At 73.4% G+C, this 57,671-nt stretch carries 47 protein-coding genes (2 of these 47 cut by a window edge); 24 read left to right on the plus strand and 23 right to left on the minus strand.

Features of this window, described 5'->3' with window-relative positions:
• The 3 genes from ACHFIV_RS26760 to ACHFIV_RS26770 form a co-directional block, all read left to right on the plus strand.
• On the plus strand, positions 1-49 hold the 3' portion of the coding sequence (locus ACHFIV_RS26760) for a phosphoribosyltransferase family protein (protein WP_398974069.1). The gene continues 1,253 nt to the left of window position 1, outside the view; 49 of the gene's 1,302 nt are visible here — the last part of the coding sequence; the start codon falls outside the window, past its left edge; its stop codon occupies positions 47-49.
• 53 nt (positions 50-102) lie between these two features.
• Positions 103-666: a GNAT family N-acetyltransferase gene (locus ACHFIV_RS26765; protein WP_398974072.1), complete on the plus strand. Its 564-nt coding sequence runs from the start codon at positions 103-105 to the stop codon at positions 664-666.
• A 367-nt stretch (positions 667-1,033) separates the two neighbouring features.
• Entirely contained in the window at positions 1,034-1,348 is a 315-nt protein-coding gene (locus ACHFIV_RS26770) for an L-rhamnose mutarotase (protein WP_398974075.1), read from the plus strand.
• Positions 1,349-1,476: 128 nt separating this feature from the next.
• On the opposite strand, the gene ACHFIV_RS26775 is transcribed toward ACHFIV_RS26770, so the two are convergent.
• From ACHFIV_RS26775 to iolC, 11 genes are all read right to left on the minus strand, one after another.
• Positions 1,477-3,072 (minus strand): vWA domain-containing protein, encoded by a 1,596-nt coding sequence (locus tag ACHFIV_RS26775; protein WP_398974822.1) that lies wholly within the window; start codon positions 3,070-3,072, stop codon positions 1,477-1,479.
• Positions 3,073-3,198: 126 nt separating this feature from the next.
• Complete coding sequence (locus ACHFIV_RS26780; RefSeq protein ID WP_398974078.1) at positions 3,199-4,092, minus strand: ABC transporter permease; 894 nt, start codon at positions 4,090-4,092, stop codon at positions 3,199-3,201.
• Complete coding sequence (locus ACHFIV_RS26785; protein ID WP_398974081.1) at positions 4,089-6,797, minus strand: alpha/beta fold hydrolase; 2,709 nt, start codon at positions 6,795-6,797, stop codon at positions 4,089-4,091. Before ACHFIV_RS26785 ends, ACHFIV_RS26780 begins: the two co-directional genes overlap by 4 nt.
• Before the next feature lie 171 nt (positions 6,798-6,968).
• Positions 6,969-7,730 (minus strand): SDR family oxidoreductase, encoded by a 762-nt coding sequence (locus tag ACHFIV_RS26790; RefSeq protein WP_398974084.1) that lies wholly within the window; start codon positions 7,728-7,730, stop codon positions 6,969-6,971.
• Entirely contained in the window at positions 7,727-8,323 is a 597-nt protein-coding gene (locus ACHFIV_RS26795; RefSeq protein WP_398974087.1) for a DUF4291 domain-containing protein, read from the minus strand. The genes ACHFIV_RS26790 and ACHFIV_RS26795 overlap by 4 nt, the downstream gene beginning before the upstream one ends.
• Positions 8,324-8,373: 50 nt before the next feature.
• Positions 8,374-9,414, minus strand: coding sequence for a phosphotransferase family protein (locus ACHFIV_RS26800; protein WP_398974090.1), 1,041 nt, complete (start codon positions 9,412-9,414; stop codon positions 8,374-8,376).
• Between the two features lie 69 nt (positions 9,415-9,483).
• Positions 9,484-10,983 carry a CoA-acylating methylmalonate-semialdehyde dehydrogenase gene (locus tag ACHFIV_RS26805; RefSeq protein ID WP_398974093.1) on the minus strand — a complete coding sequence of 500 codons (1,500 nt, stop codon included), beginning with the start codon at positions 10,981-10,983 and terminating at the stop codon, positions 9,484-9,486.
• A gap of 12 nt (positions 10,984-10,995) precedes the next feature.
• Positions 10,996-12,912, minus strand: a complete 1,917-nt coding sequence (gene iolD, locus ACHFIV_RS26810) for a 3D-(3,5/4)-trihydroxycyclohexane-1,2-dione acylhydrolase (decyclizing) (RefSeq protein WP_398974096.1) — start codon at positions 12,910-12,912, stop codon at positions 10,996-10,998.
• Positions 12,909-13,793 (minus strand): 5-deoxy-glucuronate isomerase, encoded by an 885-nt coding sequence (gene iolB / locus ACHFIV_RS26815; RefSeq protein ID WP_398974099.1) that lies wholly within the window; start codon positions 13,791-13,793, stop codon positions 12,909-12,911. Before iolB ends, iolD begins: the two co-directional genes overlap by 4 nt.
• 98 nt (positions 13,794-13,891) lie before the next feature.
• Positions 13,892-14,782 (minus strand): Cgl0159 family (beta/alpha)8-fold protein, encoded by an 891-nt coding sequence (locus ACHFIV_RS26820; protein WP_398974102.1) that lies wholly within the window; start codon positions 14,780-14,782, stop codon positions 13,892-13,894.
• Positions 14,779-15,816 (minus strand): 5-dehydro-2-deoxygluconokinase, encoded by a 1,038-nt coding sequence (gene iolC, locus ACHFIV_RS26825; RefSeq protein WP_398974105.1) that lies wholly within the window; start codon positions 15,814-15,816, stop codon positions 14,779-14,781. Before iolC ends, ACHFIV_RS26820 begins: the two co-directional genes overlap by 4 nt.
• A gap of 167 nt (positions 15,817-15,983) precedes the next feature.
• Between iolC and ACHFIV_RS26830 the strand changes: the two genes are divergently transcribed.
• Both ACHFIV_RS26830 and ACHFIV_RS26835 read left to right on the plus strand, forming a co-directional pair.
• Entirely contained in the window at positions 15,984-16,910 is a 927-nt protein-coding gene (locus ACHFIV_RS26830; protein ID WP_398974107.1) for a sugar phosphate isomerase/epimerase family protein, read from the plus strand.
• Positions 16,911-17,089: 179 nt separating this feature from the next.
• Positions 17,090-17,281 (plus strand): helix-turn-helix transcriptional regulator, encoded by a 192-nt coding sequence (locus ACHFIV_RS26835; protein ID WP_398974110.1) that lies wholly within the window; start codon positions 17,090-17,092, stop codon positions 17,279-17,281.
• 18 nt (positions 17,282-17,299) lie between these two features.
• On the opposite strand, the gene ACHFIV_RS26840 is transcribed toward ACHFIV_RS26835, so the two are convergent.
• On the minus strand, positions 17,300-18,352 hold the full coding sequence (locus ACHFIV_RS26840) for a zinc-dependent alcohol dehydrogenase family protein (protein ID WP_398974113.1): 1,053 nt from the start codon (positions 18,350-18,352) through the stop codon (positions 17,300-17,302).
• A gap of 383 nt (positions 18,353-18,735) precedes the next feature.
• On the opposite strand from ACHFIV_RS26840, the gene ACHFIV_RS26845 reads away from it, so the two are divergent.
• Positions 18,736-19,038 carry a heavy-metal-associated domain-containing protein gene (locus ACHFIV_RS26845; RefSeq protein ID WP_398974116.1) on the plus strand — a complete coding sequence of 101 codons (303 nt, stop codon included), beginning with the start codon at positions 18,736-18,738 and terminating at the stop codon, positions 19,036-19,038.
• Between the two features lie 109 nt (positions 19,039-19,147).
• A complete protein-coding gene (locus ACHFIV_RS26850; RefSeq protein ID WP_398974119.1) occupies positions 19,148-21,604 on the plus strand; it encodes a heavy metal translocating P-type ATPase in 2,457 nt (818 codons plus the stop codon).
• 545 nt (positions 21,605-22,149) lie between these two features.
• Here ACHFIV_RS26850 and ACHFIV_RS26855 read toward each other — a convergent pair.
• Entirely contained in the window at positions 22,150-23,445 is a 1,296-nt protein-coding gene (locus tag ACHFIV_RS26855; protein ID WP_398974122.1) for a citrate synthase, read from the minus strand.
• Between the two features lie 168 nt (positions 23,446-23,613).
• Positions 23,614-25,875, minus strand: coding sequence for an SF1B family DNA helicase RecD2 (gene recD2 / locus ACHFIV_RS26860; RefSeq protein ID WP_398974125.1), 2,262 nt, complete (start codon positions 25,873-25,875; stop codon positions 23,614-23,616).
• 323 nt (positions 25,876-26,198) lie between these two features.
• Here recD2 and ACHFIV_RS26865 point away from each other — a divergent pair, with 323 nt between their 5' ends.
• The 3 genes from ACHFIV_RS26865 (at position 26,199) to ACHFIV_RS26875 (ending at position 28,502) form a co-directional block, all read left to right on the plus strand.
• Positions 26,199-26,699, plus strand: a complete 501-nt coding sequence (locus ACHFIV_RS26865; RefSeq protein ID WP_398974128.1) for a DUF6584 family protein — start codon at positions 26,199-26,201, stop codon at positions 26,697-26,699.
• Positions 26,700-26,844: 145 nt separating this feature from the next.
• Entirely contained in the window at positions 26,845-27,480 is a 636-nt protein-coding gene (locus tag ACHFIV_RS26870) for an SMI1/KNR4 family protein (RefSeq protein ID WP_398974131.1), read from the plus strand.
• Positions 27,481-27,755: 275 nt separating this feature from the next.
• A complete protein-coding gene (locus ACHFIV_RS26875) occupies positions 27,756-28,502 on the plus strand; it encodes a class I SAM-dependent methyltransferase (protein ID WP_398974134.1) in 747 nt (248 codons plus the stop codon).
• 101 nt (positions 28,503-28,603) lie between these two features.
• Here the strand turns inward: ACHFIV_RS26875 and ACHFIV_RS26880 are convergent, their stop codons facing one another.
• Together ACHFIV_RS26880 and ACHFIV_RS26885 are read right to left on the minus strand one after the other, a co-directional pair.
• A complete protein-coding gene (locus tag ACHFIV_RS26880) occupies positions 28,604-29,983 on the minus strand; it encodes a hydrogenase expression protein HypA (protein WP_398974137.1) in 1,380 nt (459 codons plus the stop codon).
• A gap of 270 nt (positions 29,984-30,253) precedes the next feature.
• Positions 30,254-30,661, minus strand: coding sequence for a RidA family protein (locus ACHFIV_RS26885; protein ID WP_398974140.1), 408 nt, complete (start codon positions 30,659-30,661; stop codon positions 30,254-30,256).
• A gap of 123 nt (positions 30,662-30,784) precedes the next feature.
• Between ACHFIV_RS26885 and ACHFIV_RS26890 the strand changes: the two genes are divergently transcribed.
• Positions 30,785-31,171 (plus strand): winged helix-turn-helix transcriptional regulator, encoded by a 387-nt coding sequence (locus tag ACHFIV_RS26890; protein ID WP_398974143.1) that lies wholly within the window; start codon positions 30,785-30,787, stop codon positions 31,169-31,171.
• Positions 31,172-31,234: 63 nt separating this feature from the next.
• Here ACHFIV_RS26890 and ACHFIV_RS26895 read toward each other — a convergent pair whose 3' ends face one another.
• From ACHFIV_RS26895 to ACHFIV_RS26910, 4 genes are all read right to left on the minus strand, one after another.
• On the minus strand, positions 31,235-31,801 hold the full coding sequence (locus ACHFIV_RS26895; RefSeq protein ID WP_398974146.1) for a hypothetical protein: 567 nt from the start codon (positions 31,799-31,801) through the stop codon (positions 31,235-31,237).
• Between the two features lie 231 nt (positions 31,802-32,032).
• Positions 32,033-32,866, minus strand: coding sequence for a sugar phosphate isomerase/epimerase family protein (locus tag ACHFIV_RS26900; protein ID WP_398974149.1), 834 nt, complete (start codon positions 32,864-32,866; stop codon positions 32,033-32,035).
• A complete protein-coding gene (locus ACHFIV_RS26905; RefSeq protein ID WP_398974152.1) occupies positions 32,863-34,005 on the minus strand; it encodes a dihydrodipicolinate synthase family protein in 1,143 nt (380 codons plus the stop codon). Before ACHFIV_RS26905 ends, ACHFIV_RS26900 begins: the two co-directional genes overlap by 4 nt.
• Positions 34,002-35,153: a Gfo/Idh/MocA family protein gene (locus tag ACHFIV_RS26910; RefSeq protein WP_398974155.1), complete on the minus strand. Its 1,152-nt coding sequence runs from the start codon at positions 35,151-35,153 to the stop codon at positions 34,002-34,004. Before ACHFIV_RS26910 ends, ACHFIV_RS26905 begins: the two co-directional genes overlap by 4 nt.
• A 110-nt stretch (positions 35,154-35,263) precedes the next feature.
• Here ACHFIV_RS26910 and ACHFIV_RS26915 point away from each other — a divergent pair, with 110 nt between their 5' ends.
• From ACHFIV_RS26915 to ACHFIV_RS26935, 5 genes are all read left to right on the plus strand, one after another.
• On the plus strand, positions 35,264-36,328 hold the full coding sequence (locus tag ACHFIV_RS26915) for a LacI family DNA-binding transcriptional regulator (RefSeq protein ID WP_398974158.1): 1,065 nt from the start codon (positions 35,264-35,266) through the stop codon (positions 36,326-36,328).
• Positions 36,329-36,470: 142 nt separating this feature from the next.
• Positions 36,471-39,563 carry a type 2 lanthipeptide synthetase LanM family protein gene (locus ACHFIV_RS26920; protein WP_398974161.1) on the plus strand — a complete coding sequence of 1,031 codons (3,093 nt, stop codon included), beginning with the start codon at positions 36,471-36,473 and terminating at the stop codon, positions 39,561-39,563.
• 11 nt (positions 39,564-39,574) lie between these two features.
• On the plus strand, positions 39,575-39,766 hold the full coding sequence (locus ACHFIV_RS26925; protein ID WP_398974164.1) for a hypothetical protein: 192 nt from the start codon (positions 39,575-39,577) through the stop codon (positions 39,764-39,766).
• A gap of 80 nt (positions 39,767-39,846) precedes the next feature.
• Positions 39,847-42,762, plus strand: coding sequence for a helix-turn-helix transcriptional regulator (locus tag ACHFIV_RS26930; protein ID WP_398974166.1), 2,916 nt, complete (start codon positions 39,847-39,849; stop codon positions 42,760-42,762).
• Between the two features lie 267 nt (positions 42,763-43,029).
• On the plus strand, positions 43,030-44,922 hold the full coding sequence (locus ACHFIV_RS26935) for an AfsR/SARP family transcriptional regulator (RefSeq protein ID WP_398974169.1): 1,893 nt from the start codon (positions 43,030-43,032) through the stop codon (positions 44,920-44,922).
• On the opposite strand, the gene lanKC is transcribed toward ACHFIV_RS26935, so the two are convergent.
• The 3 genes from lanKC to ACHFIV_RS26950 form a co-directional block, all read right to left on the minus strand.
• Positions 44,909-47,506: a class III lanthionine synthetase LanKC gene (gene lanKC, locus ACHFIV_RS26940; RefSeq protein ID WP_398974172.1), complete on the minus strand. Its 2,598-nt coding sequence runs from the start codon at positions 47,504-47,506 to the stop codon at positions 44,909-44,911. The two genes, ACHFIV_RS26935 and lanKC, sit on opposite strands and share 14 nt — an antisense overlap.
• 77 nt (positions 47,507-47,583) lie before the next feature.
• Positions 47,584-48,921: an MFS transporter gene (locus tag ACHFIV_RS26945; RefSeq protein ID WP_398974175.1), complete on the minus strand. Its 1,338-nt coding sequence runs from the start codon at positions 48,919-48,921 to the stop codon at positions 47,584-47,586.
• Positions 48,922-49,081: 160 nt separating this feature from the next.
• On the minus strand, positions 49,082-49,240 hold the full coding sequence (locus ACHFIV_RS26950) for a hypothetical protein (protein WP_398974179.1): 159 nt from the start codon (positions 49,238-49,240) through the stop codon (positions 49,082-49,084).
• 358 nt (positions 49,241-49,598) lie between these two features.
• Here ACHFIV_RS26950 and ACHFIV_RS26955 point away from each other — a divergent pair, with 358 nt between their 5' ends.
• The 8 genes from ACHFIV_RS26955 to ACHFIV_RS26990 form a co-directional block, all read left to right on the plus strand.
• Complete coding sequence (locus ACHFIV_RS26955) at positions 49,599-50,702, plus strand: radical SAM protein (protein WP_398974182.1); 1,104 nt, start codon at positions 49,599-49,601, stop codon at positions 50,700-50,702.
• The gene (locus tag ACHFIV_RS26960) at positions 50,699-51,433 is read left to right on the plus strand and encodes an iron-containing redox enzyme family protein (protein ID WP_398974185.1); all 735 of its coding nucleotides are present in this window, start codon (positions 50,699-50,701) and stop codon (positions 51,431-51,433) included. The genes ACHFIV_RS26955 and ACHFIV_RS26960 overlap by 4 nt, the downstream gene beginning before the upstream one ends.
• Positions 51,430-51,675 (plus strand): aroma-sacti cluster domain-containing protein, encoded by a 246-nt coding sequence (locus ACHFIV_RS26965; protein WP_398974188.1) that lies wholly within the window; start codon positions 51,430-51,432, stop codon positions 51,673-51,675. The genes ACHFIV_RS26960 and ACHFIV_RS26965 overlap by 4 nt, the downstream gene beginning before the upstream one ends.
• A 121-nt stretch (positions 51,676-51,796) precedes the next feature.
• Positions 51,797-54,958 carry an adenylate/guanylate cyclase domain-containing protein gene (locus ACHFIV_RS26970; RefSeq protein ID WP_398974190.1) on the plus strand — a complete coding sequence of 1,054 codons (3,162 nt, stop codon included), beginning with the start codon at positions 51,797-51,799 and terminating at the stop codon, positions 54,956-54,958.
• A gap of 3 nt (positions 54,959-54,961) precedes the next feature.
• Complete coding sequence (locus ACHFIV_RS26975; protein WP_398974193.1) at positions 54,962-55,843, plus strand: S8 family peptidase; 882 nt, start codon at positions 54,962-54,964, stop codon at positions 55,841-55,843.
• Positions 55,827-56,423: a GAF domain-containing protein gene (locus ACHFIV_RS26980; protein ID WP_398974195.1), complete on the plus strand. Its 597-nt coding sequence runs from the start codon at positions 55,827-55,829 to the stop codon at positions 56,421-56,423. The genes ACHFIV_RS26975 and ACHFIV_RS26980 overlap by 17 nt, the downstream gene beginning before the upstream one ends.
• Positions 56,424-56,553: 130 nt before the next feature.
• The gene (locus ACHFIV_RS26985; protein WP_398974197.1) at positions 56,554-57,342 is read left to right on the plus strand and encodes a sugar phosphate isomerase/epimerase family protein; all 789 of its coding nucleotides are present in this window, start codon (positions 56,554-56,556) and stop codon (positions 57,340-57,342) included.
• A gap of 307 nt (positions 57,343-57,649) precedes the next feature.
• Positions 57,650-57,671: the beginning of a glycoside hydrolase family 3 protein gene (locus ACHFIV_RS26990; protein WP_398974200.1), read on the plus strand. 1,835 nt of this gene lie beyond the right edge of the window; only the first 22 of its 1,857 coding nucleotides appear in the window; it begins with the start codon at positions 57,650-57,652; its stop codon lies off the right edge, out of view.

Genomic DNA, 57,671 nt, shown 5'->3' on the forward strand with positions numbered 1-57,671 from the left:
GCACCTCCTCCGGAAGCCCTCCCAGGATCCCCGCGCCTTCCCCACCTGAGCGCGTCCTATGCTTTCCGCGACGGGGTCCGAGGGCGGGGAGCGGGGTGTGTCGTGCGGGTCCAGCTGATCGACGCCGGCGGTCTTCCCGCCTACGCCGACGGGATCCGCCTGGTGTACGCCGAGGTGTTCTCCGCGCCGCCGTGGAACGAGGACCCGTCGGCTGCCGCGCTGTACACCGAGCGGCTCGCCTCCGACGCCCGGCGCCCCGGGTTCACCGCCGCGCTCGCCCTCGACCGGGGCTCCGTGGGCGGCTTCGCGACCGCGTGGACCACGCCCGCCGCCTTTCCCTCGGACCGGAGCTACGGACACGTCGCCGAGGCCCTCGGGCCCGAGCGGACCGAGGACTGGCTGTGCGGGGGCCTGGAGGTCGACGAGCTGGCCGTCGCCCCGGCCGCGCGCGGCACGGGGCTGGGAGCGGCACTGCTCTCGGCGGTCACCGGGGCAGCCCCTGGCGGGCGGTGCTGGCTGCTGACGTCCGTGCGGGCCGAGGGGACGCTGCGCTTCTACCGGCGCGCGGGCTGGCATCAGGTGCGGGTCCAGGTCCCCGGCAGGGCGGGACTCGTCGTCCTGCTCGGACCGGACCATCCGGCGGCAGCGAGCGCGGCTCGCCTGTGAGGGAGGCGCGCAGCCCGGCCCACCCAGTGAATCGGTTCAGGCGACCGGAGGGCGGTGCCCTGTCCCGAGGGCCGTCACGACCGCCCGCCTCTTCCCCCTGATCGCACCGCATGTCGCCGCCGTTGCCCGGAACTTCCGGCCATCGGCCCATTGACTGCGCCCGCACTCCCCGTCTACCTTCCGAGCACCCTGATTGAAACCTTTCTGTCCGGCGCCGGGCGGGCCGGGCGGTCTCCCGAGGGGTCCGAGACGGCAGGCTCGGTGAGTACACCGCCGGCAGGGACGGTGGATGATCCTGGCCGAGCCGGCCGTCCTCGGATCCGGGGACATCGACGATTTCGACTTCTGAACCGGGGGGACCGGCTCCGTGCAGCGTGTCTGCTTTCTGCTGAAGGTCCGTGAGGACCGCAAGGACGAATACCGCGAGCGCCATGCCGCCGTGTGGCCGGACATGCTCGCCGCTCTGTCGGCCTCGGGCTGGCACAACTACTCGCTGTTCCTGCGCGAGGACGGCCTGCTGGTCGGCTATCTGGAGACGGAGGACTTCGACGGGGCCCGGGAGGCGATGGCGGCGACCGAGGTCAACGCACGGTGGCAGCGGGAGATGGCCGAGTTCTTCGAGCAGCCTGAGGCCGCCGACGAGGCCATGGTCCCGCTGACCGAGGTGTTCCACCTGGCCTGAGCGGGGCCGCTCCGTCCGCCCCGGCTGTCCCCGGCCGCGACGGCTGTCGGGTGCTCGGCGGGTTCCGGGGCCCCACCGCGGGGACGGGCCCGGCGTGGAGGCCTCCCCGCCGGGCCCGGACGGCCGTGTCAGCCGACTTCGCCCTCGCCCCCGTCACCCGGAGGCGAGTCGCCACCGCCGTTCCTGATCCGGTCGGCCTGTCCGATCATCGTCGCGAGTTTGTCCACGGAGCTGTCCTCGGTGGAGGAGGCCAGCGCCCTCGCGCGGGTGGCGAGTGCACCCAGCGTGGGCGTGCCGGGCAGGTCCCCGCCGCGCAGGGTGTCCGCGAAGTAGGCGGCCACCGCCGTCACCTGGAGCCGGTCGTTGTCCCCGCCCCAGAGCTTGCCGTCGATCGCGCCGGTGGTCACCGAACCGGTCTCCTCGTGCGCCTTCCTCGTTTTCGGGTCGAGCCAGCGCACCGTCGCCGTCGCCACGCGGCCGGAGGCGCCCTCCCGCAGCCGCACGGCGTAGAGCGCGGTCACCGTGTGGCCGGGGCCCACCTCTCCGCCGTCGACGCCGTCGTCCCTGAAGTCCTCGTCGGCGACCTTGCGGTTCTCGTAGCCGATGAGCTCGAACTGCCTGACCGTCTTACGGTCGAAGGCCACCTGGGCCTTGGCGTCGCGTGCGCGGAGTTCGACGTGGGCGGGCAACTGGTCGACGAAGACCTTCCTGGCCTGCGTCTCGTCGGCGATGTAGGTGGTGTTGCCGTCGCCCTTGTTGGTGAGGCGTTCCATCAGCTCGTCGCCGTAGTCACTGCCGACCCCGACCCCGAACAGGGTGATGCCGTGTTCCTCGCGGGCGTCCCCGATCCGTTCGAGGATCGCGTCGGCTTCCGTCTCACCGGTGTTCGCGAGCGCGTCGGAGAGCAGGACGACCCGGTTGTTGGCACCCTTGCGGTGGCCCTCGACCGCCTCGTCGTAGCCACGTTCCACACCGGCGGCCACGTTCGTGGAGGCGGCGGGTTCCATGGCCTCGACGGCGTCCCGGAGCTTGGTGCGGTTGCCCTGGAGACGGGTCATCGGGAGCCGGGTCTCGGCCTTGTCGCTGAAGGTGACCAGGGATACGGAGTCGTCGTCGCGCAGTTCGTCGGCGAGGATGCCCAGCGAGGTCTTCGCCAGGTCGAGCCGGCCCGGCTCGGACATCGATCCGGAGATGTCGACGACGAAGGTCAGGGCGGCGGGCGGGCGTTCGCCGGTGCCGGAGGCTGCCCTGGTGGCCAGGCCGACCCGCACCAGCGACCAGTCGGCGGCGTCCGGCCGGGCGCCGTCGACGCTGACGGAGAAGCCGTTGCCCTCCGGCGCCTCGTAGCCCTGGCGGAAGCTGTTGACGAACTCCTCCGGACGCACCGTGCCGGCTGCCGGCAGCTGCCCGTCACCCAGGGTGCGGCGCGCGTAGCCGTAGCTGGCGGTGTCCACGTCGAGAGCGAAGGTCGACAGGTAGTCGGGGGCGGTGCTCTCCCGCGCCGTGCCGCCCTCCGCCCGCTTCGTCCCGTCCTCGTCCTGTCCCGGCGCGGCGGACGGTGCGGCGGGGGCCCGTTTGTCCCCCGCCGGGCCGCCGTTCCCGGCGACGCCGCGTTCGGCGGCGGAGTCGTGGCCCGTGCCCGTGCCGCCGCAGCCGGTGAGCAGGATTCCTCCTGCCATGAGGAGCGCGAGCGCTCCCCGGTGTGTCCTTGCCCTGCGTTCCATCGGTACCCCCCACGTCGTGGACATCTGTGAATGTGACGTGCGGGGCGGCCCGGCGGAGTCGTCGGAAGCGTTGCGGAACAGTCTCGATGGCGCAACAACGGGCTTCGTGGCGGCGGAACATCAAGGTCAGGACACGATGTCCTTACGACTGAACCCGCGGAAGGCGAAGGCGAACAGGATCAGGGCATAGGTCACCGACACCGCCGCGCCCTTGACCATGCCGCCCCATTCGAGCTCGGGCTGGAGTGCGTCGGCCCAGGCGAACTGCCAGTGCGCGGGCAGGAACTCGCGCCAGGTCCCGAGAGCGGTGACCGCGTCCAGGACGTTTCCGACGATCGTCAGCCCGACCGCGCCGCCCACCGCGCCCAGCGGTGCGTCCGTCCTCGTCGAGAGCCAGAACGCCAGCCCGGCCGTGACGAGCTGGGAGACGAAGATGAAGGCGACGACGAGCGCGAGGCGCGGCACGGTGTCCGAGGTGCCGAGCTCGCCCCCGGTGGGCAGTCGCAGCGGCCCCCAGCCGTACGCGACGGCTCCGGCGCCCAGGGCGACGAGCGGCAGCAGCACCATCGCGGCGAGGCTGAAGCCGAGCGCCACGACGAGCTTGCTCCACAGCAGCCTGGCCCTGGGGACGGGCGCCGCGAGCAGGTAGCGCAGCGAGGACCAGCTCGCCTCGGAGGCCACGGTGTCGCCGCAGAAGAGGGCGACCGGCACCACGAGCAGGAAGCCGGCGGAGACGAAGAGGCAGGTCGCGGCGAAGTTCGCCGCGGACTGCGTCGCGACGTCCATGAGGTTGATCCGCGAGCCGCCCCCATCGGGACCGCCGCCGTCCCCGCCACCCGGGGTACCGCCGACCGCGAAGGCGATGATCAGGATGAACGGCAGTGCGGCGAGCACCCCGCCCATGAGCAGGGTGCGGCGCCTGCGCAGCTGTCGCATCGCCTCCACCCGCAGCGGCAGGGTGCGGCGGGCGTGGTATCCGGGGGCTTCGGCGAGGGCCTGGATCTCTGGTGCGGAGCTCATGCGGATCCTTGGGAGATGAGGGTGAGGAACGCGTCCTCCAGGCGGCGGTGCGGTCCGACACCCGTCACCGGTACGTCGAGACGCACGAGTTCGGAGACCAGCTGCGAGGCTGTGGCACCGTCGAGGCGGACCAACAGGCCGTGACCGTCGTCGAGGCGGACGGCGGAGCCGATGCCCGGCAGGGCGCCCACCTTGTCGGCGAGCGGTTCGGCCACCTCGGCACCCGTCGTGACGAGCAGCATGTCGCCGGAACCGGTGATCTCGTCGACCGGACCGGCCTGGACGAGCCGGCCCCGGTCCATGACCACCAGGTGGGTGCAGGACTGTTCGACCTCGGAGAGGAGGTGGCTGGAGACGATCACGGTCCGGCCCCCGGCCGCGTACCGGATCATCACGTCCCGCATCTCGCGGATCTGGGGCGGGTCCAGCCCGTTGGTCGGTTCGTCGAGGATGAGGAGGTCCGGCATCCCGAGCATGGCCTGGGCGATGGCGAGACGCTGCCGCATGCCCTGGGAGTAGGTGCGCACGGCGCGGGCCAGCGCGTCGCCGAGGCCGGCGATCTCCAGCGCCTCGTCGATGTGGGCGTGCTCGGCGGGCCGGCCGGTGGCCTGCCAGTACAGCTCCAGGTTGGAGCGGCCCGACAGGTGCGGGAGGAAGCCGGCGCCCTCCACGAAGGAGCCCACGCGGGACAGCACGGGCGCGCCCGGACGGATCGCGTGCCCGAAGACGCGGATCTCTCCCGCGTCGGGGGTGATGAGCCCCATCAGCATGCGCAGGGTAGTGGTCTTGCCCGCGCCGTTCGGTCCGAGGAGGCCGAGGACCTGCCCCTTCTCGACACGGAAGCCGAGGTCGCGCACCGCGTACCTGTCGGCGGACCTGGCGTACTTCTTGGACAGGCCCGTGATCTGCAGCGGTACGCCGGTCAGCGCCTCGTCGGGGGCGGGAGTGGCGGTGCGGCGCCGTACGGTGAGCAGGAGTGCGGCGGCGATGACGAGGGCGGCTGCCGGGAGCCCCCAGGTCCACCAGGGAAGGGCGGCTGCGGCGGTCCGCACCGCGGGTGCGGTGGGGACGGTCAGCGGCCCGTCGAGGGAGACGGTGTACGTCGCGGGCTCGGCGGGTGACGCGTAGGCGAGGTCGGTCGCGGAGAGGACGAGCCGGAGCCGGTGCCCTGCGTCGACCTCGTGGTCGATGGCGGGCAGCGTCAGGTGGACCGGCTTGCCCTGCTCCTCGGGAGTGATCCGGTAGGGGGCGACGAGCTGGTGGGGCAGCACCTGCTGCTTCCCGTCCGGTGAGACGTCGTAGACCTTGCCGAACAGCACCGCGTCGCCGTGGTCCGCTCGCACGTTCACGCGGACCGTCGGGGATCCGGTGACGTGTACGGCGCTGTCCAGCGGGGCGGATTCGAAGCGTGCGTACTGCCCGGGGAAGTCGAGGGAGAGGCCGACGCCGAGCGAGGACAGCTGGGAGAGCCCGCCGCCGACGCCCGGGACGGCGGAGACGGAGGGCGGGTTCGCCCCCGCGGGGTTGCGGAAGGTCTGCGTCAGGCCGCCGGCCGTCGGGGCCCCGTTCCGGCCGCCGCCCGGCAGGGGCCGCTGTCCCGCGCCGGTCAGGGCGATCTCCCGTCCGCCGCTGGTCAGTCCGGGGTAGGCGGCACTGCTCGCGCCGCGCTTGAGGGCGGCGCCGTCGGTGGAGTCGACGCCGCCGGTCCGGGTCACCCGGAATCCCGGCCCGGTACCGGCACCCTCGTCCTCCTTCAGGTACCGGTCGAACCAGTCGCCGACGCGGCCTTCGACACGGTCGCCCTCGTCGTCCCCTCCGTCGTGCCCGCCCGAGATCCAGTCGACCGAGACGGGCGCCCCGTTGGCCTTCACGGCCTCGGCCATGGCGTCGGCCTGGCCGAGGGGGAACAGGGAGTCGCTCTGGCCCTGGAGGATGAGCGCGGGTACGTCGATCCGGTCGGCCACGGCCTCGGGGGAACGTTCCGTCAGGAGCGCTCGCGCCGCGTCGTCGGGCTTGCCGCTGACGGCGACCCGCTCGTACATCTCGCACAGCTGCTTCTGGAACCTCTCGCAGCCGCCGCCGGAGGACACGAAGATCCCGGCCCACAGCTTCTTGAACACCCCGTCCGGGAACAGCGCGTCGGCGAGGTTCCAGTAGCTGATCACCGGCGCGATGGCGTCGACCCGCTCGTCGTGACCCGCGGCGAGCAGGGACACGGCGCCGCCGTACGAGGCGCCGGTCACACCGACGCGCGGGTCGCCCTTCGCGTCGAGCTCCACCTCGGGCCGGTCCGCCAGCCAGTCGATGAGCCCGGACACGTCCTTGACCTCGGCGTCGGGGGCGTTGAGGGTGATCTCCCCGCTCGTCCTCCCGAATCCGCGGGCGGACCACGTCATGACGGCGTACCCGTCGGCGGCCAGCTTCTCGGCCTGCGCGCGCACGTCGTCCTTGCTGCCGCCGAAGCCGTGGCCGATGAGGACGGCGGGCCGGCGCTGCGCGCCTCCGGACGTGAAGTACGAGGTGTCGACCGACACCCCGTTCATCTTCATCATCCGGTCCTGCCGGTGCACGGACGGCGCGCTGTCGTCGGCTGCGGCGGCCCAGGTACCGGCACCCGCGAGCACGGCGAGGGCGGCGGCGACCGCGGCCCACCGGCCTGGGGTACGGGGCAGCCGGTGCCGCCACCGGGAAGTCGGGTTCTCCATGACTCGACCCTAGACGGACCATCCGGAGGGCCGGGGTACCCCCGGGGGGAGGTGTGCGGCATCCCTGGGAGGTACGGCCGGCCTCCCCCGTACTCCGGATGCGGTACGCCGCCGCCGGGAAAGAGCACAAACAGGGACATGCACGTTCGCCCCTGCTGCGCTCCGGAAACGCTAGGCGAGGCCCCCGTTGCTCTGCAGCACCTGCCCGTTGACCCATCCGCCTTCCGCCGAGCAGAGGAACGTGACGAGGTTCGCGCAGTCCTGCGGCACGCCGAGGCGTCCCAGCGGTGTCCAGCCGGCCGTCTCCGTCTTCTGCTCCTCGGTCATCCACCCGGTGTCGGTCGGCCCGGGGTTGATCGCGTTGCAGGTGACTCCCAGGTGGGCGAGCTCGCGTGAGGCGGCCAGCGTGATCCGGTCCATCGCCCCCTTGCTCGCGCCGTACGGCAGGTTGCCGGCCGTGTGGTCGCTGGTCAGGCTGATGATCCGCCCGGTGCCGTGCTCCCCGCGGAACCGCAGCCCGTACTCCCGGATCAGCAGCCAGGTCGCCCGCGCGTTGACGGCGAAGTGCCGGTCGAAGCTCTCCACCGTCGTGTCCAGCAGTCCGGAGTCCACCGACTCGGCATGGCAGAGGACCAGCGCGGTGACGTCGCCCAGCTCGCGCTCCACGCTCCCGAAGAGCTGAGCCGGCACGGCCGTGTCGCTCAGGTCCGCCTCGACGGCGAGCGTGCGCGCGCCGAAGGACGACGCCTGCTTCCGCAGCGCCTCCGGGGCGCCGGGCTCCGTGCCCCACGGCATCCGCGCGTCGTAGGGGGTCCAGTACGTGAAGGCCACGTCCCAGCCGGCCCGCGCGAGGTCCAGCACCACGGAGGCGGCGATGCCCGCCGAACGTCCCGCGCCCGTGACCAGGGCCGACGGGCGGGCCGGGGCGCTCATCGGCCGGCCGCCACGGGCAGCGGCGCGCCGAGGTCCGGCAGCGGGTTCTCCTCCGGGAGCAGCCGGGCCGCCCCCTCCAGGTCGCCGGCCCGGACGAGTCCGTGGATCTCCCGGGCCAGCGGCGTGACGTCGCGTACGGAGACGAGCCACTCGTCCGCGTAGCGCCGTGCCGCCTCTCCGCTCAGCCCGAGCTGGAGGGAGCGGTACGGCAACGGGTTCAGGCGCAGATCGCGCTCGGGGTCCCACTGCACCCGTGCGGGACTACGGCGCATGCCGCGCTGCCAGGCGGCCCGGTCGGGGTGCACCCCCCTCACGTAGTGCGAGAGTTCGGCGTTCTCCAGTGCCCATGCGAAGCCCTCGCGGGTGATCTCCACGGCGAGCACGGTCTCCTGGCCCTCCTTCGTGCCCCAGCCGCAGCGGTACATCATCCACAGGAAGCTCGGCTTGATCCACGTCATGCGGTCACGCTTCCAGGCCGGCGGGAAGCGTCCGTCACGGGCGGTGGGCAGCCCGATGGCCGGCCGGTAGGCCTGGTACACGGTGACGGTGGAGTCGGTGTGCTGCGCGCGGATCTCGTACTGCGGTGCGGTCATACCGCCCAGGATGGCCGGGGAACACACTGTCCTGCCACAGCTTTTCCCCGCTACGGGCGCCGCCGGGGCACCGGTGTGAGAGCCGGCCAGCGGCCGAGGACGGCACGGCGCAGGTCCCCCGCGAGGACGCCGAGCCCCGTCAGCTCCCCGTCGTCCGAGGCCATGTCGGCGACCACGCCCAGCCGGTGGGCGAGGCGCTGCCTGGCGGTCGCGGTGCCCCAGGACCAGTCCTCGTCCGGGACGCGGGCCAGGTGGTCGGTGGTGCCGCGGTGGGCGCGCTCGACCAGGGCGTCACCTCGGATCAGCCAGCCCGCGCAGGCGTCGGCGAGGCCGTCGTCCTGGAGCTCCTTGCCGGTCTCGGCCGCCCATGCCGTGCGGTAGGCGGTCTCCGCCCGCTCCAGCAGCGGCCCGCCGGCTCTCGTGACACACCAGCAGGTCGGGAAACCGATGCGGAGGTAGGCGAGTTCCATCAGGCCGCTGCCCAGGGAGGCCTGCTCGAAGTCGATGAACCTGACACCGTCCGGTGTGTGCAGATCGTTGCCGGGGCACGGGTCGCCGTGGAGCAGGGCCGTCCCGTCCGCCCGGCCGAGGCGCTCCACGAGGGCGTCGAGCTCGTCCCGTACTCCCGGCGCCCCGGGGACTCCCAGGGTCTCGGCCAGGGCGAGGAACGAGGTGACGTCGGCACCGGTCGGGCCCTGCCAGCGAGGCAGCGCTCCGGCGTCGCCGGGGCGGGCGGCGGCGTGCAGCCGGGCGAGGGCCGCCGCGTAGCCGACGATCCAGTCGGCGGCGGGCCGCCGGTGGACGAGGTGTTCGAGCACGAGCACCCGCTGGACGGGGTCGGCGCCGAGGAGGACGGGCACGACCGGCGCGCCGGAGGCCCGGCCGGCGATCCGCAGGGCCGCCGCCTCGCGGGCGTACCGCTCGTCGGCCCCGGGACCGGCGACCAGCTGCTTCAACACCGCCGGACGGTCGGCCAGTTCGATGCGCCAGACCCGCGAGCGGGGGCTGCTCTCCAGGGCGGACGCGTGTGTGGGCGTGCCCAGCCGGTCCCTCAGTGCCTCGCCGAACGGGAGCCGCGACGTCGTCGCCATGGGCCGGTCCTCCACTCCGGGCGCCCGTGTCCCCCGCCTTCCGGGAAGGCGGGGGACACGGGGGGGGGGTCAGTTGTTGCGGGGGAAGCCGAGGTCGACACCCGCCGGGGCGTCGGCCGGGTCGGGCCAGCGGGTGGTGACGACCTTGCCGCGGGTGTAGAAGTGCACGCCGTCGTTGCCGTAGATGTGGTGGTCGCCGAAGAGCGAGTCCTTCCAGCCTCCGAAGGAGTGGTAGCCCACCGGCACGGGGATCGGGACGTTGACGCCGACCATGCCGGCCTCGATCTCCAGCTGGAAGCGGCGGGCCGCTCCCCCGTCGCGCGTGAAGATCGCGGTGCCGTTGCCGAAGGGGGAGGCGTTCATCAGGGCGACGCCGTCCTCGTAGGTGTCGACGCGCAGGACGCACAGGACGGGGCCGAAGATCTCGTCGCGGTAGGCGTCGGAGTCGGTGGAGACGTTGTCCAGGAGGGACAGGCCGATCCAGTGTCCGTCCTCGAAGCCCTCGACGGTGTGGCCGGTGCCGTCGAGGACGACGTCGGCACCCTGCGCGGCGGCCCCCGCTACATAGGAGGCGACCTTGTCGCGGTGGGCGGCGGTGATCAGCGGGCCCATCTCGGAGGCGGGGTCCGTGCCCGGGCCGATCGTGATCTTCTCGGCGCGCTCACGGATCTTCGCGACCAGCTCGTCCGCGACGGAACGCACGGCGACCACGGCGGAGATGGCCATGCAGCGCTCGCCGGCGGAACCGTAGGCGGCCGAGACGGCGGCGTCGGCCGCGGCGTCCAGGTCGGCGTCCGGCAGGACGAGCATGTGGTTCTTCGCCCCGCCGAGCGCCTGGACGCGCTTGCCGTGGGCGGAGGCGGTGGCGTGGATGTACCGGGCGATCGGGGTGGAACCGACGAAGGAGACGGCGGCCACGTCGGGGTGGGCCAGCAGCCCGTCCACGGCGACCTTGTCACCGTGCAGGACGTTCAGCACGCCGTCGGGCAGCCCCGCCTCGGCGGCCAGCTCGGCCAGCAGGTTGGCGGCCGAGGGGTCCTTCTCGCTGGGCTTCAGGACGAAGGTGTTCCCGCAGGCGATGGCGAGCGGGAACATCCACATCGGCACCATGGCCGGGAAGTTGAACGGTGTGATGCCGGCGACGACGCCGAGCGGCTGCCGGATCGAGGAGACGTCGACCCGGCTGGAGACCTGGGTGGACAGCTCGCCCTTCAGCTGCGTGGTGATGCCGCAGGCCAGCTCGACGATCTCCAGGCCGCGTGCGACCTCGCCCAGCGCGTCGGAGTGCACCTTGCCGTGCTCGGCGGTGATCAGCGCGGCGATCTCGTCGCGGTGGGAGTCCAGCAGCGCCCGGTAGCGGAAGAGGACGGCCGTGCGGGCGGACAGCGAGGAGGTGCCCCAGGTCTCGTACGCGGTCCTGGCGGCCCGGACCGCCGCGTCGACCTCGTCGGTGGAGGCGAGCGCCACCTGCGTCGTGACGGCTCCGGTCGCGGGGTCGGTGACCGGACCGTGGTTGCCCGACGTGCCCTCGACGGTCTTGCCACCGATCCAGTGGTTGACGGTCTTCATGACAGTGCTCCTTCACAGGTGGCGGCGTCGGGCTGCGATCTGCCGGTCGTACTCTTTCCTCGCCTCGACCGCCGACGGGCGGGTCGCGGTTTCGGCTACGGGAACATCCCACCACGCCTGTGCCGGGGGCGGCCCCGACACTGTGTCTGCCGTTTCGGTCTCGACGTAGACACAAGTGGGACGGTCCGCGACGCGTGCCTCGGCGAGAGCCGAACGCAGCTCCCCCACCGTTCCGGCACGCAGTACGTCCATGCCCAGCGAGGCCGCGTTGGCGGCGAGGTCCACGGGCAGGGGGGCGCCGGTGAAGGCGCCCTCCGGGGTGCGGTGCCGGTAGGCGGTGCCGAAGCGTTCGGCGCCGACCGACTCGGAGAGACCGCCGATGGACGCGTAGCCGTGGTTCTGGAGGATGACGAGCTTGATGGGCAGGCCCTCCTGCACGGCGGTCACGATCTCGGTCGGATTCATCAGGTACGTGCCGTCGCCGACGAGGGCCCAGACGGGCCGCTCCGGCGCCGCGAGCTGGACACCGATCGCGGCGGGGATCTCGTATCCCATGCAGGAGTAGCCGTACTCGACGTGGTACTGGCGCGGCGAGCGGGTCCGCCACAGCTTGTGGAGGTCGCCGGGGAGCGAGCCCGCCGCGTTGATCAGGATGTCCTCCTCCGTGACCAGCTCGTCCAGGAGCCCGAGGACCTGGGCCTGGGTGGGGCGGGCGTCCGGGTCGCCGGCGGCGAAGGCGGCGTCGACACGCTGCTCCCAGCGGGCCTTGGCGTCGGTGTACTCGCTCTCGTAGGCGGGGGCGACCCGGTGCCCGCGTGCGCCGAGGGCCTCGCCGAGCGCTTCGATCGCGGTGCGGGCGTCCGCGACGAGGGGGAGGGCGGCGAGCTTGTGGGCGTCGAAACCGGTGATGTTGAGGTTGAGGAAGCGGACACCCGGGTCGGCGAAGAGGGTCCCGGAGGCGGTCGTGAAGTCGGTGTAGCGGGTGCCGACACCGATCACCAGATCGGCCTCGCGGGCGAGGGCGTCCGCCGTGGCGGTGCCGGTGTGGCCGATGCCGCCCACATCGGCGGGGTGGTCGTGGCGCAGGGAGCCCTTCCCGGCCTGGGTGGAGGCGACGGGGATGCGGGTCGCCGCGGCGAACGCGGCGAGGGTCTCCTCGGCGGCACTGTGGTGGATGCCGCCGCCCGCGATGATCAGGGGCCGGCGTGCCGTCCGCACCGCGCGGACGGCCTGTTCGAGCTCGTGCGGATCGGGGGCGGGCCTGCGTACGTTCCAGACGCGCGTCGCGAAGAACTCCGCCGGCCAGTCGTACGCCTCGGCCTGCACGTCCTGCGGGAGTGCGAGGGTGACGGCGCCGGTGGCGGCCGGGTCGGCGAGGGTGCGCATGGCGTGCAGCGCCGCCGGGATCAGCGCCTCGGGGCGGGTGATCCGGTCGAAGTAACGGGAGACGGGGCGCAGGCAGTCGTTGACGGACACGTCGCCCGTGTGGGGCACTTCGAGCTGCTGGAGCACGGGGTCGGCGGGCCGGGTCGCGAAGGTGTCGCCGGGCAGGAGCAGGACGGGCAGGTGGTTGACGGTGGCGAGCGCGGCACCCGTGACGAGGTTGGTGGCACCCGGACCGATGGAGGTCGTGACGGCGTGGGCGGAGAGCCGCCCGGACTGCCGGGCGTATCCGACGGCGGCGTGCACCATGGCCTGTTCGCTGCGGCCCTGGAGATAGGGCATCGCGGGACCCGCTTCGACGAGCGCCTGTCCGATGCCCGCGACGTTGCCGTGGCCGAAGATTCCCCAGGTGGCGTCGACCAAGCGGTGGCGGCGGCCGTCGCGCTCGGTGTACTGGCGGGCGAGGAAGGCGACGAGGGCCTGGGCGGTGGTGAGCCTGCGGGTGGGCTCCGATCCGGCGCGGGGCGCGGGGCGCGGGGTGGTCACCGGGTGGCCTCCGCGTCGTGCAACGGCAGCCGGGGGTCGACGGGCTCCGTGGCCCAGGTGTCGCGGATCCACCGGTGGTCGGGGTGGTCGCGGATCAGCCATTCCCGCTGCTCCCCCGGGCCCGCCATCACGTTCAGGTAGTACAGGGTGCGGCCGGGCGGGGCGACGGACGGACCGTGCCAGCCGTCGGGGATGAGGACGGCGTCACCGGTGGCGACCTCGGCGAGCACGTCGGTGCCCCCGGGCCGGGACGGTGACACCCGGTGGTAGCCGAGGCCGCCGCCCTCGACCTCGAAGTAGTAGATCTCCTCGAGCACGGACTCGGCGCCCGGGTGGTGCTCGTCGTGCTTGTGCGGCGGGTACGAGGACCAGTTGCCGCCGGGGGTCAGGACCTCGACGGCGATGAGCCGGTCGCAGTCGAACGTGTCGGCGGCGGCGAAGTTGTTCACCTGGCGCGAGCATGCCCCGGCGCCGCGGATCTCGACCGGTACCTCCGGCGCGGGGCCGTAGCGAGCGGGGAGTCGTCGCTCGCACTTCGCTCCTGCCAGGGCGAAGCGGCCTCCTGCGCCGGAGGCGATCTGGGCGCGGGCGTCGCGTGGGACGTAGGCGAAATCGGTCACCGCGCTGAACACGTCTTTCCTGCCCAGCAGTTCAAAGATCTCACCTGCTGCCCGCACCGTACAGCCGCCGGACAACGGCAGGATGATCCATTCGCTCTCCCCGGTGTCCAGGGTGTGAACACCGCCCGGCTCCAGCTCCAGGACGCGCAGAGCCGACCGCTCCCACCCGGCCCGCTCCGGGTCGATGTCGAGGGCGTAGGGGCCACGCGCGGCACGGCCTGACCTGAGGTGGTGCCTCTGCTGCTCGTCGGTCGTCGTCATGGTTCCATCCCTACCCGTCGTCCCGCCGGTTCACGGAAGGCCGGCGGCTGCTCGTCCGCCGGCGGTGCCCTCGTGTGCGGTGGTCCGGGGTGGCCCGCTCACAGCAGGCCCACCGCCGTGCCGACCGCGCCCGCCACGTCTCCGTCGGCCGGGTAGAGCAGCGAACGCCCGGCCACCAGCCCCTGGACGGTCGGCAGCCGCAGCGCCCCGCGCCACTTCTCGAACGCCGCGTCCGGGTCCTGGGTCACCTCACCGCCGAGCAGGACGGCGGGCAGGGTCGAGGCGCGCATCACCCGCTCCATGTCGTCGGGGTCGTCGGTGACGGGGACCTTGAGCCAGGTGTACGCGGACGTCCCGCCCAGGCCCGAGGCGATGGCGATGGAGGTGGTGACGGCGGTGGCGCCCAGGTCGGTGCGGAGCCCGCCCCGGGTGCGCCGGCAGAGGAACGGCTCGATGAACACCGGCAGCCGCTGAGCGGCCATCTCGTCCACGGTGCGCGCGGCGGTGTGCAGGGTGTCCAGGGAGCCGGGGTCGTCGTGGTCGATCCTCAGGAGGAGTTTGCCCGCGTCGTAGCCGTGGGCCGCGAGGTCGGCGGGGCGGTGCCCGGTGAAGCGGTCGTCGAGCTCGAAAGCGGCTCCCGCGAGCCCTCCGCGGTTCATGGAGCCGAGGACGACCTTGTTCTCCAGGGCGCCGAGGAGCAGCAGGTCCTCCAGGACGTCGGCGCCGGCGAGCACGCCGTCGACGCCCGGACGGGCCAGAGCGAGGCAGAGGCGCTCCAGCAGGTCGAACCGGTCGGCCATGGCCAGCCCGTCGTCCCCGACGGCGAGGGCGCCGCGGGCCGGGTGATCCGCGGCGATGATCAGCAGACGTCCGGTGGGACCGACGAGCGGCCGTCGCAGACGGGCGGCGGCGGCCTCCGCGACTGCTTCGGGGCGGTGGGCGCGGAGCCGGACGAGGTCGGCCACGCCGGCCGCGGCGGGCGGGGTCACGGAGTGGGTCCCGAGGCCGCGCCGGCCGCTCCTCCGGCGAGTGCCTGTTCCACCTCGTGCGGGTAGGGCATCGCGGACGAACACGCGAGGCGGGAGGCGACGACGGCCCCGGCCGCGTTGGCGTAGCGCATGACGTGTTCCGTCTCCCAGCCCGCGAGGAGGCCGTGGCAGAGGGCACCGCCGAAGGCGTCCCCGGCGCCCAGTCCGTTGACGACGTCGACGGGCAGGGGCGGGATCGCGGCGGTGGTGCCGTCGCGGTGGACCGCGAGCACGCCCTCGGGCCCCTGCTTGACGACGGCGAGTTCGGGCCCGGCGGCGAGCAGGGCGCGGGCCGCCGCGTGCGGGTCGCGTTCTCCGGTGGCGATCTCGCACTCGTCGAGGTTGCCGACGGCGACCGTGGCGTGGGCGAGCGCCTCGCGGTAGCGGGCGCGGGCGACTTCGACGGTCTTGTCCCGCCCTTCCTGGCCGTCCCGCACGCCGCCCCAGAACATGGGGCGCCAGTCGAGGTCGAAGACGGTGAGGCGAGGAGGGCCGGGCGCGTCCGGTGGAGCCGCCTCGCTGCGGGCCTGTAGCGCGGTGAGGGTCGCGGTGCCGCTGGGTTCGGCGCAGAGTCCGGTGCCGGTCATCCAGAAGATCCGGGCGGCCCGCACCGCGTCCAGGTCGAGCTCCCCGGCGCGGATCTCCAGGTCGGGTGCCTTGGGCTGACGGTAGAAGTAGAGCGGGAAGTGGTCCGGCGGGAAGATCTCGCAGAAGGTGACCGGGGTCGGGTACTCCTCCACGGCGGTCACCCACCGGTCGTCCACCCCGAACTCCCGCAGCGCCTGGTGCAGGTAGTCGCCGAACGCGTCCCGTCCGGTCCGGGTGATCAGGGCCGTGCGCCGTCCCAGCCGGGCGGCGGCGACGGCCACGTTGGACGGTGAGCCGCCGAGGAACTTCCCGAAGGTCTCGACCCGGGCCAGTGGTACACCGGTCTGGAGCGGGTAGATGTCGACCCCGATGCGCCCCATGGTGATCACGTCGTACGGCTCAGGCATACGCATCCCTTCGACCCGGTGCTCCGGCCCGGTACGTCGCTCCGGGAGCCGCCACGGCCGGACGGCCGCTCCCAGGTCTAGCCCTCACCCGGACCACTGTCAACACTTTGTCCGGACATTAGGACGATGTCTTGACACTCCTTCCCGGGGGCTGGAGGGTGGGCGATATGACCTCCTCCGCACCTTCTCCGGCCCGCATCCGCATCGGTTCGGCACCCGACTCATGGGGTGTGTGGTTCCCCGACGATCCGCAGCAGGTCCCTTGGGAGCGGTTCCTCGACGAGGTCTCCGAGGCCGGTTACGAGTGGATCGAGCTCGGTCCGTACGGCTACCTGCCGACCGAGCCCGCCCGGCTCGCGGACGAGACCGCCCGGCGGAACCTCGCCGTGTCGGCGGGCACCGTCTTCACCGGATTGCACCACGGCCCGGCCGTCTGGGACCGGACCTGGGAGCATGTCGCGGGCATCGCGGCACTCACCCGGGCGATGGGCGCCGGGTACCTGGTGGTCATCCCGTCGTTCTGGCGGGACGACAGGACGGGCGAGGTGCTGGAGGACCGCACGCTGACAGCCGCGCAGTGGCATGACCTCACCACACAGACGGAACGCCTGGCCCGCGAGGTGGGCGACCGCTACGGGCTGCGGATCGTGGTGCACCCGCACGCCGACACGCACATCGACACCGGGGAGAACGTCAGCCGCTTCCTCGACGCCACCGACCCCGAGCTGGTCTCCCTCTGCCTCGACACCGGCCACTTCGCTTACTGCGGCGGGGACAGCGTCGATCTCATCCGGACCTACGGCGAACGGATCGGCTATCTGCACCTCAAGCAGGTCGATCCCGCGGTCCTGGCCGACGTCGTGGCGGACGAGGTGCCCTTCGGTCCCGCCGTGGCGCGCGGCGTGATGTGCGAACCGCCCGGCGGGGAGCCCGCGCTGGAGCCGGTGCTCGACGCCGCGCGCGCCCTCGGCAGGGACATGTTCGCCATCGTCGAGCAGGACATGTACCCCTGCCCGCCCGACAAGCCCCTGCCGATCGCGCGTCGCACGCGCGAGTTCCTGCGCATCTGCGGGCCCGCGCGACCGTCCTCCTGAATCTCCGGTACCCCCCTGGCCACATCGGTCACTCGGGTCACTCCTCTGTCACGTATGTCCGCGTTCCGCTGGGTCCGTGTCACGGGCTCGCGACACCCACTGCCCGGCCCGTGACGCGCTCGTTCACCGGAGAGGCGCACCGGCGTACCAGGACACGGGCGTACAGAGAGGTGTCATTCATGGCGGACAGGACGCTCTGGTCGTACAAGGACATTGCCGCGCACATCCGGGTGCAGCCGGACACGATCCGTTCGTACCGCAAGCACGGACTCCTCCCGCCCCCCGACGACGTCCGGAACGGGAGGCCCTACTGGTACGTGGACACCGTCCTCGCGTGGGTCGCGTCCCGGCCCGGCAACCGGGGCCGCTGAGCCCGGCCCGCCCGGGGCTCAGGCTCCCTTCGCCGGCTCGATGACCGTGACGCCCGCCCCGGGCGCGGTGCCCATCGCGGCGAGTGCGGCCGGGGCCGCGTCCAAGGTGATGGTGGAGGTCACCAGCAGGTCCGGCCGCAGGGTGCCGGCCCGGACCATGTCCATCATCGGCGGGTAGTCGTGAGCGGCCATGCCGTGACTGCCGAGGATCTCCAGCTCCAGCGCGATCACCCGCGCCATGGGGACCACGGGGTCACCGGCCGCCGCCGGCAGCAGGCCGACCTGCACGTGGCGGCCTTGTCTGCGCAGGCTCCGCACCGAGGCCGCGCAGGTCACCGGGGAACCCAGCGCGTCGAGCGACAGATGCGCGCCGCCGCCGGTCAGTTCGCGTACGGCCCCGTCAGCGCCGGCGGGGTGTCCGGAGGCGTCCACGCACGCGGACGCGCCGAACGCCCGGGCCAGCTCCAGGGCCTGACGCGAGACGTCGACGGCGACCACCCTGGCTCCGCACGCCACCGCGATCATCACCGCGGACAGCCCGACCCCGCCGCATCCGTGCACGGCCACCCACTCCCCCGGCGCCACCCGGCCCCGCCCCACCACGGCCCGGAACGCCGTGGCGAACCGGCACCCCAGTCCCGCCGCCGTGGCGGACGACAGCCCGTCGGGCACGGCGACCAGATTGACGTCGGCCTGCTCCAGCGCCACGTACTCGGCGAAGGATCCCCAGTGGGTGAAGCCGGGCTGGGTCTGCCGTTCACAGACCTGCTGGGCACCGGCCGCGCAGGCGGAGCACCGGCCGCAGGCGCAGACGAAGGGCACGGTGACCCGGTCACCGGCACGCCAGTTGCGCACACCGGGACCCACCGCCTCGACCACTCCGGCCAGTTCGTGACCGGGTACGTGCGGGAGGACGATGTCCGGGTCGTGGCCCATCCAGCCGTGCCAGTCGCTCCGGCACAGCCCGGTGGCCTCGACCCGGACCACGGCGCTCCCGGCCGAGGGGACGGGCTCAGGGAGGTCCCGGACCCGGGCCTCCTGCCCGAACTGCTCGAACACCACTGCCCGCATCGGCCCCGCCTCCCGTGGTACCGGCTTGCGCCGTCCGGCTCCCCCGCCCCGGCGAATCTACGCTCCGGCCGTGCCGGTGTCCCCCCTGCCCGGCCCGGACCCCCGACGGGAGGCACGCGGCGGTGCGGGGCCCCGCCGGTGAGCGGCCCACCGCTCCGCCGTCGGCACGGCCGTGTCGCACCGCCCACGAACGGACCTCGCGCGTCGGCGAGTCGCAGGCCTCGATGTCCCGTCCCCGGGAGCCATCGGTGACGACACGCCCGGCACGACGAGGGCAGAGGACGTCAATACCCCCTAGGGGTATACTGGACGCAGACCGGGCCCCCGGCGCCTTACCGCGCCCCGCCCGTCTCATCCACATGCCCCGCGAAGAGGAGAACACCATGACCGCCGAGACCGGCACGCCCCGCACCTCCGGATCCTGCTGCTCGTCCGCCGGCCCCCGCGCCGAGGGGACGGCCGACGCCGGGGCGGGCGTCACCACCGTCTACGAGGTGAAGGGCATGACCTGCGGACACTGCGAAGGGGCGGTCTCCGAGGAGGTCTCCGGGATCGACGGAGTCACCTCGGTCAAGGCGGAGGCCGCGACCGGCCGCGTGACCGTCACCTCCGCGACGCCGCTGCCCGAGGACGCCGTACGAGCGGCCGTCGACGAGGCCGGTTACGAGCTCGTGGGCCGCGCCTGAGAACGGCCGCACGGCCGCACGCGACCGGAGCGGACGGGCCGGTCCCGCCCCCGGGGGAGCGGATACTGGTGGGGAACGGCCCGACTGCTCGACCCAGGAGTCCGCACACATGGCCAGCACCACCGCAGCCGAGGTCCCGGCGGCGGCGACCTCCGACGCCGAGCTCACCATCGGCGGGATGACCTGCGCCTCGTGCGCGGCCCGCGTCGAGAAGAAGCTCAACCGGATGGACGGAGTCACCGCCACCGTCAACTACGCGACCGAGAAGGCCCGGGTGTCCTACGGCGCCGGGACCACGCTCGGCGATCTCGTCGCCACCGTCGAGAAGACCGGTTACACGGCCCGGCCCGTCGTCCGCACCGCCCCCTCGCCGCACCCGCACGCACCGAAGGACGGAACCCCGCCGCGCACGATCCCGGAGGCCCCGGACGGCGAAGGCGGCGTCCCCGGTGTGAGCGCCGAGGGCGCAACACCTCGGGACACGGCCGCCCCCGGGACGGGTGCCCCCGGTGGCTCCGCCGGCGGCGGGGACGACCTCACCCCCGCCACGGCCGACGACGACCGGGCGGCGGACGACGCCCTCGCCGCGCTCCGGCAGCGCCTGCGCGTCTCGGCGGTACTGGCCGTGCCGGTCGTCCTGATGGCCATGGTCCCCGCCCTCCAGTTCGACAACTGGCAGTGGCTCTCCCTCACCCTCGCCTCCCCCGTCGTCGTCTGGGGCGGCCTCCCCTTCCACCGTGCGGCCTGGGCGAACCTGCGGCACGGCGCCGCGACGATGGACACCCTCGTGTCGATCGGCACGCTCGCGGCCTTCGGCTGGTCGCTGTGGGCCCTGTTCCTCGGGGACGCGGGCATGCCGCAGATGCGGCACGGGTTCGACGCGGCCACCTCCGGAGCCGCCCCCTCCTCCACCGTCTACCTGGAGGTGGCGGCAGGCGTCACCGGCTTCCTCCTGCTGGGCCGCTACCTCGAAGCACGGTCCAAGCGGAAGGCCGGGGCCGCCCTGCGCGCACTGGTCAGTCTCGGCGTGAAGGACGTCGCGGTCATCCGCCCGGCAGGAGAACCCGGACGCCCGGCCACGGAGGTACGCGTCCCCGTCGGCCGGCTCCTCGTCGGTGACCGCTTCGTCGTGCGGCCGGGCGAGAAGATCGCCACCGACGGCACCGTCGTCGAGGGCTCCTCCGCCGTCGACACCTCCATGCTGACCGGGGAGTCGCTCCCGGTGGACGCCGCACCCGGCGACACCGTCGCCGGCGCCACCCTGAACATGTCCGGACGGCTGGTCGTCGAGGCGACCCGCGTCGGCGCCGACACCCAGCTGGCCCGGATGTCCCGGCTCGTCGAGGACGCGCAGAGCGGCAAGGCCGCCGCCCAGCGCCTGGCGGACCGGGTCTCCGCCGTCTTCGTGCCCGTGGTGCTGCTGATCGCCCTGGGGACGCTCGTGGCCCAGCTGCTCGCCACCGACGACCTCACGGGCTCGTTCACCGCCGCCGTGGCCGTACTGATCATCGCCTGCCCCTGCGCCCTGGGCCTCGCCACGCCCACGGCCCTGATGGCGGGCACCGGCCGCGGCGCCCAGCTCGGCATCCTGATCAAGGGCCCCGAGGTCCTGGAGACCGCCCGGAGGATCGACACGGTCGTCCTCGACAAGACGGGCACGGTCACCACCGGCCGCATGACGCTCGGACACGTGCACACCGCGCCCGGCACGGCCGAGGCCGACGTACTCCGCCTCGCGGGGGCCCTCGAACACGCGTCCGGGCACCCGGTGGCCCGCGCGGTCGCCGCCGGGGCGGCGGCCCGCACGGGAGCGGCGTTCCCCGCCCCGGACGCCTTCACCGACGTTCCCGGCCTCGGGGTACGCGGCACCGTCGAGGGACACCACGTACTGGCCGGCCGCCCCGAGCTCCTCGCCGGGGCCGGGATCCCCCTCCCGCCCTCCCTCGCCGCCGCTCTGGCCGACGCGGCGGGGCAGGGCCGGACGACGGTGGCCGTGGCGTGGGACGGTGCGGCCAGGGGCGTGCTCGAGGTGGCCGACACGGTGAAGGAGAGCAGCGCGGAGGCCGTCGCGGAGCTCCGGGCGCTGGGCCTCCACCCGATCCTGCTCACCGGCGACAACCATGCCGCGGCGGAGGCCGTGGCCCGCGCGGTCGGGATCGACGAGGTCCACGCGGAGGTCCTGCCGGAGGCGAAGGCCGAGGTCGTGCGACGCCTCCAGGCCGAGGGCCGGTCCGTCGCGATGGTCGGGGACGGCGTCAACGACGCGGCGGCGCTCGCCGTGGCCGATCTGGGCCTGTCGATGGGGACCGGGACCGACGCGGCGATCGAGGCGGGCGACCTCACGCTGGTTCGTGGAGATCTCAAGGTGGCCCCTGCCGCCATCCGCCTGTCGAGGCGTACCCTGTCCACCATCAGAAGCAACCTCTTCTGGGCGTTCGGCTACAACGTGGCCGCACTGCCACTCGCCGCGTCCGGGCTGCTCAGCCCCATGATCGCGGGTGTGGCAATGGCGTTCTCGTCGGTCTTCGTCGTGACGAACAGCCTGAGGTTGCGCTCCTTCACATAATTTCTACAAAGAGACTTAGATCACACCGATTCGAGGGTAACCATCTGATGGGTTGGTGAGTCTAAGAGTGCGATGCCAAGGATGTCTTGGGGGACGTCCGATGGAGTGTCTTGGGGGACGCTCCTGGCAATCGTCGGCCGGGGCACGTGCACCGGGGAGCTTGAGCGGCCCTCCCGTACGTACCCCGGCAGCCGCACAGCAGGACCTAACTGAATAGGCACCATCCGAAGGACAACGGGAGTTCAGGCTCCCTGCAGACGCCCGGCCGGATCCCGTGGGGGGAATCCGCTCCGGGATATGGGAAACGCCCTGTCCGTCGACCCGTGGGGGGATCGACGGCAGGGCGTTTCTCGCGTCCGGCCCCGCACGCGGATGCGCGCGGCCCCCTGCCCGCAGTGTGCGCCCGGCGCGGCACCGCAGCCGCTACGGACGGGCCAGGAACGCCGAATCGCCCCGGACACCGCACTCCGAGTGGGAGGAGCGCGGTACGCGGGGCGAAGGATGCCCGGCCGGCGGCCGGGGTGCGGCAAGGGGCCTCGGGAGCGTCAGCGGCCCTCGACCGGGACGAAGTCGCGCAGGACCTCGCCGGTGTAGATCTGGCGCGGGCGGCCGATGCGGGATCCCGGCTCCTTGATCATCTCGTGCCACTGGGCGATCCAGCCGGGGAGGCGGCCGAGCGCGAACAGCACGGTGAACATCTCCGTCGGGAAGCCCATGGCGCGGTAGATCAGGCCCGTGTAGAAGTCCACGTTCGGGTAGAGGTTGCGCGAGACGAAGTACTCGTCGGAGAGCGCGTGCTCCTCCAGCTTGAGCGCGATGTCGAGCAGCTCGTCGGACTTGCCGAGCGACGACAGCACGTCGTGGGCGGCGGCCTTGATGATCTTCGCGCGGGGGTCGAAGGACTTGTACACCCGGTGGCCGAAGCCCATCAGGCGGACGCCGTCCTCCTTGTTCTTCACCTTCTGGATGAAGGAGTCGACGTCGCCGCCGTTGGCCTGGATGCCCTCGAGCATCTCCAGCACCGACTGGTTGGCGCCGCCGTGCAGCGGGCCCCAGAGGGCCGAGATGCCGGCGGAGATCGAGGCGAACATGTTCGCCTGCGAGGAGCCGACCAGGCGCACGGTGGAGGTCGAGCAGTTCTGCTCGTGGTCCGCGTGCAGGATCAGCAGCTTCTCGAGCGCCGAGACCACGACCGGGTCCGGCACGTACTCCTGAGCCGGCACGGAGAAGGTCATGCGCAGGAAGTTCTCGACGTAACCGAGGTCGTTGCGCGGGTAGACGAACGGGTGACCGATCGACTTCTTGTACGCGTACGCCGCGATCGTCGGAAGCTTGGCCAGCAGCCGGATCGTCGAGAGGTGACGCTGCTCCTCGTCGAACGGGTTGTGGCTGTCCTGGTAGAAGGTGGACAGCGCGCTGACGACCGAGGACAGCATGGCCATCGGATGGGCGTCGCGCGGGAAGCCGTCGAAGAAGCGCTTGACGTCCTCGTGCAGCAGCGTGTGCTGGGTGATCTCGTTCTTGAAGGCCGACAGCTGGTCGGTCTTCGGGAGGTCACCGTTGATCAGCGTGTAGGCGACCTCGAGGAACGTCGAGCTCTCGGCGAGCTGCTCGATCGGGTATCCGCGGTACCGCAGGATGCCCTGCTCGCCGTCGAGGTAGGTGATGGCGGATTTGTACGCGGCCGTGTTGCCGTATCCGCTGTCCAGCGTGACCAGGCCCGTATTGGCCCGGAGCTTCCCGATGTCGAAGCCCTTGTCGCCGACGGTGCTGTCGATCACCGGGTAGGTGTACTCGTCATCGCCGTACCGCAGTACTACAGAGTTGTCGCTCTCGCTCACGTCATCCCTCACCGACGTAGTGCCTCTTCTTCGAGGTGCCCTGACTGTCTCCACCCTCCCCCATTCGGCTCAGGAGAGTGCACTCGGGGTCGTCCATTGGACCTATTGGCGGCACTGAGTGCCGTCAACTTTCTCATCCTGCCCCCTGGGATCCGGTTCCGGAAGGGCTCAGTGATGTTTCCCACCGTTTTGATCGATCATTTTTCCGGAGGAGTCTCCGACCGTCCCGCCACGGAGCCGGAAATCCAGTGCCGTACAGCGTCTGCCTGCGGAAACAGTGCGGACGGCCTGGCCGATCGCCTTGCGCGAACCGACCAGTACGACCAGCTTCTTGGCCCTGGTCACGGCGGTGTACAGCAGGTTTCGCTGGAGCATCATCCAGGCGCTGGTGGTGACGGGGATGACGACCGCCGGATACTCGCTGCCCTGCGAGCGGTGGATGGTCATCGCGTAGGCGTGGGCGAGTTCGTCCAGTTCGTCGAAGTCGTACGCGATCTCCTCCTCCTCGTCCGTGAGGACCGTCAGCTTCTGCTCGTCGGTGTCGAGAGCGGTGACGACACCGACCGTGCCGTTGAAGACACCGTTCTCTCCCTTGTCATAATTGTTCCGGATCTGGGTCACTTTGTCGCCGACCCGGAAGACCCGGCCGCCGAACCGCTTCTCGGGCAGATCGGGGCGGCCCGGGGTGATGGCCTGCTGAAGCAGTCCGTTCAGATGGCCCGCACCTGCCGGCCCCCGGTGCATCGGGGCGAGGACCTGCACGTCACGGCGGGGGTTCAGGCCGAATTTGGCCGGGATCCGGCGGGCCGCGACATCGACGGCGAGCACCCCGGCGTCCTCCGTCTCGTCCTCCACGAAGAGGAAGAAGTCGTCCAGTCCCTGGGTCAGCGGCGGCACTCCGGAGTTGATGCGGTGGGCGTTGGTGACGACGCCGGACTTCTGGGCCTGCCGGAAGATGGTGGTCAGCCGGACCGCCGGAACCGGGCCTCCGTCGGCGAGCAGGTCCCGCAGCACCTCCCCCGCTCCGACCGAGGGCAGCTGGTCCACGTCGCCGACCAGCAGCAGGTGGGCACCCGGTGCCACCGCCTTGATGAGCTTGTTGGCGAGCAGCAGGTCGAGCATCGACGCCTCGTCGACGACGACCAGATCGGCGTCCAGCGGCCGGTCACGGTCGTACGCGGCGTCCCCGCCCGGCTTGAGCTCCAGCAACCGGTGCACGGTGGACGCCTCGGCGCCGGTCAGCTCCGAGAGCCGCTTGGCGGCCCGCCCGGTCGGCGCGGCCAGCACCACCTTGGCGTCCTTGGCCCGGGCCAGCTCGACCACGGAGCGGACGGTGAACGACTTCCCGCAGCCGGGGCCGCCGGTGAGGACGGCGACCTTCTCACTGAGCGCGAGCCGGACGGCCGCCTCCTGCCCGGGGGCCAGCGCGGCCCCCGTACGCCGCGCGAGCCAGGCCAGCGCCTTCTCCCAGTCGACGCCCTGGAAGGCCGGCATGCGGTCCTCCGGCGTCCGCAGCAGGCGCTGGACCTGGGCGGCCAGGGAGATCTCGGCGCGGTGGAAGGGGACCAGGTACACGGCGGTGACCGGCTGTCCGTCCTCAGGGCCGGGCACCTTCTCCCGTACGACACCCTCCGGGTCCTCCGCTAGCTCGGCCAGACACTCGATGACGAGCCCGGTGTCGACCTGGAGGAGCTTCACCCCGTCGGCGATCAGCCGCTCCTCGGGGAGGAAGCAGTGCCCCTGGTCCGTGGACTGCGAGAGGGCGTACTGGAGGCCCGCCTTGACCCGCTCGGGGCTGTCGTGCGGGATCCCGACGGCCTGGGCGATGCGGTCGGCGGTGAGGAACCCGATGCCCCAGACGTCGGCGGCCAGCCGGTACGGCTGGTTCTTCACGACCGAGATCGAGGCGTCCTCGTACTTCTTGTAGATGCGGACGGCGAGGGAGGTGGAGACGCCGACGCCCTGGAGGAAGACCATCACCTCCTTGATCGCCTTCTGCTCCTCCCAGGCCGCGGCGATCATCTTCGTCCGCTTCGGGCCCAGTCCGGGCACCTCGACGAGCCGCTCGGGCTGCTGCTCGATGATGTCCAGGGTGTCGACACCGAAGTGGGTGGTGATCCGGTCGGCCATGACCGGCCCGATGCCCTTGATCAGACCGGAACCGAGGTAGCGGCGGATGCCCTGGATCGTGGCGGGGAGGACCGTCGTGTAGTTCTCGACGGTGAACTGCTTGCCGAACTGCGGGTGGGAACCCCAGCGGCCCTCCATGCGCAGCGACTCACCGGGCTGCGCACCGAGCAGCGAGCCGACGACGGTGAGCAGATCGCCCGCCCCACGGCCGGTGTCGACGCGGGCGACCGTGTACCCGTTCTCCTCGTTGGCGTAGGTGATCCGCTCCAGGACGCCTTCGAGGACGGCGGTGTTGGACATGGTGCCGACGGTATCCGGTGGGGCCGACAGCGCGGGGGCGCACCCTGGAGTGCCTGCCGCCCTCCTCGGCCGGGCCGGCCGGGCGGCGGGCGGCCTGCCCGGTACTCGCCGGCGGGCGGCCGTCCGTCGTCCGGTGCCGGGAGAGCGGGCGGAGGGAGAGCGGGCGGAGGGGAGAGCGGGCGCGACTCCCGGCCGCACGCCGAACCCGGTGCGCCGTCGCGGGGAACTGCCGTCGGACGCGGGAGAGATGGCCGTTCGGGAGCGCACGTGAGCAGGGTGATAAGCGTTGGCGCGCCACACACCCGGCGACCGATGATGTGCGCATGGCCCTGACCGACACCCTGCGGCGCGTGGACGCCGACCTCGCCGCCGGGCGCATACCCATGGCCCGCATGCGTCTTCGCGGCCTGGTGACCGCCTACCCCACGAGCCGGGAGGTGCGCCGGCGCCTGGGGGAGGTCTACCGCCTCTACGGCGAGCCGGAGCAGGCAGGCCGGTGGATGTACCTGGAGGAGGACCGCGACCCGGCCGAGACGGCCGCCTTCGAGAAGCGGTACCACCTGCCCGCCCCGCGTATGAAGGCCGTGGCCTGGCGCGGACCGGAGTCCCTGGCCGGGTCCGCCTTCGCCGAGGCCCAGCTGGCCGCGCTCCGCACAGCGTGCTCGACGGCGGCCGGCCGGTCCGTCGACTGGGACACGGTCACCGGCGAGGAGCAGCCGCAGCGTCCTGCCGCACTACGTGTCGCAGGATGCACGGGGGCGTTCCTGCTGGTCACGGCCTTCCTGGCGATCTGGGTGAACGGGCTGATCGACCTCTTCGACTGACCTCGGCGTCATGGATCCCGCCTTGCGGGGCGCTCGCTGTCCGGATCCGGGCTGCCCTCGCCCGGCCGTGCGCCTCGGCACTCGGCGACCCGGCGAGGCGTGAGCCGGCGGTACCGGTGTCAGTGGCGGCGCTTATCTTCTGCGCATGACACAGGTGGACACCGCAGCGTTCGATCACGAGTGGGCTCGCTTCGAGGCATGGCTGTCGGCGCATTCGCCCGCCGATCGAGCGGCCCTGAGGGGGCCCGCGGCCCCCGAGGCGATAGCCGGGCTGGAATCGCGGCTGGGCTTCCCTCTGCACCCGGAGCTGAGGAGGCTACTGGAGTTCCATGACGGCGCCGCACCGCCTGTCGCCGAGCCGGGTTCGTCTCCCCTGCCCGCCGGATCGTTCCTGCCGTTGGGGCACCGCCTGAGCGGTGTGCGGGACATGGCCATGATGCACGAGATCCTCGTGAGCATCGGCGAGGACAACGTCGAGGCAGATCTGTGGGAGGAAGAGGACCTGGCCGGGCATCTGCACCTGTGCGTGCCGATCGCCCTGCCCAACGACGGGGGCGTCGCCTTCGTCGACCACCGCCCCGGCCCTTCGTACGGGCACGTCCACGAGATGGGCATCGGGTCAGGGGACCTCGACGGCACGCTCTGGGCGACCGGACCGGCAGAGCTCTTCCGGGCCCTGGCCGACTCACTCGAGACCGGGTGCCCCTTCCTGTACTACCGCCCGTCGACCTACACACACGAGTCGGGCCACCACTGCGTCGAGTGGGAGATCGAAGCCTGACCACCGGCACCGAGGCGGCCGGGGCTCGCCCACCCCCCTTTCCGTGCCCTTCGCCTGCCAAGCGGTCGGGAAACACACCTCGGCCCCGTCCAGGAAAGGCCCCCGGCGGCCCTCGGGCGGGTCCTGGGAAGGAGAACGAGGCCGCACGGGCGGGTCCGGCCCGGGTGCTCGCCGGCGACTCCCTGACGGGTCGGCAGCCAACCCCTCCACCAGCCCTGAGCTGCACAGATACCGTCGTGCGGCCTAGAGTTGAGGGCTCGGGAAGGGGGCTCCGGATGGACCGGAACATTCGCTCGGTGGACGACGTCCTGAAGCTCATGGACAGCCTGTTCGCGCCGGAGGACGACCGGTGGACCGGTGACGCGAGCGGCTGGTGGGACGGATTCTACGAAGACCGCTCGAAGCCCGTGCCGTTCTTCGTGGCCGAGCCGGACGAGAGCCTCGTGTCCTACCTCGACCGGGGTCTGATCACACCCGGCCGTGCCCTCGATCTCGGCTGCGGACCGGGGCGCAACGCGCTGCACCTGGCCTCGCGGGGCTTCGAGGTGGACGCCGTCGACCTGTCGCCCGGGGCCATCGCCTGGGCCGAGGAGCGGGCCGGTGAGGCGGGGGCGGACATCCGCTTCCACTGCGGTGACGCCTTCGCCCAGGGTGCCCCCGGCGGACCCTACGACCTGATCCACGACTCGGGCTGCTTCCACCACCTGCCGCCCCACCGCCGTGTCAGTTACCTGGAGTTGGTGGAGCGCACCCTCGCCCCCGGCGGACACCTGTCACTCACCTGCTTCGCCGCCGGGGCGATGGGTTCCGAACTCCCCGACGCGGACCTGTACGGCGGTACCGGGCTTCAGGGCGGCCTCGCCTACACACCCGAGTCGCTGCGCTGGATCTTCTCCGGGATGGAGGAGGTCGAACTGCGGCGGATGCGGGACGAGCCGGCCGGTTCCCCGTGCTTCGGTGAGGACTTCCTCTGGACCGCGCTGTTCCGGAGACCGGAAGGGACCGGCGCCGTCCGTCGATGACAGGCGCGGCCTCTACCACCACCGGATGCTCGGAACGTCCGGCGACGCCGGGCCCCCGGTGACGACCCGGAGGCCCGGCTTCTCGGGCCTGAGCCCGCTGCTCACACCGTGAGCTTCACGGCCTCGAACCAGTTCTCGTTGTCGGTGGTGCCGACGAACATGTACTCGGGACGGCTGTTCTTGCAGTACTGCTGGCCCCAGCCGCCGCCGCGCAGCCGGGCCGTGTGGCAGACGCCGCCCTTGCCGACGTTCATGGCGAAGCCCGTCATGAACGGGGCGCCCTGCTTCGCGCTGCCTATGTAGTTGTCCTTTCCGTCCGCGACGAGGGACGTCCAGCTCGGGGCCCACGTGGCGTTGCCGCTCGTCGAACCCTGGTCGTGCAGGAGGGCGTTGGCGGAGGACCCGCCCACGTTCCACACCGCGATGTTGAGGGCCGTGATCTGCTTGCCCTGGCCCGCCGTCCCGGCCATCGTCCCGTCGCACACCGGTGCCTGCCAGCCACTCCCGGAGACGAAGGCCCGGTAACAGATGTGCCGCCCCTCGGGGTCGGCCTCGGCGAGGCTGTTCAAGGCTCCGGCAGCCGTGTGCGGCGGCGCCTTCGCCGTCACCGTGGCCGGGGGCTTGCGCTCGGGCTCGACCGGCGGCGGAACGACCACCGGCTTGGTGACCGGCGGCTCGTGCGGCTTCTCCTTCACCTTCGCCCGCTCCTTCTCCTTGCTCGGAGACGCGGAGGGGCTCGGCGACTTGCTGGTGTAGTCCTCCGGGAGTTCGGAGCGTCCGGTACCGAGGACCGTGCCTGCCGCGTTCTGCGTGCGGTCCTTCTCGGGCTCGCCGTCGTCCTGGCCCGCCACGAGGAACGGCACGGAGACCAGGAGGGCGCCGACGACCGCCGCCGCGGCGAGTACCGACTTCTTCGGCCGGCTGCCGAGGGGTGCGGCGTCCGTGCGCGTCCCCGCGCTGCCACTGACCGCCGCCGCCGCGACTGCGGCGCCGGGGGGCCCGTCGGCGGTACCGGTGCACGCCCGGGCCGTGGCCGGGTCGGAGGCAGGTGCCTCCGGAGCCGAAGCCGGCTCCCGCTGACCGGAGTCGGCCGACGCGGCTCCGGGTGCCCCGTCCGCCGACGGTTCCGGGAGTCCGGTGTCCCGCGCGGCGCCGGTGCCGGACGCCGTGGCGGCAGTTCCGGCGCCAGCCGCTCGCTCCTCGGTCCGTGTCCGGGCGTCCGCACCCTCGGGACCCTCGCTCCCGGAGCCCTCGCTCTCCGGGCCCCGCGTCCCGGCGCCCGGGCCGGCCGCCGTGGACGGCGTGCCCGTGCGGCCGGCCGTGCCGCCCGGCTCCAGGGCGTCACCGGAGTCCCCGGCCGCACCCTGCGTCGGCACCGTCCGGCGGGCCGGGACCGGCGCACTCCCGGACGTACCTGAGGCACCGGAGGGCGTGCCCGAACTCGGCGGTATGTGTCTGGGGGGATCAGGCTCACGTGCCATGCGTCTTCCTTACTCATATGTGAGTTCGGCGTCGTGTCGCGCTCCGCACCCACGCACGACCGGACCTCGGTCACCCGGTCGGCAGAGAAGCGAAGTCCCGGGGGAGGCAAGCATATTGGCAGGCAGTGAGGGCTGAGACGCCTGGACGGTCCGGCCCGGGACGACGGTACGGGAACTCCGCCGGCCACCGTCGGCCGAAGGAGCCCGCCACCGACGGCCGGCCGGCCCGCCCCTTCGGACGCCTCCGGCCGGCGGAGCCGCCCCGCCGCCTCAGTCGATGACCGCCGTGACCTCGATCTCGACCAGGTGCTCCGGGACGTCCAGGGCGGCGACGCCCAGCATCGTGGCCGGCGGTGCCGAGGTGGTCCCCAGCCGTGCGGCCCCCCGGGAGATTCCCTCCAGGAGCAGGGGCATCTTGTCGGGGGTCCAGTCGACGACGTGGACGTTCAGCTTCGCCACGTCGTCGAAGGAGGCGCCGACACTCTTCAGCGCGATGCCGGCGTTCACGTAGCACTGCTCGACCTGGGCCGCGAGGTCGCCTTCGCCGACCGTGACGCCGTCTGCGTCCCAGGCGACCTGTCCGGCGACGAAGACCAGCTTCGAGCCGGTCGAGACCGAGACCTGCCGGTAGACATCGATCTCCGGGAGTCCCGTGGGGTTGGTCAGGGTGACGGCCATGCTGTTCTCCTCCTTGCCGCGAGACCCTCACGGGCCGCACGTGCTCTCTTGTGGTTACTCAGGAACCGTAGGAGAGTGGCTGCTGACATGGAAGAACGCACTTTTTAGTGACAGGGGAACCTCATGGTGACCAAGCAGCTCAGCGGCTCGCCCGAGGAACAGGCCGACCTCAGACGCGCGGATTCGCTGGCGCGGGAGATCTTCTCGGACGTCGCCAACAAGTGGGCGCTCCTCATCATCGAGGCCCTGGGCGACGGCACCCTGCGCTTCAGCGAACTGCGGAGCGCGGTGGAGGGGATCAGCCACAAGATGCTCACCCAGAACCTGCGCATGCTGGAGCGCAACGGTCTGGTCGAACGCACCGTGTACCCCACGGTCCCGCCGAAGGTCGAGTACACCCTGACCGGACCGGGTCAGGGGCTGCGGAAGACGGTCGACGTGATGTGCGACTGGACCCACCGGCACATCGGCCACATCGAGGCGGCCAGGAGCGGCTTCGACGGCGGCTGAGGTCACGGACGAGTGCACGGAGGTTCCGAGGGCTGCCCGCCCCGGAACCCTGCGACCCGCCGCTCAGGAGAACGTCAGACCGAGGTGCCGGTTGAGCGCTTCCCTCTGCCCGGGTGTGGCGAGGACCATGATGCTGTCGTAGCCGGCGCCCGGCTCGCGCGCGAAGCCGACGTTCCGCCATGAGCGCGGGTCGTCGCCGTGTGCGGTTTCGGCGATGGCCCGGCAGGCCGCCCCGTGGTCGTAGTAGTCCACTGCGAAGTGCTCGGCCGGGATGGACACCGGCTCGCCGTCCCTCTCGAACTCGAGGGCGTCGAAGCGGCCGCCCTCGAAACCGCCTTCGCCCTCGACGACCCGGACGCCGGAAATGGCGACTCGGCCGCCGGCGGCCTCGGCGGCGTCCACCAGAAGGCCCGCGTAACCGTCGTGGATGGAGTCGATGTCGTCGGCGTGGACCGAGACCGCCACGCCGAAGCTCTCCAGCGCCTGGGCCGCCGCGTACTGGTCCAGTTCGTCGTCCGCGTAGGCGGCGGCGCGGTCGAGGACGCTGCGCATCTTCTCCTCGGACACCATGCCGGTCTCGTGGAGGAGCGCACCGACGCGCCTGTAGGTCGTTGACGGATGCTTCGGCATGCCGGTGATCCTGCCAGACCCGCGCCGGGCTCCGCCGCACCGCAGACATACCCGGGAAAGCGGAATGGGGCCCGGCCCACAGGCCGGACCCCCCTCGCTTTCCCCCTCCGTCGGGCTTCCCGATCCCCCCGGACCCCTCCCCGGAAGTCCCGACGCTGAGTACGACCGGGGAGGGTACGCAAAGGTTGCACGCCTTTGCGATCTCTTTACCTCCGGCTGTCCGGCCGGCCTTCAGCAGGCGTGTTCCAGGTAGCGAGCGGCGACCTCGCCGATCACTTCGGCGCCGTCACGGGCCCAGAGACCCTCGTTGAAGATCTCGACCTCGATCGGCCCGTCGAAGCCGGTCGCCTCGACCTGACGGCGCATCCCACGGAAGTCCACACATCCGTCACCCAGTTGACCCCGGCCCACGAGCACGCCCGCAGGGAGCGGGGTGATCCAGTCGGCCAGCTGGAAGGAGTGGATCCGCCCGCCCGCGCCCGCCCGGGCGATCTGTGCGGCCACCTGGTCGTCCCACCAGATGTGGTACGCGTCCACGACCACGCCGACCTGTTCGGCCGGGAAGCGCTCCGCGAGGTCCAGGGCCTGCGACAGCGTGGAGACGACGCAGCGGTCCGATGCGAACATCGGGTGCAGCGGCTCGATCGCGAGACGGACGCCCCTTTCGTACGCGTACGGGGCCAGTTCGCCGAGTGCGTCGGCGATGCGCTCCCGGGCGGCGTGCAGGTCCTTCTCCCCGTCGGGGAGCCCGCCGGAGACCAGGACCAGGGTGTCGGTGTTCACGCCTGCCGCCTCGTCGACGGCCGCGCGGTTGTCGTCCAGGGCGCGGGCGCGCTCGGCAGGGTCGGTCGCGGTGAGGAAGCCGCCCCGGCAGAGGCTGGTGACGGTGAGGCCCGCGTCCTTCATCAGGCGGCCGGCGCGCTCGACGCCGTACGCCTGCACCGGCGCGCGCCACAGGCCGACCTGGCCGATGCCCGCCTTGGCGCAGCCCTCGACGAGCTCCGGCAGGGACAGCTGCCGGACCGTCTCCTGGTTGATGGACAGGCGGGAGAGTTCGGCGCTCATCGGCCTCCTCCGTGGACGGTCAGCAGCGCGCGCATGCGCGCCTCGGCCAGCTCGGGGTCCGGGAACAGGCCGAGACGGTCGGCCAGTTCGTACGCCTTCGCCAGATGAGGCAGCGAGCGGGCGGACTGGAGGCCTCCGACCATCGTGAAGTGCTCCTGATGGCCCGCCAGCCAGGCGAGGAACACCACACCCGTCTTGTAGAAGCGTGTCGGCGCCTTGAACAGGTGCCGTGACAGCTCGACCGTGGGGTCCAGGAGGTCACGGAAGCCCTGGACGTCCCCGGTGTCCAGGACCCGCACCGCGTGGGCGGCCAGCGGGCCGAGCGGGTCGAAGATGCCGAGCAGGGCGTGACTGAAGCCCCGGTCGTCGCCCGCGATCAGCTCGGGGTAGTTGAAGTCGTCGCCGGTGTAGCAGCGCACCCCGCTCGGAAGCCGGCGCCGTACGTCGATCTCACGCTCGGCGTCCAGGAGCGAGATCTTGATGCCGTCGACCTTGTCCGGGTGCTCGCCGATGACCTTCAGGAAGGTGTCCGTGGCGGCGTCGAGGTCCGAGCTGCCCCAGTAACCCTCCAGTGCCGGGTCGAACATGGGGCCGAGCCAGTGCAGGAGGACCGGTTCCGTGGCCTGGCGCAGGAGGTGGGCGTAGGTCTCCAGGTAGTCCTCGGGGCCCTTCGCGGCGGCGGCCAGCGCGCGGGAGGCCATCAGGATGGCCTGGGCCCCGGAGGCCTCGACCAGGGCGAGCTGCTCCTCGTACGCGGCGCGCACCTCGGACAGGGTGGCGGGCCCCGTGAGCTGGTCGGTGCCCACACCGCAGGCGATCCTGCCGCCGACGGACTTCGCCTCGGCGGCCGAGCGGCGGATCAGCTCCGCCGCGCCGGCCCAGTCCAGGCCCATGCCCCGCTGGGCGGTGTCCATGGCCTCGGCGACGCCCAGGCCATGGGACCAGAGGTGGCGGCGGAAGGCGAGGGTGGCGTCCCAGTCGACGGCGACGGGGTCGTCGGGGCTGATGTCGGCGTACGGGTCCGCGACGACGTGCGCGGCGGAGAAGACCGTACGGGAGGCGAGCGGCGCCCCGGACGGCGCGAGGTCGAGCGGGGTGGCCCGGGGTTCGTACGGGCCCTGCGGCAGGTGGATGGTCACAGGCTCAGCTCCGGGACGTCGAAGCGGCGGCCCTCGGCGGAGGACTTGAGGCCGAGCTCGGCGAGCTGGACGCCCCGGGCTCCGGCCATGAGGTCCCATGTGTAGGGCTCGTCGAGGACGATGTGGCGCAGGAAGAGCTCCCACTGGGCCTTGAAGCCGTTGTCGAACTCGGCGTTGTCGGGCACTTCCTGCCACTGGTCGCGGAACGGCTCGGTGACCGGCAGGTCGGGGTTCCATACGGGCTTGGGGGTCGCGGAGCGGTGCTGGACACGGCAGTTGCGCAGCCCGGCGACGGCGGAGCCGTGGGTCCCGTCGACCTGGAACTCGACGAGCTCGTCGCGGTTGACGCGGACCGCCCAGGAGGAGTTGATCTGGGCGACGGCGCCGCCCGCCAGCTGGAAGGTTCCGTACGCGGCGTCGTCGGCGGTGGCGGCGTAGGGCTTGCCCTGCTCGTCCCAGCGCTGCGGGATGTGTGTCTGCACGTGTGCGGAGACGCTGGTGACCTGGCCGAACAGCTCGTGCAGGACGTACTCCCAGTGCGGGAACATGTCGACGACGATGCCGCCGCCGTCCTCGGCGCGGTAGTTCCAGGAGGGGCGCTGGGCGTCCTGCCAGTCGCCCTCGAAGACCCAGTAGCCGAACTCGCCGCGCACGGAGAGGATCTCGCCGAAGAAGCCGCCGTCGATGAGGCGCTTCAGCTTGAGCAGGCCCGGGAGGAAGATCTTGTCCTGGACGACGCCGTGCTTGATGCCGGCGTCGCGGGCGAGCCGGGCCAGGTCGAGCGCGCCCTCGACGTCGGTGGCGGTGGGCTTCTCGGTGTAGATGTGCTTGCCCGCGGCGATGGCCTTCTTGATCGCCTCGACACGGGCCGAGGTGACCTGGGCGTCGAAGTAGATGTCGATCGATTCGTCGGCGAGCACCGCGTCCAGGTCGGTCGACCACTCGGTCAGACCGTGCCGGTCGGCGAGCGCCTCCAGGGCGTGGGCGCGGCGGCCGACGAGCACGGGCTCGGGCCACAGCACCTCGCCGTCACCGAGGTCGAGGCCGCCCTGCTCACGGATCGCGAGGATCGAGCGCACCAGGTGCTGCCGGTATCCCATGCGTCCCGTGACGCCGTTCATGGCGATGCGCACTGTCCTGCGTGTCACGAAAGTTCCTCCATACAGCCGTAGCAAGCGCTTTCTATGCGGTATGACGCTAGCCTGCCGACAGCGGCCCGGACAAGGGGTGCCGCTCCACAACTCCTCGGAGGAGAGCGATGACAGTCACCCTGGCGGACGTGGCGGCCCGCGCCCGGGTGTCCCCGGCCACCGTGTCCCGCGTCCTGAACGGCAACTATCCGGTGGCCTCGTCCACGCGGGAGCGGGTCCTGCGCGCGGTGGACGAACTGGACTACGTGCTGAACGGCCCCGCCAGCTCGCTCGCCGCCGCCACGTCCGACCTGGTGGGCATCCTGGTCAACGACATCGCCGACCCCTTCTTCGGCATCATGGCCGGAGCCGCGCAGAGCGAGATCGGCGGCCCGGGCGACGGATCCGGCCGCGCGGGCGGCGAGAAGCTCGCCGTCGTCTGCAACACCGGTGGCTCCCCCGAGCGCGAACTCACCTACCTCACCCTGCTGCAACGCCAGCGCGCCGCGGCCGTCGTCCTGACCGGCGGGGCACTGGAGGACCCTGCCCACCAGGCCGCGATGGCCGTGAAGCTGGCCAGACTCGCGGACGCGGGCACCCGGATCGTCTTCTGCGGACGGCCCCCGCTGCCGGACACCGACGCGGTGGTCGCCGCGCTGGCCTTCGACAACCGGGGCGGCGCCAGGCGCCTCACGGAGCATCTGATCGCCCTGGGACACCGGCGGATCGGTTACGTCGCCGGTCCCCTGGAACGCACGACGACCCGGCACCGGCTGGAGGGCCACCGCGAGGCCATGAAGGCGGCGGGGCTGTACGGGGACGAGGAGAGCGTCACCGTGCACGGCCCGTACGACCGGAGTTCGGGTTACGACGCCACGCTCGGGCTCCTGCGCCGCGAACCGGAGCTGACGGCGGTCGTCGCCGCGAACGACACCGTGGCCCTGGGTGCCTGCGCGGCGGTGCGGGACCTCGGGCTCCGCATCCCCGAGGACGTCTCGGTGGCCGGCTTCGACGACCTGCCCTTCTCCGTGGACGCCGTGCCGGCCCTGACGACCGTACGACTGCCGCTGTTCGAGGCGGGTGCGCGGGCGGGACGGCTGGCGATGGACAAGGAGACGCCTCCGCCGGGAGGCGTGGCGACCATCGCCGCGGAGCTCATGGAACGGGGCTCCACGGCGGCTCCGGCCCGCTGACCCCGGCGGGCGGCGGGCCCGCCGGGGGTCCCGGGCCCGTAGGCCCCCACGGCGCGACGGACGGAAAGATGGGGGCGACTCCCCCATGTGCGCGCCCCGCACGCCGTCCAGGATGTGCGTGGGGGAACCGCTGGGGCCTCCCATGACCGGGGAGGTGAGCGCGGTGGCGGACAGGGAAGCGATCGGTGGTACCGACCGGGCGCCCGCCACATGCGCCCCAGCGGCCCCCGACTTCGCCGGACACGCCCCGGCGCGGGACGCCGTCCGGCTCTTCGGCGCCCGGGAGCACGGTGATCCGTGGTGGGCGTCCGGCACCGTCGGACCGCGCCCGGACACCGAGCCCGACTGGGCCCGGTTCGCCCGGGAGGCCGTGGCCCTGGCGCCGCGCGAGGCCCGGGTGCCGGACCGCCCGTACCCGGGGGTGAGCGGCTTCGCCCTGGTGGTCGCGCCGTTCGCCGCCCGGGCCGCGAACCGGCTGGAGGACGCGCTCCCCGGACCGGCCGCACGGCCCGGCCCCGTCGCCTGCCCCGTCGGCGTACTGGACGGCTTCCGGAGCGACGTCGCACAGCGCCTGGCCGTGCTGGCCGCCAGGACCCTCGTCAGCGAGCTGCACGGAGCCCGGACCGGCGGCAGGCTCAGCGGCGGCGGGCCGCGCGAGCGCTTCCGCGACTTCCTCCGCCTGACCTCGGGCCGGGCCGGCCTGGCGACCCTGGTCACCGGGTATCCGGTCCTCGCGAGGGTCCTCGCCCAGGCGGCCATGGACGCGGCCGACGCCTTCGCCGAGATGCTCGGCAGGCTCGCGGCGGACCGGGAGCTCCTGAACTGCTCCCCGGTGCTCGGGGGCCGGGGAGCGGCTCAGGCCCGCGACTACGGGCCGCACTGCCTGACCGGGGTCGAGACCGGCACGGGCGACCGTCACCGCGGGGGCCGGTCCGTGATGCTCCTGCGGTTCGCCGACGGCGCGCGGCTGGTCTACAAGCCGCGCCCGCTCGCGGCCCACCGGCACTTCGGGACCCTGGTGGAGTGGTTCAACTCCCACGCCGGGCCGCCCGACCTGCGGGCGCCCCGGGTCCTCGACCGGGGGGCGTACGGCTGGGCGGAGTTCATCGCGGACGCGCCCTGCCGCTCGACGGCCTCCGCCACGCTCTTCTACCGGCGCCTGGGAGCGCTGCTGGCGCTGCTGCACGTCCTGGACGGCACGGACCTGCACCACGAGAACCTCATCGCCAGCGGGCCGCACCCCGTCCTGGTCGATGTCGAGACGCTGTTCCACCCACCCCTGACGCAGACCCCGCCCACCGACCCGGCCGCCCGCGCCCTGCACGCCTCGGTCCACCGTGTCGGGCTCCTCCCGCAGTTGCTGGTCGGGGACACCACCGCGCTCGACATGTCCGCCGTCGGCGGCGGCCGGGCCGCCTCCTCCCCGCTGGAGACCGCCTCGTGGGCGGCGGCGGGCACCGACACCATGCACCTGGTGCGCGCCGCCGGGCGGTTCACCGAGTCGTCCAACCGGCCCACGGTCGACGGCGCCCCGGCCGATCCGTTCCGGTTCACCGACGCGCTGTGCGACGGCTTCCGCTCGGCGTACACGGCGATCAGCGGGTCGCGGGACGAACTGGTCGGCCCCAGGGGCCTGTTGCGCCTCTTCACCGACGACGAGGTCCGATTCGTGCCCAGGCCGACCTGGACCTACGCCACACTGCTCCACGAGTCGACCCATCCCGACCTGATGCGGGACGGCGCCGAACGCCAGCAGGTGTTCGCCCTCCTGCGTACCGGGGCCCTGGGCACTCCCGCCCTGCCGGGCCTGGAGGACGAGGAGATCGCGGAGCTGTGGCGGGGGGACGTACCGGTGTTCACCACCCGGCCGGGCGTGACGGACGTCTGGAGCGGCACCGGGCGCAGGCTGCGGGGGCCCGCCGGTCCCACCGGGCTGGCACGGGCCGAGGCGAAGATCCGGGCCCTGGACACGGTGGACCGGCAGGACCAGGAGCGGGTCATCCGCACCGCCATGGTGAGCACGTCCACCGAGCCCCCGCACCGTGCCGTGGGGCGTGGCAGGCCGCGGACCGAGGCCACCGCCCCGGAACCGGAACGGCTGCTCTCCGCCGCGCGATCGGTGGGCGACCAGCTCGTCTCACTCGCGTACCACGGCGGGGGCAGGGCCAACTGGATCGGCCTGGAGCTGCTCGGCGAGCGCTACTGGCGTCTCACGCCGCTGGCGGCCGACCTCGCCGCCGGTTACACCGGGCCGGCCCTGTTCCTCGCCCAGCTGGCGTCCCTGACCGGGGCGGCGCGGTACGCCGAGGCCGCCCGGGCCGCACTGGCGCCCGTACCCGGCCTCCTGGACACGCTGCACCAGCGCGGGGAGGACCTCGGACTGCTCGGTTCGGGGGCCTTCTCCGGGCTCGGGGGGATCGCGTACGCCGTGGCCGAGGTCGGGACGCTGCTGGACGACAGCCGTGTGCTGGAGTGGGCCGGCCCCGCCACCCGGCTGACCTGTGCGGCGGGTGCGGCCGAGGAGGGGCTCGGGGTGCGGGGCGGGGCGGCCGGCGGCCTGGTGTCGCTGCTCGCCGTGCACCGGACCACCGGGCGGGCCGAGGCGTGGCGGGGCGCCGAGCGCTGTGCCGATCGGCTCGCGTCGACGCCTCCCCCCGAGCCCGTGGGCTTCGCCGACGGGGCGGCGGGCATCGGCTGGGCACTGCTGCGGTTCGCCGGAGCGGGCGGCGGTCCGCGCCACCGGAGGGCCGGGCTGGACGCCCTGCGCGGCGCGGTGCGCGGCGCGGGTGCCGGGCGGGCCTGGTGCGAGGGGACGGCGGGGGTCGCGCTCGCGGTCGCCGACAGTCCCGGGGCACTGGCCGATCCGGAGCTGCGCGACTGGCTGACGGAACACGCGGGTGAGGTCGCCCGGTCCGCCCCGCCGGGGGACGACAGCCTCTGCCACGGCGAACTGGGCGTGCTGGAACTGCTCGGTCACGCCTCCCTGCCCCGTCTGCGCCCCCACTGGCTGCGCCGGACCGGCACCCTGCTGGCCGCCGCGGACCGGGCGCAGCCCCACTGCGGGACACCAGGACACGTACCTCACCCGGGACTGCTCACCGGTCTGTCGGGCATCGGACACGGGCTGCTGCGGGCGGGTTTCCCCGACCGGATCGGCCCGGCACTGCTCATGCGCCACTCCACGGGGGCCGACCGGTCCGCCGCACCCATGACGTTGTCGACCAACGACCAGTGAATGAGGCAGAGATGACGCAGATCAGCGAATCGGCCGGCTACGCGGACGTCACCACGGCACACGAGGGGGCCGTCGAGCACCCCGCCGGCCGGATCTCGCTCGGCAACAGCGGCGGGCTCGGTCTGCGCAGCAGGCTCCTCAGCGCGACGGACGGGGACCTCGGTCCGGACCTGCCCTGGACCACCTTCACGGTCCCGATGTAACCGTTTCCCACCGGGGCGCACCGTCCTGAGGGGGAATGCGCCTACTGCCGCACTCTGTACGCCTCCAGTAGCCTGCGGCCATGCGTGCGAATTCGCCGGTCGTCGTCGGGCGCGACGAGGAGATCGGTTTACTGAGCAGCGCCCTGGACGCCGCACGACGGCGTTCGGGGCGCGCGCTGTTCCTCACCGGTGAGGCGGGGATCGGCAAGTCCCGGCTGGTGGGTGAGTGCGCCTACCGGGCCTACGGACTGGGCATGCCCGTGCTGCGCGGGCGAGCGGGGTCCACCGGCCTGGTCGTGCCCCTGCGTCCCCTGGTGGAGGCCCTCTCGTCCCACTTCCGGGCCGCCGGCACGCCGACCGATCCGCAACTGGCGCCCTATCACCCGGCGTTGGCCAGGCTCGTGCCGGAGTGGCGGAGCGGGGCGTCCGCCGGTTACACCGAGACCGTCGCGGAGCTGGCCGAGGCCCTGCTGCGGTTGCTGGCGGTCCTCGGCCGGGACACCGGCTGCGTGATGCTGCTGGAGGACCTGCACGACTGCGACACGGAGACCGTCGCGGTCGTCGAGTACGTCGTCGACAACCTCGCGGACCTGCCCGTGCTGCTGCTGGGCACCCTGCGTCCGGAGCCGGGGGCGGCGCTGGACCTCGTACGCTCCGCCGAGCAGCGTCACACCGCGACGGTGGTGGAGTTGCGGGGGCTCGGTGAGGCGCAGGTGCGGGCCCTGACCGGCGCCTGTCTGGAGACACCGCCCGAGCGGATACCCGAAACCGTCCAGCGGCGTCTGGTCGAGCGGGCGGCGGGCAATCCCTACCTGGTCGAGGTGCTGCTCGACGACCTGCTCGACACGGGCAGGCTGCGGCGGACGGGGGACGGCTGGGAAGCGGCGGACCAGCCGGACGGCATCCTTCCCTCGCGCATCCTCCGGAGCTGGTCCCACCGGCTCGACCGGATGGACGAGCCGGTGCGGGACCTCCTGCTGACAGCGGCGACCCTGGGCGGCCAGTTCTCCGTGTCCGTCCTCCAGACCGTCACCGGCCTGGAGGACCGGGCCCTGTTCACCCACCTGAGATCCGCCGTCGAGACGGGGGTCATCGCCCCTGACGGAGCGGCCCCCGACCGCTACACCTTCCGGCACGCCCTCACCGCGGAGGCACTGGTCTCCTCCCTCGCTCCGGCCGAGCGCGCCGCACTCGCCCGGCGTGCCGCCGCGGCGGTCGAGCACTCGGGGGAGCCGCTCGACGAGGACCGCCGGCAGCTCGTGGCCTCGCTGGAGCTCGCGGCGGGCAACCGCGCAGGTGCGGCGCGCCAGTTCGCCGAGGCGGGGCGTCGGATGCTCGCGGCGGGTGCGCACGGTTCGGCCGTGGTCCTGCTGGAACGTTCCCTCACGCTGGCGGCGGAGGACGACCTCGCCGCCGTCACCGAGTCCCTGGCGGTGGCCAGGGCCGAGGGCGGGGATCTGGACGGTGCCCTGGCGCTGACCGAGTCCCTGCCTCCGGTGCCGGCGCGCTCCGAGGCGGCGGCCCGGCGCGGGGACGCCCACATCACGATCGCCTGGGTGGCCGTCATGGCGGAGCGGGCCGGCGACACGTCCCGGCAGTTGGCGGCGGCACGCGCCCTGTTCGGCCCTGAGCCGTCGCCGGCCCGCCGGGCGTCGCTCGCGGTCGTGGAGGGTCACCTCTCGCTGCTCCCCGGTGAGGACCGGCGGGACCCCGAGGCGGCCGAGCGGGCCGCCCGCACGGCCGCGGAGACGGCCGAGGCGGAGGGGCTGCCGGTCGTGGCCTGCCAGGCCTGGCAGCTGCTGGCGCTGCTCTCGCGGGAGAGGGGGTTCGACGCGGCCGACGCGTGTCTGGAGCGGATGCTCACCCTGTCCACGGACCATTCGCTGCCGTCGTGGCGGGTGGAGGCACTGGTGCGTCTGGGGGTGAACAGCTTCATGCGGACCGGCGACGCCGCTCGTCTCCACTCGGCCCGGGCGGCGGCGGCCGAGCTGGGCTCGCTGCTGCTGGCGCAGACGGTCGACGGGCTGCTCGCGATGAACGCGGTGATGTGCGCCCGGTGGGACGAGGCGGAGGAGATCACCGCGCGGTCGGTGGAGGCGAGCGCCAGGATCGGCAACCACGGCGCCCACAGGTACCTGCTGCTGGCCGGGGCTGCCATGGCGGCCCACCGCGGCCGCCGGCGGGAGACCGACCGCTCCCTGGCGGCGTTCCGCAGGGCGGGCGGGGACCGGTCCGCGCTGGTGCCCCTGCGGCTGGGCTTCTGCGGGGCGATCGGGGCGCTGCTGGAGGAGGACCGCCCACGGGCCCTGGCGGACCTCGACGCCGCTCTGGCATGGGAGCGCGACCACCCCAGCTACTACTACCTGTCAGGTCGCTACGGACTGCGCCCGCTGCTGCGGGTGCTGGCGGGTGAGGCGGCGCGCGCGGAGTACGAGGAGGTGGCCCGCGCGCCCGGTGCCGCCCTGGCCTGGAACCGGCAGTTCCTCGAACTGGCGGACGCGGTGCTGCTCGGCCGGGAGGGCGACCTGGCGGGGGCCGCGCGGCGGATGACCGCCTTCCACGCCCGGTCCGCGGCCTTTCCGGTGGCCCGCCACCTCGGTCTGAGGCTCGTCGCCGTCCCCGCGCTCGCCGACGGGTGGGGGGAGCCGGTCGTGTGGCTGCGGACCGCGGAGGAGTACTTCCACGGGGCCGGGGTGCAGTCGGCGGCCTCCGCGTGCAGGGCGGTCCTGAGGCAGGCCGGCGTGAGTGTCACCCAGCACCGCGGCGGCCGGGAACGGATCCCGCCGCCGCTGCGGACCAACGGGGTGACCCCGCGCGAGTACGAGGTGTTCGTGCTCCTGGCGGAGAGGCCGGGCAACCAGCAGATCGCCCAGCGGCTGTCCATCTCCCCCCGCACGGTGGAGAAGCACCTGGCCAGTCTGCTCAGCAAGACGGGGCGGCCCAACCGCACGGCTCTGTGCGAGTTCGCCGCGGAGTGCGTGGTCGACCAGGTCTGAGCACGCGGGCCGCCTCCCCGGCGGAGGCACGGGAGCCGGCCCTCCCGCGCCGGGCCGCCCGCGTACGGGGGGCGGGGCTCGGGGTACGGGGACAGAGGCGTCCGGGTGGGGGCAACGGCCGCACAACATGGGGGCCGGACGCGGAGCGGGCGGGGTGCGCGGCGCGGAACATGCGGGGCGCGCACCGATGTGTCCGCCCCGGCGTCGCGGCAGGATCGGCCGGTGTACGGCAGCTCGTCGCCCCTCCCCCGGCCAGGAGGCCCGCTGATGCCCCTACCTTCACCTTCCGTCCGCGCCGGCTCCGCAGGCGCCGTGTACTTCTCACTGCTCGGGCCGCTCTCGGCGATGGCCGACGGCAGGCCGCTGCCGCTCGGCCCACGCAAGCAGCGGCTGGTCCTGGCCACCCTGCTGTCCCGCCCCAACACCCCCGTACCGGTGGGCGTGCTGACCGACGTGGTGTGGCCGGAAGGGCCGCCGCGGACCGCGCGCAAGAACCTGCAGGTCTACGTCAGCGCCGCCCGTGCGCTGTTCGGCGCCGTGGACGGCGCCGGCCGGGACCGGGTGGTGCACGACTGCGGCGGTTACCGGCTGCGGGTGGAGGAGGGAGAGCTCGACACGCTGCGCTTCCGGTCCCTGGCGCGGGCGGGCCGGGCGGCCGGGGAGCGCGGGGACCTGCGCACCGCGGCCCGGCTGCTGCGGGAGGCACTGGACCTGTGGGGGGAGCGTCCGCCGCTGCACGATCTCCGGGACTCCGCCGGTGTGGCGGAGGAGGCCGAACGGCTGGAGGCCCGGTGCCTCACGGTCTACGAGGACTGGGCCGAGGCCGAGATCGAGACGGGCCGGGCCGGCCTGGCACTGGACGGGCTGCGGGACCTGGTGGAGCGCCACCCCTTCCGGGAGCGGCTGCGGGTGGCGTGGATGAACTCCCTGCACCAGACGGGGCGGCAGGCGGAGGCGCTGGAGGTGTACGACGACTACCGGCAGCTGCTCGCCAGGGAGCTGGGCCTGGAACCCAGCCCGGCGATGGCGGCCCTCTACCGTGCGATGCTCGGCGGGGGCCGGGCGCCCGGCTCTCCCCGGAGGGCGGTGTGCGGTGTGTCGCTGCCCGCCGACAGCAGGCACTTCACGGGCCGCGAGGACGAACTGGCGCGGCTGCTCGACGTGTCGGGCGGACCCGGCGGGGCCGTGCTGGTCCTCTCCGGTCCGGCCGGGACCGGGAAGTCGGCCCTGGCCGTCCGGGCCGCCCACCTGCTCGCCGAGGACTTCCCCGACGGGCGCGTCCACGTGCCGGCCCGTCAGCGGGACGGCGCGGCACGCTCGGTGAACGACATGCTGGACGAGCTGGGACGGCTGTGCGACGTGGGCGGGCCCCGCCGGCCGGATCCGGCGCAGGCCGAGGACGCCTGGCAGGACTGGCTGGCGCGGCACCGAGCGCTGATCGTGCTGGACGACGTCGCGGACGAGACGTCGGTACGCGGACTGCTGCCCCGGTCCGGGCGGTGTTCGGTCGTGCTCACCGCCCGGAGTCAGCTGGCCGGGCTGGAGGCCGTGCACCGCATCGCGCTGGCCGTGCCCGAGGACGGTGAGGCGCTGGAGCTGCTGGCGACGCTGATCGGCGAGGACCGGCTGCGGTCGGATCCGGCGGCGGCCCTGCGGATCGTGCGGGCCTGCGGAGGGCTGCCGGTGGCGGTGACGGTGAGCGGGATGCGACTGGCGGTACTGCGGCACCTTCCGCTGGCGGAGTACGCGGACCGGCTGGAGGACCCGACGGCGGCCCTGGACGAACTGGTGGCCGGGGACGTGTCGGTCCGCTCGCGCCTCGCGGCGGGCTGGCGGGACCTGGACGCCCTCGACCGGGACGCGCTGACCAGGCTGGCGGGGCCGGGACGCGACGGCGCCTTCACCCTGGAGCGGGCGATGGAGGCGCTGGACAGCGACGAACGGGGCACCATACGCGCGGTCGAGTCGCTCATCGACAGCGGTGCGGTGACCTCACCCGCCGGTGAGGTCACCGCACACGCCGCGCTGTACGAGGTGCCACGCCTGCTCCGTCTGTACGCCCGCGAGCACGGGCGTCCCGGGGGGAGCGTCACCGGGGCCGTCCGGGAGCCGGCACGCGGCCTCGGCGGCGGTGCCGACCGGCTGTTCAGCCGAGGGTGAGCAGGTCCAGCAGTCCGGGACCGCTCCGGCCGGCCGCGTCGCCGTCGGCGGTGTCGCGCCCCCCGGCCAGGAAGTGCAGGGCGAGCAGGAGCCCCGCGGCTCCGGTGGCGAGGTCCGCGGAGTGGCGCCGCAGCGTCGCCCCCGGGACGAGCAGCCGGTCCTCGTCGGCGACGAGGTGCCAGGCGAGGTTGCGTACGGAGGCCAGAACCCCGGGCCCGGTCCGGGTCCCCGGGGCGAGCTGGCCGGCGGCGGCGGCAAGGCCCGCACGGCCCGTGAACAGCCCTGGTTCGCGGACGAACTCCATGGCGCAGCCCTTGCGCACACCCGGGATCAGGGCGCTCAGCGTGGCGTCCTCGTACCGGGCCGTGTACGCCTGGGACACCAGCGCCACCCCTGAGCTGCCCTGGCCGAGGTAGAGCAGGTGGCGCCGGCCGTCCTTCACCTGGAGCGTGCCGTCGGGCATGGCGACGAGGTGCCCGGCCTCGCGGTCCAGGGCGGTGCGGGCCGCCCGGCGCAACCACGTCTCGCCGGTCAGCGCGTGCAGTTTTAGGTGGAGCAGGGCGGCTCCGCTGAGCCCGCGCAGCAGTCCCGCCGACTCCGGGAGGCGCAGGCCGTCCGCCGGTTCGCCCCGCACGAGCCGGTCCAGGTCCCGGGCGGTGCGCAGGGCCGTGTCGACCAGCCGGGTGTCGGGTGTCCCGCCGCCGGCACGGGCCAGACGCAGGGCGGCGAGCGCGGTGCCCGCCCGCCCGGTGAACAGGTCCGCCGACGCCGTCCCGGGCGATGTGGACGTCGCGCGTTCCCACAGCTCCCGTCCCTGCTCGGGGCGGCCGAGCAGGGAGAGCACCAGGGCGGTGCCCGGCAGCCCGTCGAAGAACCCGCACGCGCCCGCGGGGTCCCTGCGGGACGCCGCCGACGCCAGCCAGTCGGTCCATTCCTCCGGGACGGGGGCTCCCACCCGGTGGAGGGCGTACAGGACACCGGCCGCTCCGTGCGCGAGGTCGGTACCGCCGGTGGCGAAGAGGTCCGGGCCACCCGGGAAGAGGCGGTCCGCCCGTCCGGGGGTGGCTCCCGCGTGGATGCCGGCCAGGAGCCGGGTGCGGATCCCCGCCCAGTCCACGTCCGGCCCCTCGAAGAGGGCTGCCACCCCGGCCTCGCGTCGCCGTGAGTCGTCCAGGCCGCCGAGCAGCCGGGGACGGCGTGGTCCCGCCCCGGCCGGCAGGCCGTACCGGCGGCGGGCCCAGCGTTCCAGGGTGAGGGCCTTCGCCCTTTCGAGTCCGGCCATCTCCATGACCGGCATGAGCATGGTGAGCCAGGTCGCCCAGAGCGCGTAGGCGTCGGCCTCCGCCCCGGGGGTGCCCGGAGGCGCCTGGAGGCCCGGGGCGCCCGCGAGCGGGGTGGCCTCGTCGTCGAGCGCGGTGGCGTACTCGAAGTCGACGAGGGCGACGCGCCCGTCGGGCCGGACGATGACGTTGGAGGGGTGCAGGTCGCCGAAGCGCAGCCCGCGCGCGTGGACCGCGTCCAGTGCCCGGGACAGGGCGCTCGTCACCGAGTCGGTCCACGCGACGTAGGGGGCGAGCTCCTCCGGCGACTCCGCGCCGCGTACGAGGGCGAAGCGGGCGACGATCTCCTCCAGCAGGGTGTTCCCCTCGATGTGCTCCTCGATCAGGAAGTGGTGCTCCCAGACCGTCCGCACCCCGTACACCTCGGGGACGCAGTCAAGTCCGGCCAGCGCCGTCAGTGCCCGGTACTCGCGGTGCAGACGGGTGACGGCGTCGTCGCCCGCGGCGTCGAGACCGCAGTGCGGACGCGCCTCCCGGAGCACCACGCGGCGGCCCGTCTCCCGGTCCTCGGCCAGATAGATCCCGCCGGCGTTGGAGAACTGGAGCGCCTCGGTGACCGTGTAGGGGAAGGTGTCGTCGCGGGCGGCGGCGCGTGCCGCCAGGTGCGGCCTCAGGGCCGCGGGGACCTCGACCCAGTCGGGCGTCCGGAAGACGACGCCGCGTTCGTCCGGTACCAGTTCCCCGGACGGGTGGCGCAGGGCGAGGACCCGGCGGCCCTCGGAATCGCTGCACCAGCGGGGGACGAAGGCGCCGTAGCGCGTGTACACCGGGGCGTCGCCGATCCTCAGGTCGCTGAGGACGTAGGGGCCGCTCCGCCCGGCCAGTGCCTGGGAGAGTTCACGGGCCAGCTCCAGGAACACGGTGTCGTCGGGTGGGTAGACCGCGACGAACTTGCCCGCGCCACTGCGGTTCATGTGTTTGCCCGCCATCAGCAGCAACGCCTTCTCGCTGCGCAGGAACTTGAAGGGCACACCGTGGCGGAGGCAGATGCGGGCGGTGTCCCGCAGGGTGGCCTCGGCCTCGTCGGGGACGGTGGACACATGGATCTTCCAGCCCTGTTCGGCCGGCCGGGCGTGCTCGGGCACCAGCGAGGTCCACAGGCCCACGGCCTCGCGGCGCCAGCCCGCCGGGGGCGGGTCGGTGTCGAGCCGGTACCTGGACTCCTCGTCGGGCAGCCGGGCCGGCGTGTCGAAGTACCTGCGGTCGGCGAGGCAGTAGAGCTGGGTTTCCTGGATGCCTGGCACGCTCGGCTCTCTCTTCTCGAAGCCCGCCGGAAGCGCGGACGGTGGGGGCGGACGGCGAGAGGGCTCACCGGCCGTGGTCAGCTGCCCGGGACGGCCCGGTCCGCTCCGGCGGCCGTGTGTCCGGGGCCGGGCGCCGGTGTGCGACCGGAACCGGGCACCCGCACGTCCGGGTCGCCCGGCCCCGGCGGTCCGCCGGGGTGCGCCGCGTCGTGCGGTGAGACCTCCGCCCGTGCCGACGGCGCGAAGGTGACCACGAGCGCGGACACGGCGAGCACGCCGCCGACCAGGGTGAAGGCCCACCGGGCGCCGAAGACGGACAGCAGGGCTCCGCCGGCCAGCGGTCCGAGCGGCTGGACGACGGAGGACAGGAAACCCGCGGCGCTCTGGACCCGGCCCACCCGGTCCTCCGGGGTCACGACCAGGAGTTTCGAGAGGAAGCCGATGCTCGCGACCGTCGACAGGCACATGCACAGCGCGCACATGAGCCCGGCCACCAGCGGCCGGCTGAACCAGGCCATCGCCCCGGCGGACGCCACACAGACCCAGCAGGTGGCGACGACCAGGAACCGGGAATGCCGCTCGGGGCTGATCCGTGGCGCGATCAGCGCACCGGCCAGCGCCCCGGCGGAGACACAGCTGATGACGAAGCCGCCGCCGATACCGGAACGCCCTCCCTCGGAGAACGCGGTGAGCGCCGTGAAGGTGAGCGCCCCGAAGGCGAAGTTCATGCCCAGGCCGAAGACGAGAAGTACCGTGCGCAGATAGGGAACGGCCCACAGGAACGTCAGCCCCGCCAGGAGTTCGCGCCTGCTGAACACCGCGCCCGCCTTCGTCCGCGCACGGGAGCGGGTGCGCACGAGGGCCACGCAGACGGTCGACAGGAGCAGGCCCAGGGCCTCGACGGCGAACGGCAGGGCGGGGTGGATCCCGAACAGTGCTCCCCCGACCAGCGGTCCCACCAGCCTGGCGGTCTGGGTGCGCGCCTGGAGCCGTGCGGTGGCCGTCCCCATCTGCTCGGCCGGGACGACGGCGCGCATCAGGCCGAAGACGGCCGGCCCGTAGACGCTGCCGATCACCGCGCCCGCGCCCGCGACGAGCAGGACCAGCGCCATGGGGGCGTGGCCCGCCCAGACGGCGACGGTGAGGGCGGTGACGACGGTCAGGCTGCCGACGTCGCAGAGCCGCATCAGCCGACGGCGCTCGACCCGGTCCGCCATCACCCCGCCGGGCAGCATCGTGACCAGGACGGCTCCCACGGACACCGTGCCGACGGCTCCGGCCTGCACGGCGGAGCCGGTCTCCTTGAGTACCAGCAGGGGAAGGGCCAGAGCGCTCATCTGCCCGCCCAGGACCGCGAAGAGGCCGCTCAGCCAGAGCAGCCGGAAATCCCTGTTGCCGCGCAACGGCATGGCCATCGTGAACTCCCGGTGAGGATGGGGCCGTGAGAGGGGGGCCTGCCGTGAGCGGCGGCGGGGCGGCTCCGTCGCGACGGAACCGCCCCACGTCACCGGCCGGCCGGGCGCCACGGCGGGAGGGTTCTCCCCGGCCTCCGTGGCGCCGTCCCGGTGCGTCCGGTCAGTTCTCCAGTACGACGCTGATGACGCTCACGCAGCTGCCGGGGACCACGATCTTGTCGACGGCCGTCTCCTGGAGGTCCAGCACGGAGTGCGCCTCGACCTCGGGGGTCTCGGCCTCGTTGTTGTCGTCGGCGGCGGGCTTGGTGTTCTCGGACATGGTGGTCTCCGTCCACTCGTGACTGCGCTGCTTCCGTGGCCCGAGGTGCCGGGTCCCGGTGAGGCGGGCCGTTGCCTGCCGTTGCCGAGAAAGTTAGGAGGCTCCGCCTGGCGATCGCTTCGGCGGCGGTATGGCTCCGGTATCGGCGCAGTTCACAGCGGTTCCCCCGGCCGCCCCCGGACGTCCACGACCGGCCCGGACCCCTGCTGAGCTGGGGACATACCACTTCTGAAGCTTCCCCGGAGCGTCGTCGAACCGCCACGCCACACGCTGGGGGCTCTTCCGCGCACGCCGGACGGGTCCACCGGTGACGGTCCCCCGGCGCGCGCTCCCGGCCCCCAGAAGGAGGCGGCCCCGCATGGAACTCGGCGAACTCGTCGGACGGCGGCCCTTCCCCGCCGCCGGCCTGCTGCTCGGCCTCACCAGGCGCTGCCCCCTCAGCTGCGCCCACTGCTCGACCGGATCGTCCCTGACGACGCGGGAGGAACCGGACGCGGGCCGACTGCTCGGCTTCGTGGGCTCCTTCACCGAGGAGGACCGTCCCGACGTGGTGATGCTGACCGGTGGCGAACCACTCCTGCTGCCCGCGCTCGTCGAGGAGCTGAGCGCCCGGGCCCGCGCCGCCGGTTCGCGCACGGCACTGCTCAGCGGCATGTTCTTCGCCCGGTCCCGGAACATTCCTCCTCGTGTCCTGCGTGCGATCACCGCCGTGGACCACTTCTCCGCCAGTCTCGACGCCCACCACGAACGGGAGATCCCCCGCGCCGACGTGTTCCGCGCCGTGCACCGGGTCCGGGAGGCGGGCGTGGCGGTGAGCTTCCACCTCGCCGGTACGGGAGCGGACGACCCGTACCTCGCGGACGTCGCCCGGGACATCGAGGAGGAGTTCGGCGGCCGGGTGCCCTCCCTGGTCAACGAGGTGAGACCGTTCGGGCGGGCCGCCTCCTGGGCCGCGTCCGCCCGCACCGGCCCCGGGGCGGGCGCGGTGTCCCCGTGCGCCATGGCCGCCTGGCCGGTGGTCGCCTTCGACGGGACCGTGCTGGCCTGCTGCAACCAGGACACCGTGGACCGGCGGCCGGCCCCCGCCCATCTGCGCCTCGGGCACATCGCCACCGACGACTGGGCGGCCGTACGCCGGCGCGCCCTGGAGTCGCCGGTGCTGCGCATGATCCGCACCGTCGGCCCCGCCCTGCTGGCCGAGCGTTCCGGTGTCCCCTCGCACGGAGCCTCCTACTGCGAGGGCTGCCGGGCCCTCGGTTCCGACGTCCGGGTGGAGACCGAGGCCGCTTCGGTCGCGGCGGGTGCCCCGGGGGCGCTGCTGGACCTGGCCGCGGCCCACCGCGGTGCGGCGGACGGCCCGGTGGGCGTGGTCCGACGGCACGGCTGCGCCGCGTACGCGCCCCTGGTCCTGGCAGGTGGCACCGGCACGGACGCGGTGCCCGCCGTGGAGGGGTCCCGGTGAGCGCGGGAGGGCCGGCCTGCTCGGCGCGGCTGCGGGTCACCCTGCGGCTGCTGGACGGGGAACTGCTGCACGCGATGGAACACATGTGGCGCGCCGACGACCTCCTGCCGCGCTACCGACGCTATCTGTGCACCATGCACGCGGTGGTGCGCGCCTCCGTTCCGCTGATGTGGCGCGCCCTGGAGCGGGCCGGGCAGCTGGAGAGCCGCGGTGACCCGCTGGCCGGCCCGCTGGCGGCGTATCTGCGTGAGCACATCCAGGAGGAGGAGGGGCACGACCTCTGGCTGCTGGAGGACATCCGGGCGGCGGGAGGGCTGCCCGAGGACGCGCTCGGCCCGCTCCCCGCGCCGGTCGTCGCCTCGCTCGCCGGATCACAGTACTACTGGATCGAGCACCACCACCCGGTCGCCCTGCTCGGTTACATCGCGGTGCTGGAGGGTTACGCGCCCGCTCCCGGCCTGACCTCCCGCATCGCGCGGAGGACCGGCCTGCCGGACACCGCACTGCGGACGGTCCGGGAACACGCGGCGCTGGACACCGGGCATCTGGACGAGCTGTACACGCTGCTGGACGGGCTGCCCCTGACCCGTGGTCAGGCGTCCGACGTGACGGTCAGCGCCCTGCACTCCCTCGACGCGCTCACCCGGCTGTTCGTCCGGCTCGGGCGCTCCGTGGCGGCGCCGTCGCCACGGGGGGCCGGACCCCTCTCACCGACGGGAGTCACCCCATGACCCGACCATCCGAGAGCGGCGGCGCCCCCCGGGCACCCGGGGCCGGCGAACGGCCCGCGCTGCCGGCCTCGTTGTACGAGGCCGGACTGCCGGTGGACATGCTCACCGACGAGCAGCGCCTCGTGCTCAGCGAGCTGACGGAGGAGGAGCTCGCCGTACTGCTGGACATCAAGAGCCGCCTGGACGCGGTCGGACCCGAGGTCCAGGCGCACGGCGAAATCGCCGGCGGCGCGCTGTTCTGAGCGGTGTCCGCCCGGCACGGGCCCGGCCACGGGCCCGTGCCGGCCCCGGACGTGCGCGGGCCGTTCCGGCGGCACGCACACGCGGGCCCCGCCCGCCCGGTCCCGGAAGGAAGGAATCGTCATGACCTGCTCCACGTGCCGCCAGGACCTGCCGGACGAGGCCAAGTTCTGCTCGTCCTGCGGGACGCCGTGCGCCGTCACCGCCGCCCCCGGGGAGGACGAACGCAAGCCGGTGACGGTGCTCTTCTGCGATCTCGTCGGCTCCACCGCCCTGTCGGGCGTACTGGACCCGGAGACCCTGCGCACCGTGACGCTGCGGTACTTCGAGGCGATGAGCTCCCAGATCGTGGCTCAGGGCGGCACCCCGGAGAAGTTCATCGGTGACGCCGTGATGGCGGTGTTCGGGGTGCCGGTGGTGCGGGAGGACGACGCCCGGCGCGCGCTGGCCGCGGCGCTCGGCATGCGGGACGCGCTGGCCGTGCTCAACGAGGAACTGCACGCCACGCTCGGCATCAGGCTGGCCGCCAGGATCGGTGTCAACACCGGTCAGGTGGTGGCCGGCGGCGACGCGACGGCCCGCCAGGCCCTGGTGTCGGGCGAGACCGTCAACATCGCCGCACGCCTGGAGCAGAACGCGGGCGCGGGCGAGATCCTCCTCGGGCCGGACACGCTGCTCGCCGCCGGGCCCACGGTGTCCGCCGAGCCCACCGGGCCGCTCCGGCTGAAGGGCAAGCAGGACAGTGTGGCCGCCTACCGGCTGGTTTCCCTGGGAGCGGACGACCCGGCGCTGCTGCGCCGCTTCGACGTGCCCTTCGTCGGTCGTCACGCCGAGCAGGGCGCGCTGGACGCGGCCCTGTCGGACACCGTGCGCGAGGGGCGTGCCCGCCTGCTGCGGGTCACCGGCGAGCCTGGGATCGGCAAGACCCGGCTGGTACGGGAGTGGCTGGCGCGGCGTTCCGCCTCGGGCACCCTGACCTACGGCGCGGGCCGGTGCCGCAGCCATGGGGACCGGGGGACGCTCACCCCCCTGGCCGACGCGCTCCGCGCCCTGCCGTCGCTCGCCGGCCCACCGGAGCCGTCGGCCGGCGGTGGTCCCCCCTCCGGTACGGCTGAAGACGACGCGAGGGCCCTGCTGTCCGCGGGACTGCTGCGCGACGGTACGCCGAACGCCCCCTTCGAGGACATGTGCGCCGCCCTGACGACGGCGCTGGGCGGGGCGGCCGGGCGACGGCCGTTCGTGCTGGTGCTCGACGACGCGCACGAGGCGGCGCCCCTGCTGACGCTGACCCTGGAACGGCTGACGGAGGACTCGGGGCCCGCCGGCGTGCTGATGGTGTGTGTGGGCAGGCCGGACGGGACGGCCGACACGGCGGGCGGCCTCCAGCTCAGGGGGCTGCCCCACGAGGAGAGCGCCCGGCTGGCCGGCCTGCTGGCCCGGCTCGACGGCGGGACCGGGCCGGTGGACGAGCGCCTGCTGCACCGGGCCGAGGGCAATCCGCTCCATCTGGAGCAGCTGCTGGTCGGCGGCCGTGCGGACGGGGGCGTCGCGGACGGTCCCGGGGCCGGGCTGCCGCCCACGCTCCAGGCCCTGCTCGGCGCCCGGATCGGTGCGCTGGCCCGGACGGAGCGGAACGTGATCGATCTGGCCGCCGTGATCGGCCGCGAGTTCACCGCGGCGGAGCTGCTGCTGCTGGAGACGTCCGCGCGGCTGGCGGAACGGCGGGACCCGGTGGCGCTGAGCCTGTCCCCCGCCGACCGGGCCCACCACGTGGCACGCGTCGAGGAGGTGCTGACGGCACTGACCGGACGGCGCCTGGTGGAGCCGGCGCCGGGGGCGGGCCCCTCGGCCTACCGGTTCAGCAGCGGGCTGGTGCACGAGGTGACGTACGCGTCGTTGTCGAAGCGGGCCAAGGCGGACCGGCACGCCTGGGCGGCGGAGCTGCCGGGGGTGCTGCGGGCGGGGGACGGCGCCGTCGGCGGCCATCTCGAACGGGCCTGCCGCTACCGGACCGAGCTCGGGCTGCTCGACGACCTGACGGGGCGGCTGAGAGGGCGGGCGGCCGCCGCGCTGGGCCGCGCGGGAGCCCAGGCCGCGTCCCGGTCCGACCTCGCCTGGGCGGACGACCTGCTGGAGCGGGCGGTCGCACTTGACCCGGACGACGCGGGCTCGGTGCGCAGGCTCGGTGAGGTCCGGGTGGCTCTCGGGCGGACCGGCAGCGGGGCCGCTCTGCTGCGCCGCGTGCGCGACATGGACTCGGTGACGGTGGAGTCCGCGCACGCCAGGCTCGCGCTCGCCGTGCTGGACCCCTCGGGGCCCGGCCCCGGGCCGGCGTCCACGGCGAGGGCGGTGCTGCCGGTCTTCGAAGCGGCCGGGGACGCGGTCGGCCGGGCCAGGTCGCACCTGAGGCTCGCCCAGCACCTCCAGCAGGCCGGCCGGCACGAGGAGGCCGAGCGCGACCAGGCGCGTGCCCTGGAGCAGGCGGTCCTGGCCGGAGCCGAACCGGAGCGGGCCGGCGCTCTCGGGGCCATCGGCATCTCCCTGTGGCGCGGCCCGGTGCCCGCCCCGGAGGCGGTGTCACGGTGCCGGGCGCTGCTGGCCGCGCACGGGGAGGGCCGCCCGACCGTCAGGCTCACCCTGAACTGCCCTCTGGCGGTGCTGTACGCGCTCCAGGACCGGCCCCGCGAGGCGCGTGGCTGCCTCGCCGAGGCCCGGGAACTGGCCGGGAAGCTGCGGTTCGCCGAGGCCGAGGTGTTCCTGCCCGTGTTCGGGGCGGCGGTGGAGGCGTTGCTCGGGCACAGCGCGGCGGCACTGGAACTGCTCGCGCGGGCGGACCGGGCGGCCCGGCGCGCCGACGCGGGCGGACTGCGCACCGCCGTGGCACTGGACGCGGCCCGGATCGAGCTCGACGAGGGCCGGACACCGCAGGCGGCGGCATGGATCGCGGGCGTCGGGGAGGCGGCGGAGCTCAACCGTGCGGACGCCGTCGACCTGAACGGGCTGCGGGGCCGGCTGGCCGCCACCGCCGGGCGTCCGGTGGAGGCGGTAGACCACGCGGACCGGGCCGTGCGGGCCTCCCTGCTCACGGACTCCCCGCTGGTCCGGGCGACCGCCGAACTGGACCGGGCCCGCACCCTGTCCGCCCTGGGGCGGCGGGCTCCCGCCCTGGCCTCGGCCCGCACGGCGCGGGAGCACTTCGCGGGGAAGGGGCATCTGCCGGGCGTCCGCCGGGCCGCCGCCTGCCTCCCGGACGAGGCCATGGTCACCACGACGGAGAGGAACTGACCGATGGGAAGCACCGGAACGGGCACGGTACCGGGGCGGGGGCTCACGTGGAGCCTGCGGGGACGGGGGCCCGAGGACGTGCCGGTGCCGGCGGACGAGGGGCCACCGGGTGGCACTCCCGCGCCGAACGCGACGGGGCGCGGCGTGCGCGTGTGCGTGGTGGACTCCGGCGTGGAGCGCGACCACCCGCTGGTCGGCCCGGTGGAGAGTTCCTGGGTCGCCGTCAAGGACCCGGAGAGTCAGGAGGTCACGGTCGAGCCGACCACCACCGGCGACACCTGCGGGCACGGGACCGCGTGCGCGGGCATCATCCGCCGTACGGCGCCCGACTGCGAGATCCACAGCGTCCGGGTGCTCGGCGAGCGTTTCTCCGGCACCGGTGACGTCCTGATGGCCGGGCTCCGGTGGGCCGTGGAGCAGCGCTTCGACGTGGTGAACCTGAGCCTGTCGACCACTCGCACCCGCTTCGCCCAGGAGCTCCACGGGCTCGCCGACCGCGCCTACTTCGGCCGTACGGTGATCGTCGCGTCGGCGCACAACACCCCGGTGGAGAGCTTCCCCTGGCGGTTCGCGTCGGTGATCTCCGTGGGGAGCCACCAGGAGGACGACGAGCTCCACCTGTACAACCCGGACCCCCCGGTGGAGTTCTTCGGGCCGGGGCAGAACGTGTCCGTGCCCTGGCTGGGCGGAAAGACGATCCGCACCACCGGCAACAGCTTCGCCACCCCTTACGTCGCGGGGCTCTGCGCCCGTGTCCTCTCCGCGCACCCCAGCATGACGGCCTTCCAGCTCAAGAACGCCCTCTATCTGTCCGCGGCCAACGTGCACGCCGGCCCGCGTCCTTCCACAGCGGCAGGAGATACCCCTGATGACTCCGAGAACTGATGCCACTCTCCCCTCCGCGTCCCTCCCCCTCCCGGGCGACGCCGCCCGGCACGAGCTGCTCCAGTCCGTGGTCGACGTGGCTCGGGCGATCTTCGGGGCGGCGGCCAGCTCCGTGTGCCTGCTGGACGAGGAGGCGGACGAACTGGTCTTCCAGGCGGTCTCCGGGGAGGGCGAGGAGTTCCTGGTGGGGCGCAGGTTCCCGGCGGGGCGCGGCATCGCCGGCTGGGTGGCGACCTCGGGTGAGCCGATGGTGGTGGACGACCTGAGCCGGAACGCGTCCTTCGACCGTTCCCTCGCGGAGTCCACCCAGTACGTCCCGGACGCCTTGATGGCGGCCCCGCTCATCAGTGACGCGCGCGTGCTCGGGGTCCTGGAGGTGCTGGACCCTTCGCCCCAGGCCCGGTCGGGTGTCCGCGAACTGGACCTGTTGGCGATGTTCGCCCGGCAGGCGGCGGCTGCTCTGCGGGTGCTCCCCGCACAGCCGGCGGGCGCCGGCGGGCGGGCGCTGGAGGGCGAACGGCGCGAGGACGCCCTCCAGCTCCTCGGCAGCCTGGAGCGACTGCTGCGGGGCACGGACTGAGGGCCGTCGCATCCGGGCCGAGGGCCCTCACGCCGGGCGTCGCGCGGGAGTGACGGCCGTCTCCCGAGGGCAGGAGCCGGGTGAGTGCCGGGCCGTTCCCGCGCCGGCCCCCAGCGGAAGGACACACATCGTGAAGCTCGCTTTCTCGACCCTCGGAGTGCCGGGTCTGCCCGTCGCGGACGTGGTGCGGCTCGCCGCCGGGAACGGCTACCAGGGCGTGGAGCTGCGTGCCCATCCCGAGGAGCCGGTCCACCCCGGCCTCGGCCCTGCCGGACGCAAGGCGGTGGCCGAGGAGTTCGAGCGGGCCGGGGTCGAGATCCTGACCGTCGCCGGGTACGTGCGGGTCGCCGCCGAGGGTGAGGACGAACCGGTGATCGCCGGGATGGCCGAGCTGGTGGAACTGGCGCGCGACCTGGGCGCGGCGAACGTCCGGGTGTTCCCCGGCGGCGGGGACCAGGATCCCGCGGAGGCCGACGCGATCGCCGCCCGGCGTCTGGGAGCCGCCGCCCCGCACGCCGCCGACCTGGGCGTACGGATCCTCCTGGAGACCCACGACTCGCACCGCGCCGGGGCCGACGTGGCCCGGGTGGTGGGGACCGTCGGGCACGGGCAGATCGGTGCGGTCTGGGACGTGATGCACACCTGGCTGGCCGGGGAGGAACCCGCGGCGAGCCATGCGGTGCTGGCCCCGCACCTGGGCTACGTACAGGTGAAGGACATCGCCTCCGCCGAGGACACCGTGCCGCTCGCACTCGGTGCGGGAGTGCTGCCGCTGAAGGCGTGTCTGGACACGCTGGACCAGGACGCCTGGGTCTGCTGGGAGTACGAGAAGCGCTGGTACGCCGGGGCCGCCGAGCTGCCGGAGATGCTGGCTGCGGGCCGCGAGCACCTGCTGCGGCTCGGCGCGCCGAAGCAGTAGCCCGGGCCCGCGCCCAGCGGGCCTGCGGCTCGCGTGGCCCCGCCGCGCGGCGGGGCCACGCGAGCCCGGCCGGGACCACTTCGCCGGACCACTTCGCCGGACGGCTGCGCCGACGCGTCCCGGCGGCGGCCCCGGCTCCTGGTCACGACGGGCTCCTGACGGCATGTGCGCTCCTGGGCGGGCGCCCGCCGCCGCGGCGCACGCCGTCCGGCCCGTCCCCCATTCCCGGCGAGACCCTTGACTGGTAGTTACTTTCCATATATCCGTACCTTCTTGGAAGTTTCTTTCAGCACCGGAAGGGGCTCACGTGCACCACCGCACCTCCAGAC

The sequence above is a fragment of the Streptomyces sp. ALB3 genome (assembly GCF_044385685.1).
Lineage (GTDB): Bacteria > Actinomycetota > Actinomycetes > Streptomycetales > Streptomycetaceae > Streptomyces.

Coding starts and splice junctions, on each gene's coding strand:
- ACHFIV_RS26865 (WP_398974128.1), top strand. CDS start 26,199: ATGGCCCTGACCGACACCCTGCGGCGCGTGGACGCCGACCTCGCCGCC.
- ACHFIV_RS26925 (WP_398974164.1), top strand. CDS start 39,575: ATGACGCAGATCAGCGAATCGGCCGGCTACGCGGACGTCACCACGGCA.
- ACHFIV_RS26880 (WP_398974137.1), bottom strand. CDS start 29,983: ATGGCACGTGAGCCTGATCCCCCCAGACACATACCGCCGAGTTCGGGC.
- iolC (WP_398974105.1), bottom strand. CDS start 15,816: ATGCCTGAGCCGTACGACGTGATCACCATGGGGCGCATCGGGGTCGAC.
- ACHFIV_RS26830 (WP_398974107.1), top strand. CDS start 15,984: ATGACCTCCTCCGCACCTTCTCCGGCCCGCATCCGCATCGGTTCGGCA.
- ACHFIV_RS26945 (WP_398974175.1), bottom strand. CDS start 48,921: ATGGCCATGCCGTTGCGCGGCAACAGGGATTTCCGGCTGCTCTGGCTG.
- ACHFIV_RS26975 (WP_398974193.1), top strand. CDS start 54,962: ATGGGAAGCACCGGAACGGGCACGGTACCGGGGCGGGGGCTCACGTGG.
- ACHFIV_RS26955 (WP_398974182.1), top strand. CDS start 49,599: ATGGAACTCGGCGAACTCGTCGGACGGCGGCCCTTCCCCGCCGCCGGC.
- ACHFIV_RS26885 (WP_398974140.1), bottom strand. CDS start 30,661: ATGGCCGTCACCCTGACCAACCCCACGGGACTCCCGGAGATCGATGTC.
- recD2 (WP_398974125.1), bottom strand. CDS start 25,875: ATGTCCAACACCGCCGTCCTCGAAGGCGTCCTGGAGCGGATCACCTAC.
- ACHFIV_RS26890 (WP_398974143.1), top strand. CDS start 30,785: ATGGTGACCAAGCAGCTCAGCGGCTCGCCCGAGGAACAGGCCGACCTC.
- ACHFIV_RS26790 (WP_398974084.1), bottom strand. CDS start 7,730: ATGAGCGCCCCGGCCCGCCCGTCGGCCCTGGTCACGGGCGCGGGACGT.
- ACHFIV_RS26840 (WP_398974113.1), bottom strand. CDS start 18,352: ATGCGGGCAGTGGTGTTCGAGCAGTTCGGGCAGGAGGCCCGGGTCCGG.
- ACHFIV_RS26845 (WP_398974116.1), top strand. CDS start 18,736: ATGACCGCCGAGACCGGCACGCCCCGCACCTCCGGATCCTGCTGCTCG.
- ACHFIV_RS26795 (WP_398974087.1), bottom strand. CDS start 8,323: ATGACCGCACCGCAGTACGAGATCCGCGCGCAGCACACCGACTCCACC.
- ACHFIV_RS26805 (WP_398974093.1), bottom strand. CDS start 10,983: ATGAAGACCGTCAACCACTGGATCGGTGGCAAGACCGTCGAGGGCACG.
- ACHFIV_RS26875 (WP_398974134.1), top strand. CDS start 27,756: ATGGACCGGAACATTCGCTCGGTGGACGACGTCCTGAAGCTCATGGAC.
- ACHFIV_RS26965 (WP_398974188.1), top strand. CDS start 51,430: ATGACCCGACCATCCGAGAGCGGCGGCGCCCCCCGGGCACCCGGGGCC.
- ACHFIV_RS26775 (WP_398974822.1), bottom strand. CDS start 3,072: ATGGAACGCAGGGCAAGGACACACCGGGGAGCGCTCGCGCTCCTCATG.
- ACHFIV_RS26950 (WP_398974179.1), bottom strand. CDS start 49,240: ATGTCCGAGAACACCAAGCCCGCCGCCGACGACAACAACGAGGCCGAG.
- ACHFIV_RS26835 (WP_398974110.1), top strand. CDS start 17,090: ATGGCGGACAGGACGCTCTGGTCGTACAAGGACATTGCCGCGCACATC.
- ACHFIV_RS26850 (WP_398974119.1), top strand. CDS start 19,148: ATGGCCAGCACCACCGCAGCCGAGGTCCCGGCGGCGGCGACCTCCGAC.
- ACHFIV_RS26915 (WP_398974158.1), top strand. CDS start 35,264: ATGACAGTCACCCTGGCGGACGTGGCGGCCCGCGCCCGGGTGTCCCCG.
- ACHFIV_RS26935 (WP_398974169.1), top strand. CDS start 43,030: ATGCCCCTACCTTCACCTTCCGTCCGCGCCGGCTCCGCAGGCGCCGTG.
- ACHFIV_RS26780 (WP_398974078.1), bottom strand. CDS start 4,092: ATGAGCTCCGCACCAGAGATCCAGGCCCTCGCCGAAGCCCCCGGATAC.
- ACHFIV_RS26785 (WP_398974081.1), bottom strand. CDS start 6,797: ATGGAGAACCCGACTTCCCGGTGGCGGCACCGGCTGCCCCGTACCCCA.
- ACHFIV_RS26920 (WP_398974161.1), top strand. CDS start 36,471: ATGACCGGGGAGGTGAGCGCGGTGGCGGACAGGGAAGCGATCGGTGGT.
- ACHFIV_RS26900 (WP_398974149.1), bottom strand. CDS start 32,866: ATGAGCGCCGAACTCTCCCGCCTGTCCATCAACCAGGAGACGGTCCGG.
- ACHFIV_RS26980 (WP_398974195.1), top strand. CDS start 55,827: ATGACTCCGAGAACTGATGCCACTCTCCCCTCCGCGTCCCTCCCCCTC.
- ACHFIV_RS26930 (WP_398974166.1), top strand. CDS start 39,847: ATGCGTGCGAATTCGCCGGTCGTCGTCGGGCGCGACGAGGAGATCGGT.
- ACHFIV_RS26800 (WP_398974090.1), bottom strand. CDS start 9,414: ATGGCGACGACGTCGCGGCTCCCGTTCGGCGAGGCACTGAGGGACCGG.
- ACHFIV_RS26895 (WP_398974146.1), bottom strand. CDS start 31,801: ATGCCGAAGCATCCGTCAACGACCTACAGGCGCGTCGGTGCGCTCCTC.
- ACHFIV_RS26970 (WP_398974190.1), top strand. CDS start 51,797: ATGACCTGCTCCACGTGCCGCCAGGACCTGCCGGACGAGGCCAAGTTC.
- iolB (WP_398974099.1), bottom strand. CDS start 13,793: ATGACGACGACCGACGAGCAGCAGAGGCACCACCTCAGGTCAGGCCGT.
- ACHFIV_RS26870 (WP_398974131.1), top strand. CDS start 26,845: ATGACACAGGTGGACACCGCAGCGTTCGATCACGAGTGGGCTCGCTTC.